This window comes from Occallatibacter sp. (assembly GCF_035317045.1).
GTDB lineage: Bacteria > Acidobacteriota > Terriglobia > Terriglobales > Acidobacteriaceae > Telmatobacter.
This window is the reverse complement of record NZ_DATHHT010000019.1, coordinates 57,672-109,589: the sequence shown is the minus strand read 5'-3', so window position 1 is coordinate 109,589 and position 51,918 is coordinate 57,672. Positions and strand designations below refer to the sequence as shown.

Below are 51,918 nucleotides of genomic sequence, written 5' to 3'. Positions count from 1 at the left end.
CCTTGCGCGCCGTTTCCACGGCCTCGGCGATGGCCTTGCTGTCATCCGGTAATGGCTGGTTGACACTCGACGCCGAGCCCGTGAACGTCACGCTGTTCAGAACATTCTCGTCTTCTCCTGAAAGCAGTCCGCAACCCGGCGCATACAGCAGCCTGTCTCCCAGCCGCTGACTCAGAGCCGACTTCAGCGTGATGACATCTTTTTTGTTTCCGGCCACCGTCCACGCGCCGAGCAAATCGAGAGCGTCATCGGCCATCGGCCCGATCAACGCAACGGTCTTCGCCTTCGCCGTCAGCGGCAGCAGAGCCCCCACGCCTTCCACCGGATCGTTCTTCAGCAGCACCATCGTCTCGTCGGCCACCTTGCGAGCGATCTGCCGCTTCTGCGCAGTCGGCGCGTACGCCGGACCTACTTCGGTGTACGGATGATCGAACAAGCCAAGCGCAAACTTCACGCGCAAAATCCGCCGCACCGCCTCATCCACCGCGCTCTCAGGAATCTTGCCGGCCCGGACCTGCGCGGCGATCACCGTGCCATAGAGATTGCCCTCCATATCCATGTCCGTGCCGGCTTCGAGGGCCTTGCGCGCCACCGTGGGTCCGTCGCCGATGGCATGATTCTTCAGTTCCCCGACCGCACCCCAGTCCGACACTACGAGACCATCGAAACGCCACTCCTTGCGCAGGACCTGGGTGAGGGTGAATGGATTAGCCGTCGCAGGAACGCCGTTAATTGAATTGAACGACGTCATCACCGTCGCCACACCCGCGTCGACCGCCGCCTGATACGGCTTCAAGTACACCTGGCGCAGCGTAAGTTCGCTCAAGTCGACTGCGTTGTAATCGCGACCGGCTATGGCCGCGCCGTATGCGGCAAAGTGTTTCACGCAAGCCGCCACTGAGTCTGGTTTCGACAGATCGCCCTGCTGGTATCCCTTCACCCATGCGCGCGCGAGCGCCGAACTCAAATAAGGATCTTCGCCGTTCGATTCGATGATCCGTCCCCAGCGAGGATCGCGCGCGATGTCCACCATCGGCGAGAAGACCCAGGCAATGCCATCGGCACGCGCCTCCTCCGCGGCGACGCGCGTCACCGTTTCCGCCGCCTCCGGATCCCAGCTTGCCGCTATCGCCAGTGGCACCGGGAACGTGGTGTGATGTCCGTGAATGACGTCGAGTCCGAAGAGAATGGGAATGTGCAGCCGCGACTTCTCCATTGCAATGTGTTGATAGCGGTTGGTGTTCTCGGCTCCCACCACGTTGAGCATCGACCCCAACTGGCCCTTGGTCACAAGTTCGTCGTACGTCAGTTTCGAGGCCGATGGACCGGTCGCGAATCCTGCCGCGTATTGCACCGTCTGCCCGATCTTCTCTTCGAGCGTCATCTGCTTCAGCAGGGATTCCACGCGGGAATTGATTTCCTTTGACGCCAATTGAGGATTGGGGGTGGCGCGATCCTGACCGGGCGCGGGAATTGCGCCGAGAGCGGCGAGCAGCACAAGAACAAATTCAACCGCGGTAGCGCTCAACTTCGTCATGTCCGGAAAATGATAAACCGTTTGAGCCGGACCAGTCAGGTATTGCTTTCGCTTGCCGTTATCTTGCCAAGAACCGGACGATTTGCACCCGTCGCAGGGAAACGTGAAATGCTCTACTCTTTGAAGGGACTCTGATGCGCCCGATTCTTCGCCATTTCCGGAAGGCAGTCTTCCTGGCTATCGAGCACGATGTGCTCAATACCGCCAAGGCCGCCGCATATTCCGGTATGTTGATGTTCTTTCCGGCATTCATCGTTCTCACCGCGCTGGTGGCCAAGGTACCCGAAGGCCCGACGGTCGTGGGCGAGATCCGCTGGGTCTCAGGGCAGATTCTTCCGGCGGATACCGTACGCGTACTGCTCTCCTCGATGCAGGAACGCAATCCGCACCCCGGGCGCCTCATCGTCTCGGGCATCACGCTCAGCATTTTTGCGGGGCTGGGCCTGATGCTGACCTTGATGGAGGGGTTTCGGCGCGCATATCGCCTTCCGCGAAGCGAATGGGACTTCTGGGAGCGACGTCTCAGGGCGCTGTTTCTCGTTCTCATTGTGCTCGTTCCACTCGCGCTGGCCACACTTCTGCTGGTATTTGGCCGTGCAATTGAACTCTGGATGGTCTTCAAAACCGGACACGATCTGCGCCACGTCGTTCTATTTTTCTGGCGGCTGGCGCGCTGGACACTCGCCTTCATCACCAGTCTCACGGTGCTTGGCACGCTTTACCACTTCGGAACCCGGCGCCGGGAGCACTGGCTGCACGTCATGCCCGGCGCCGTCGCCGCCAGCGCAGTCTGGTTTCCGGCAACGCTTGCCTTCGGCTGGTATGTCACTCGCATCGCCGACTACACCATCTTTTACGGGTCATTCGGCGCTGGCATTGCGACCCTTGTCTGGCTCTACATCACGTCATTCAGCGCCTTGCTTGGCGCCGAACTCAACGGTGTTCTCTTCCGCGAGCGCAACAAACGCCTTTAGCGGAACACAGTCATCGCTCAGATGCGGTCGTTGATGCTTCGCACCGAGTGAAATGCCGCCGCGTCTGCGCAATTGCCCGCAGGATTCTGAGAACAGCTGACTTTGTATAATGAAGGGAACCGCACTCCTATTTCCCCTGTTCCTCTTACCTAATTTTTTTGGAGTCATACCATGCCGTTCGCCGATACGAACCAGAACGCCAATCCTGTCCAGCGCCGTGCCAAGATCGTTGCCACCCTCGGTCCCGCGTCGAACACCGAGCCGGTTTTTCGCGATCTCGTCCGTGCAGGAATTGATGTTGTGCGTCTGAACTTCTCGCACGGCACTCATGAAGAAAAACTTGCGCTCATCCAGATGATTCGCAAAGTCAGCCGCGAAGAGCGCAAGCCGCTTTGCATCCTCGGCGACCTGCAAGGTCCCAAGATTCGCACCTCCAAGCTCAAGGATCACCAGGCCGTACTACTCAAAGCGGGTCAACGGCTTACCATCACCCCGCGCGATGTTCCCGGCACCGCCTCGCTGATCGGAACGACCTTCAAAACACTGGCCGAAAATGTGGAGCAGGGCTCGCATATTCTGCTGTCTGACGGGTTGATTGAACTCCGTGTTCACGAGGTCATTGGCGCCGATGTGGTTTGCGAAGTTATCAACGGCGGCATGCTCGGCGAAAACAAGGGCATCAACCTGCCGGGTATTCCTGTGCGTGTCCCCTCGCTCACTGAAAAAGATTCTCTGGACCTCGAGTTCGCTCTAAAGAATGGCGTGGATGCCATTGCTGTCTCCTTTGTCCGGACCGCGGAAGACGTTCGCCTGGTGCGCAATCGCGTCTCTGCATACGGAAGCGAAACCTGGATCATCGCCAAGCTCGAAAAGCCGCAGGCCATCGAGCATCTCGACAGCATTCTGCAGGCCGCTGATGGCATCATGGTGGCTCGCGGCGATCTCGGCGTCGAGGTTCCCCCGGAAAAGGTTCCCGCGATTCAGAAGCACATCATCCGCCGCGCATCCGAGTACTTCAAGCCGGTGATCACCGCGACGCAGATGCTGGAATCGATGATCGAAAATCCGCGGCCCACGCGCGCCGAAGTTTCCGACGTGGCCAACGCCGTCTACGACGGCACCGACGCCGTCATGCTTTCCGGCGAATCGGCGGTTGGCAAGTATCCCATCGAAGCTGTCGCCATGATGGGCCGCATCGTGAGCGAAGCGGAGCGCCACATCAGGGAAGATCACCTGAACGAGCCGCTGCTTCGCCAGACGCATCTCTCCATCGCCGAGACCATCTGCGAAGCCACCGCACACGCGGCCGATGATCTCGATTTGCGCGGCATCGCGCTCTTCACCGAGTCTGGCGCGACGGCGCGTCAACTCTCGAAGTACCACCCCACCGCGCCGATCTTCGCGCTCAGCCCTGTCGACATCACGATCAACCGCCTCAATCTGCTGTGGGGCACAACTCCGATTCGGTGCCCCAAGGTCAACTCGACCGAAGCGCTGGTCGACGTGGCCGAAAGCCTGCTGGAGCAGCATGGCTATGTGCGCAATCGCGAGGTGATTGCGATCGTCGCCGGCACACGCACCAAGTCCGGCTCAACCAACTTCCTGCGCCTGCACGTTCTGGGCGAGCACAACCAGGAAGGCGTCCGCTTCTTCGCCCCGCATGAAGATGAACCGGCACGTGATGTGGCCTCGCGCGCGGATCAGCCGAAGGCAAGACGCCGCAAGTCGCAACCGGTCCGCCAGTACCCCTCGCCGAATCCGCCAAAGATTTCAAATCCGTAACAGCGCCGTTTTGGCTTTGAGGGGTTCGTGCTTTCCCACCCATTCGACCAAAATCTGTCGAATGGATGGGGCACCCTAGGTTCCAGTTACTTCGTTGCTAACTGCCGCAGCACGTAGAGCAGAATCCCGCCGTGCTCGTAATACTCGATCTCCTGCGGCGTATCGATCCGCACCTTCGCATTGAGCTCCTTCACGCTCCCGTCCGCAGCCTTAGCCTTCACCTTCAGCGTGCTTCCGGTTGCGAACTTCGATTTCAGCATGCCGGTGAATCCCGCAAAGTCGTACACCTCCTCGCCCGTGAGACCGAGCGATTCGACGCTCTGCCCCTCTTCAAACTGCAACGGCAAAATGCCCATGCCCACCAGGTTCGAACGGTGAATACGCTCGAAGCTCTCGGCGATCACTGCGCGCACACCCAGCAGGTTCGGCCCCTTCGCCGCCCAATCGCGCGACGAGCCGGATCCGTATTCCTTGCCGGCGAGGATGACAAGAGGCACCTTGCGCTCAGCGTATTTAACGCTGGCGTCGAAGATCGACATCTGCTCGCCTTCGGGCAAGAGCCGCGTGACACCGCCTTCTGTTCCCGGCGCAAGCTTGTTGCGCAGACGCACATTGGCGAATGTTCCGCGCACCATCACCTCGTGGTTGCCCCGGCGCGAACCGTACGAGTTGAAATCTGCCGGCTTCACACCGTGCTCGGCAAGATACTTCCCCGCCGGCCCGTTGGCCTTGATGGATCCAGCCGGTGAGATGTGGTCCGTGGTCACCGAATCGCCCAGCACGGCGAGCACGCGCGCGCCGAGAATATCTGTGACCGGCTCGGGCTGCTTTTTCATGCCGTCGAAGTACGGCGCCTGGCGAATGTAGGTGGAGTCCGGCTCCCACTTGTAGACGTCGCCGGTTGGGAAGCTAAGTCCCTGCCAGCTTGCGTCGCCATCGCTTACCGTCGCGTACTCCTTGCGGAATCCCTCGCTGCTCACGCCTTTTTCAATGGCCGCGGCAACTTCCTGCTGCGAGGGCCAGATGTCCCTGAGGTAGACCGGCTTGCCGCCTTGGTCCTTGCCGAGGGGCTCCGTGTCGAAGTTGTGCCCGATGCGACCGGCGAGAGCATAAGCAACCACGAGCGGCGGGCTCATCAGGTAGTTTGCACGCACATCCACATTTACACGACCCTCAAAGTTGCGATTGCCGCTGAGGACGCTCACCGCAACCAGCCCGTGCTCATCGATGGATTTCGAAACATCCGCAGGCAGCGGGCCGGAGTTGCCGATGCAGGTGGTGCATCCATAACCGACGACGTTGAAGCGCAGCTTCTCGAGATACGGCAGCAGACCCGATTTCTGGTAGTAGTCGGTGACTACACGTGATCCCGGCGCCAGCGACGTCTTGACCCACGGCGGAACGGTGAGCCCTTTCTCTACAGCTTTTTTTGCAAGGATGCCTGCGGCCATCATCACCGATGGATTCGAAGTATTGGTGCAGCTTGTAATTGCCGCAATCACTACTGATCCGTGATCGAGATATTTGTCGGGATCGACATTAAAGCGCTCTTTCACAGTTGTCGTGATTGGTCCGGTCTTGAATGTTTTGTTGGACGGAGCGGCATGTGCTACCGCCGAAGACGTTGCAGGCCCCTCGTTGTCCTCAGCGTCAACAGCGAGTGCGGTGTCATTGACAGCGGCAGGTTCCCACATGGCGGCGGTGCGCGCGCCCAGCGGCTTCGCGGTCGGTGCAAGCAGCGATGGCAATTGCTTTGCAAAGCTCTCCGCCGCATCTTTCAGCAGCACGCGATCCTGAGGTCGCTTCGGTCCCGCAACGCTCGGTTCCACGGCCGCAAGATCCAGTTCTAGAGTCTGCGTGTATTCGGCTTCCAGAGACTTCTCTGTGTGGAAGAGTCCCTGTTCCTTGTAGTAAGCCTCGACAAGAGCGATTTGTTCCTCGCTGCGGCCGGTGAGTTTCAGGTAGCGAAGCGTCTCTGCATCCACCGGGAAAATGCCGCAGGTCGCGCCATACTCCGGCGCCATGTTGCTGATGGTGGCGCGATCGGCCAACGGCAGCGCGGCGATGCCGGGTCCATAGAACTCCACGAACTTGCCGACGACACCGAGTTTGCGCAACGCCTGCGTCACGGTCAGCACCAGGTCGGTAGCCGTCGCGCCCTCGCGCAACTTGCCGGTCAACTTGAAGCCGACCACCTGCGGAACCAGCATGCTTACGGCCTGGCCGAGCATTGCCGCCTCGGCTTCGATTCCGCCCACACCCCAGCCCAGTACTCCGAGGCCATTGATCATCGTGGTGTGCGAATCTGTTCCCACCAGCGTGTCGGGATAGGCTTGCAGTTCGCCATTTACCTCTGTCGTGAAGACCACGCGCGCCAGATATTCGAGATTGACCTGGTGGCAGATGCCCATGCCGGGCGGCACGGCGCTGAAGTTGCGAAATGCTGTCTGACCCCATTTCAGGAAGGCGTAGCGTTCACGATTACGCTGGAACTCGAGCAGCGAGTTCGCTTCATACGCCCCCGGCGTGCCGAATTCATCTACCTGCACCGAATGATCAATTACGAGTTCCGCGGGCACCAGAGGATTGACGCGTTCCGGATCGCCGCCGAGCGTCTTGATGGCATCGCGCATCGCGCCGAGGTCGACGATTGCCGGGACGCCGGTGAAGTCCTGCATCAGCACACGCGCCGGCATATAGGCGATCTCGCGGCTCGGCTCTGCCTTGGCTTCCCACTTGGCCAGGAATTCAATGTCATCGGCAGTCACGTTGACACCGTCTTCGCGGCGCAGCAGGTTTTCGAGCAGAATCTTCAGGCTGAAGGGCAGGCGGCCCAGGTCGAATCCGCGCGCGCTCAATGCGGGCAGGCGGAAAATGGTGTACGCCTTGTTGCCGGATTTCAGAGTGGCACGGCTAATGAAGCTGTTCATCAGGGGGACCTTTCTATCCGCTGAGAGGCGGATGAGCTTGAGAATTCAATTTGCGGAATTTACGCCGCGACAATTCCCGCCGCGTGCTCGGAGCGGCACAGAGGGATAAAAACTGACGGGAATAGATTACTCAGCGGGAAGAGTTGCGTCCACGATCGGGGCGCCCACGGCGAAAGCGCTTGAGCAAGGGCGTCGATAAAATCCGGGCTGCGGCTCGGTTGAACATATCTGACACTCCGGATTTTACCGCGCTTGTGGTACCGCGGGAAAGACAAACCTCTGACCGCAATTCACGACGGTCTCAGCGGATTGCTTGCGAACTCTGCCATCAGCCGCTAGGCTCAATCCGTATCCACGGAGGTCATCGATGCGTCCATTCGCGGCCGGTATCGCTTTCGCCGCTTTGCTTCTCGCCTGCACCTGTGCCTTTTGTCAAACCAGTTCCCCGCCAACGTCTCCCGCCTCCCACTGGCCCGCGCAGGAGGGCAACGTTACTCTGCCCAACTTCCGCTTCGGAACCGGCGAGACACTCCCCGAACTCAAGCTGCACTACCTCACGCTCGGCACGCCGCATCGCAATGCCAACGGTCATGTGGACAATGCCATACTGTTGCTTCACGGCACTGGCGGCAACGCGCACTCGCTGCTCAACCCGATCTTTTCCGATGTTCTGTTTGTGCCCGGCGGTCTGCTCGATATCCAGAAATACTTCATCATTCTGCCCGACGATATCGGCCACGGCCAAAGCTCCAAGCCGTCTGACGGCATGCACATGCACTTTCCCGCGTATGACTACGACGACATGGTACGCAGTCAGCGCATGATGCTTGACCAGATGAAGGTAGATCATCTGCGGCTCATTCTTGGCACATCCATGGGCTGCATGCAGACGTTTGTGTGGGGCGAAACCTATCCTGGATTTTCTGACGCTCTCGCGCCCTTTGCCTGCCTGCCCGTGCAGATCGCCGGCCGCAATCGCATCATGCGCTACATGGGCATCCAGGGAATCAAGCTGGACCCCACTTGGAACAACGGCGACTACATCACGGAGCCGGCGGAAGGCCTGCGCCTCGCGGACACGATCATTCTTGTGATGGGTTCCGCTCCGCTCGTCATGCAGAATCAGGCGCCAACGCGCGAAGCTGCCGAGCAGTATGTCGATCGCTATCTTGCCCGTCCTGCGCCGGACGCGAACGACATGATCTATTACCTCAACGCCAGCCGCAATTACGATCCCAGTCCGCGCCTTGAGACCATCACCGACCCTGTTCTCTGGATCAACTCCGCCGACGACTACATCAATCCGCCCGAACTCGGAATTGCTGAGAAGATGGTGAAGCGCATGCCCCACGCACACTTCATCCTTATCCCCATCAGCGATCAGACGCGCGGACATGGCACGCACACAGCCGCCGCCGTCTGGAAGAACTATCTCGCGGAACTCATGCAGCAGACGGAACCCAAACCGTAATTCGGCTTTTCAAAAAATCAACGACTTCATCGCGAAGCGCAGCGAACTCCGCGCATCCCATGCGCTTCTATACTGGACAGTGCACGTCTCCCCATCGAGGTCCCCTGGGAATTGAGTGAAGGTAACTGGTTGCGAAGTCTTTTTTCGCGCACGCTGGCCTGGTTCACCCGACGCATGGCCAACGAACGCCAGCGTCTGCTCGTCGTCACCATCCTTGCGGGCGGGCTCTGCGGACTGGCAGCTGTCGCCTTCCATCTCTCGATCGGCTGGCTTGAGGCGCTGCTCATAAATCCCGCCAATCATGCGCCGGGCTATTGGTGGATTTTCCTGACAATCCTGGTGCCCGGTTTGGGTGGCCTGATTGTTGGCCTTGGCCTTACTTTCTGGGCACCAGCCGCCGCCGGCTCAGGCATCCCCCAGGTCAAGGTGGCTTTTGCACTTCGTTCCGGTCTCGTCTCGCTGCGAGAGACGGTCGGCAAATTTGTCCTCTGCGCGTTCCAGATCGGCTCCGGCGCCTCGCTTGGCCTAGAAGGCCCAACGGTGCAAATCTGCGCAGGCGTCAGCAGCCTGATGGCCCGCGCTGCTCGCCTCAGTCCGCAGAACTGTCGCCGCATGACCTCCGTCGGCATGGCTGCAGGCATTGCCGCTGCCTTCAACGCGCCCATCGCTGCCATAACGTTCACACTGGAAGAGCTGATCGGCGATCTCGATCAAACCATGCTTTCCGGCGTTATCGTCGCGGCAGCACTTGCGGCCGTCGTGGAACATTCCATTCTCGGTTCAAACCCGGTCTTCCATATGCCGCGCAGCTATACGCTAGGCGCCGCATCGTCGCTTATCTGGTATGCGCTTCTGGGCATCCTCGCGGCCATTGTTTCCATCACGTTCACCGACGGCCTGTTAAAGCTCCGCGCACTCTTCAAGCGCTGGACGGCCGTGCCTAAATGGATCCACCCGGCTATCGGTGGACTCGCAACAGGCGCGATGGCTGCCCTGGCGCTTTACCTGTTTCATCTCAATGGAATTGCCGGCGATCCCTATAAGACCCTTGAACTTGCTCTCACAGGGACGATGCCGTTGATGTTCATGGTTGCGTTCTGCGTGCTGAAGCTCGCGGCCACGATAAGCTCCTATTCGAGCGGTGGTTCAGGAGGCATCTTTGCGCCCTCGCTCTTTATGGGCGCAATGCTGGGAGGGTCAGTCGGCTATATCGACGTCACCGTCTTCCACCATCCGAAGGACGCGATTGGGGCCTTTGCGGTGGTTGGCATGGGTGCTGTGTTTGCCGGAATCGTTCGCGCGCCGATGACTTCAATCCTGATTGTGTTCGAGATGACGGGAGGTTACGGACTGGTGCTGCCCTTGATGATCGCCAACATGAGCGCATTCGTCCTGGCCCGGCACTGGCGTCCCATTCCCGTTTACGAGGCGCTGCTCATGCAGGACGGTATCGAACTGCCCCATGGGTCGCACCCTCTCGATCCGCCCCATGCTGCGCAGATCGACGCCGAAGAGCCAACCATGGATGCGACGGCCTAGTGTTACGCAAAGGCTGTGCAGTCATTGTTTAAGAGCGTCTTAGTTGAGTTTTTCGATTCCAGTCGCGTTTGCGGCATCTCTCGCGGGCTCTTCTGCGGCGGTGGCAGCAATCGAAGGCAGATCTGAGGGCGCAGGGGCGGGCTCAACTTCTTCCGTTGGGTTCAAGGCCTGCAGCGCTTCGAGCTCGGCGATGCGGTTCAGCAAAATCTGTTTCAGCTCGGCGACATCGCGCCCATCTGACGCGGGATCCTGCTCAAGCTTTTGCAGCGTGACACGAAGAGAATCCACAGTTTCTCGGGCAGAACGCACGGTCATGGACTGGGGGACACCTATCTTCAGTTTGATGCAATTTTCGCACTGAAGTGTGTCGCAGTCTGATTTTTTTGCGCGAAGCAAAAGGGTTTTTCAGGGGCATTTCCGTGTGAACACTGCGAAACCTGCCCTTGGGCAAAAGACCGCTGCAGCCCTTCCCGAATTAGTGCCCGGGTTCCATGTTGTACAGGAAAATAGCGCGCAACTCCAGGTATGGCCCGTGGAATTCTCTCGGCAAAGTCGGATAATTTGATCCGGTCAGCGCGCCCCAGGCGGCGCGGTCGAGGGCTGTATCGCCAGAGCGACCCTCCAGAACCATGCTGCCGTCCATGAGCCGCCCATTGGGCAGCACTTTAAAGCGAATCACTACCGCCCCTTTCTTGAGAATCGGCGGATTCACCTCTTCCGGAATCAGCGGGTCCCACGTGCGTTCCGTCTCACGATGCCAGCGCAGCAGCCACGAACTAAAGTCGACTCCCTGCTGGTCTGAGAGAATCTGCACGCCTCCCGAGCCCGCGCCCGGATGCATCGGCAGCGCTCCACCGGTGCCCGGATTTGTGGTGGCGCCTGGCCCGGAGCGCGCCCCGCGCATCGCCTGCTGCAACTGGTCCGCGGGGTTCGACGAGCCCATGGCAAAGTTTGGCTTCGCTGGAACAGCTTGCGGACGAGGAGTCTCAGTAGGTTGAGGAGCGGGTTCGACCTTTGGAGTGGGGGTCGTCAAGGACGGCTGCTCTGTGGGCGTTGTCGGCGGAGGCTCGGTTATGGGAGGCGGCGGGGTGGGCTTTTTCAGTGCCTCAAGGGTCTTTTTGTCCACGTGCTGCTGCTGCTCCGGCACCGGTTTTACCTGCACTTTGGGCTGCAGCTTCCTGATCAGGTCCGGGGGCAAGTCCAAATAAGTCAGGTCCTTGCGCTGCTTGATCGCGTCAAATGGGTCGATCACGGGCGCGACGTGGAAGATATAGCGCGGAATCCATGTGATTGCGGAGAGCAGCAAAATGTGAATCAGCACGGCGATCCAGATGCCTTCACGCAGCCGCGCCCAGCGCCGCTCGTCTTCGAGCTCGCTGATCACCTGCAGCAGTTCGTGGGTGTCGTAGTCTACCCAGCGCGAAGTGGCCGCGCCGCGACGGATCGCACGCCGGCCGCCCTCGTCGGTCTCAGCGGATTCTTCGTCGGCTGACGCGCCATCTTGCTGATACGGCACATCTAACGCCGGAAAAGCCAGATTCAGCGGACCGGTGCTGGCCCTTTTCGGGGTGATTGCCACGGGCTCGTCGGGCTCTTGCGCGGTGTGTTTTGCTTCACTGGTCGGCATGCATGCGGGCTGCGGCTGCCGCGGGTGCGTACGCCGGGCCAGCTCTGCTTCGAGTCCTTGTTTTTCTATTCTCTCACTCCCGGGGTTCGCAGCCAATCACGCACGCGAAGAACCCCGGACCGTACAATTGATCTTTCTGAATGGACGTTTTAGAGGTCGAAAGGGACGTTTTTGAAGCATTTTTTTCAGACAGTTTGGCTCAAATGGACGCTGGTAATCCTTCCCGTGCTCATCAAGTGGGGAATCCTGGGCGCCGGGGCGGTGGCGTTGCTCGATTCCTCCACGATTCCCGTCCCGATGGATGCGCTTATCGCCGTCTGGGTGTGGAAGGATCAGGGTCATTTCTGGGCCTACTGTTTGATGGCGGCCTTCGGTTCAGCGATTGGCGGGCTACTGCCGTATGGCCTCGGCCGGGCCGGCGGCGAACTGTTCATCCTCAAGCGCGTTAACCGCGAGCGCTACGAACGCATGAAACTGCGCTTCGAAAAGCAGGAGTTCCTCGCCATGGCCATCCCCTCGGCCCTCCCCCCCCCCACCCCCTGGAAGGCCTTCGTCTTCGCCGCCGGGGTATTCGAAATGCGGGTAGTCCCGTTCATGCTGGCGGTCTTTACCGGCAGGCTGGTGCGCTGGCTGGTGCTTTCGCTTCTGGTGATCAAGCTCGGGCCGGGCGCGTTGGGGATCGTGCAGCACCATTCCCTGACGGGACTGCTGGTGGTGTTGGGGTTGGCCGTTATCGGATTCGGGATTTGGTGGATGCGCAAGCGGCGAACGGGAGAGCTGCGGTAAGGTAATAGGCCCATGGCCAAGAGCCACCCTATCTCAGAATCGCGAAGAAGCAAGCACTTGTTGTGGTGCGTGGGTGGCTGGTTTTGGAATCGGATTTGCAGCTCGACTAGCTAGTTGCGACTACGCCAGCGCTGCGCTCCATGCGCATCTTCCGCACGAGCACAGGAACACCGAACGCAAGGCCCGCGACGATCGTCGTCGAAAGCATGTCATTGCGATAGAACGGAACCGCCGCGGCGTAGCAGGTAGCCAGGCCCGCCAGCGTGCGCGGATACATAGTGCCGCCTACCCACACCGCGTAATTCGAAATCAGAAAGAACGAAGTCGGTCCGAGCACCACTGCGGCGCCAAAGCGCAGCCACGTGGTCTTCGACTTGAGCAGAATGTAGCCGAGCACCATCACCGCGAGATACCAGGTCCAGGTGGTCACGTAAGCCGTCCAGGCGAAGGTGTAGTGATAGGTAAAGACGGTAAGGCAGTAATCGGTGGCCATGAGCGCGGCAAGGGGAGCCAGCATCTCGCGCCAGGGGCGGCGTGCGCCGAAATAAAGCAAGGCGCCTCCAACGGCGGTAAAGTTCAGCCAGCCATGGTGCGGCACGACACGGGTGAGAACGGCAAGAACCAGCAGCAGGTAAGCGGCCATGGAAACCTCAGATTGCGGAGTACCGGGTGACTGCACCGGCTCGGAACGCGACTTCTCCATTCTCGTGCGTCAACGTCAGGTGGTCAACCGCTAAGGGGTGCGGGATGAATAAAAGTTTTCATCCGGCACGAGCAAACGGGGTGAGAAACACGGCTAGAGCAACAAGCTGGTGACGACGGTGTTGAACAGGCTAATTACCTTTTGCGCAGATCAGGCGCCCAAGGCGTTGCGCGCGGCGAAATTTTAAAGCATTGTTAGAGGAAGGAATTTTTCTGTGAAGCTTCAGCAGACCTTTATGATCGCCGCGCTGGCCCTCGCCTTGGGGATTTCGTCATCGGCGCAGAGTACGCCGGGAGCGGATGCCGGTTCGCCTTCTTCCGTAACGCCCGCCTTAAGCGCCGTTCCACCGGTTTCGCAGCCTGATTCTGAAGCCACCCCCAGCCCGGCCGTGCAAATGATCGAAGGTTTCAAGGACACGGATATCAAGTTCGACCTGAACGAGTTGCTCGATATCCTGCGCGATCACCGCCATGAAGGCTGGGTACTCGCAGCCTATCCCGATCCTAGAACGAGCCAGCCGCTGATTGGTGCGGGGTTCAGCCTCGATCTGCCTACACGCGAACATCCGCAGCCCGATCTGCTGAATCCGCACCCCTTTCTTGAGCCTTCGTCAGCCGAGCTTTGGCAGGCTGCGGGGTTTGATCCGGAGAGGCTTGACGGCTTGCTGAAGGTCTTCTACCAACGCAGGCGGGATTGGAGCAAGCGCACCTGGCGGCGGCAGCTCTTCAGCCTGCCGGCGCAGATCTCGGATGACGAAGCGTTGCAGCTTGTGCGCGTCGGCGCGATTCAGGCGATCTACAACGCGCACGCGTACTGCCGGAATTTTGACCAGATGTCGGGGCCGCAACAGATGGCGATGGCGCAGCTTGTCTACCAGATGGGCGTGAACCTGCAGCACTTCAATGAATTTCTGGGGATGATCAACCCGGGACCACGGGCTGCGGCTGAGGAGTCGGCCATGCTCGTCGAGGCTTCGCAAGAGATGCCGGCCACGCTCGATCAGTCGCCCGAGTACTGGCTGAGTGTGCAGAAGTCGCTAATGGGCAGCCAGTGGGCGCACAAGTATCGTTCGCGGGCGGTCTCGGTGATTGCCATGCTCGATCCGGCGTATCGCGATGATCCCGCCGCGGCTGAGCAACGCGTGGGCGCAGTGCTGCGGCCGGCAGTTGTACATCGGCGGCGCGGGCACGCTGTAGCAACACGGCAGGTAGCGGCGACGACGCATCGTGGTCATGCGCGCAAGCCGGGTCACAGCACGCGGGCACACAGCCGGAAGAGGGCTTAGGCTACTTCCCGACTTGCGCGCGCCAACACTCCTCATCGGATCCAGGTCACTTCTGTTCCTTGCCGCCCATTTCTTCGCCCGCGTCTTCGCGGTTGTCGAGGATGTAGACTGCTCCGCCCAGGCCTGAGGGCGGACGGGCGTTCCCGTTTCCTCGAAAATCGTACCCGAAACGCAGATCGGTGAACTCCACGGTCGTCCACGTGCGACCGGGCGGCAGCCGAGGCGGATCGATCCCAACCACTTCGACCTGGCCAATGTCCTGTACCACGGCCCAGCGTCCCCAGTCGAGGTAGACCTTGCCGAGTTGGGTTTGCTTGGCGGCCTCGACGGCGGGAGTGTCCGGCGGCTTGAAGAACTGGTCGGTCTGCGGGTCGCTGTCGACATCATCGGTGCGGGAGTTCACTTCGGCGAACTGATAGTAGTTATGCGTTTCGACAATCACGTGCCAGCGAAAGGGATTCCATGGGTAGGGCTCGGCCGCGATTCGGTTCACGGGATCGGTGGTTATGGGGTTGTTGAGGATGAGGCCGACGGCCTGGGCGTGCTCGGCGTAGCGAAGGCACCACAGCAGAAACATGCTCGAAAGCGCGAAGATGGCCCAGCCGCGTCCGCGAAAGGGCGTGCGCTTCGAAGAGATTTCGCGCTCGGCGAGGCCGAAGATGCCGGGGACAATGAGCGCGGCCGAGAGCAGCATCCACAGCACCGGTTCGGCGATGAAGACGAAGCTGCCCGCATACCAGCGCGGATTAAATGGGAAGAATGGGCGCACGCCGTAGTTGTTGGTCCAGTCGAGCAGGATGTGGCTGAGAGCGGCAATCAGCGCGGCGAGGTAAACCCAGAGCCAGCGCACCGGCTGCGGTTGAGGACGCGGCGGCGCTCCCGGTTCGAGGGGCGCCCTGGAATCCTCTCGACGGGCGTGGCGCCGTTTGACCCGCTGGTGGTAGATCCAGGTTGCTCCTACCGCGGCGGCCGCCACAAACGGAACAGCGATGAACGTATGCGTGATGCCGCGATGATGCTTGAGCTCTTCGACGGGGCCGGCGAATCCCCAGAAGACATCGAGGTCGGCGGCCTCGGCGGCCAGCACGGCAGCCAGCGTGGCATAGGCAGTTCTTCGATTGAGCCCGGCGCGGCCGATGCAGGCGCCGGTCAGGAAGTGTGTGATGGGCTCCATGTCGTACTGCACTTCATGGTAGCGGAGGAGGCTGGTTAACGGGGTTGGGGGCGCGTTGCGCCGTTAGTTGCGCTTCGCGCGGTCAGCGGAGTTCGCAGGGCCGGGATGGCTGTGTGGATTTGCGTTTTAGCGGGTTAGCTTTCCGCTGCGCGGAAATAGCGAGTTCGCAAGTTAGCGGTTCGACCGTCGAAGACGTCGGCTGCGGCATCCTATAATCCTGCAGATGAGCGAGACGAGCAAAGGCGGGCAGGCAGCGAAGCGCATCGAAGAGTTGCGCACGGAATTGCGGCGGTATGAGCACCTCTACTACGTGATGGATGCGCCGGCGATCAGCGACGCGGAATACGACAAGCTGATGAACGAGTTGAAGCGCCTGGAGACGGAGCATCCGGAATTGCTGACCCAGGACTCGCCTACCCAGCGCGTGGGCGGCAAGCCGGCGGAAGGCTTTCAGAAGGTGCGCCACTCGCGGCCCATGCTAAGCCTCGACAATGCCTACAGCGAGGAAGAACTGCGCGACTGGGATCGGCGCGTTCGCGAGCTCGCAGGGAATCTTCAAGTGGAATACACCGCGGAATTGAAGCTCGACGGGCTTAGCCTTGCGTTGCACTTCGAAGCCGCCCCAGGCGGCAGTGCGCGGCTGGCGCGCGGGCTCACGCGCGGAGACGGGCAAATCGGGGAAGACGTCACCACGAACGTCCGTACTATTCGCAGCGTGCCCCTGAGCATTTCGGCAGCACGATTGAGGGAGGCGGGCGTGCCTCCGGACTTTGAAGTGCGCGGCGAAACGGTAATGCCGCTGAAGGCCTTCGAGAAAATGAACAAAGACCGCGAGGCGGAGGGATTGCCGCCAGCGGTGAATCCCCGCAACGCAGCCGCAGGCACACTGCGTACCAAGGATTCCAGTGTGGTGGCGCAGCGGCGGCTCGATGTGTACGCATATTTTCTGCTAACGCAAGGTGAGTATGCGGCGATGGGCCAAGAGCAGACGCTGGATGCGCTGACGGCGCTGGGATTTCGCGTCAATCCACATCGCGGGCGGATGCATACGGTCGAGGAGATGATGCGGTTCATCGAGGCTACCGGCAAGCGCAGAGCAACCCTCGGCTATGACATCGATGGCGTGGTGTTCAAGGTGAATGCGCAGGGGACCCGGCAGCGTCTGGGGTACACGGGTCGCGCCCCGCGCTGGGCCATCGCCTACAAGTTCTCGGCCGAGCAGGCCGTTACGCAGATGTACGACATCATGATCACGGTAGGTCGCAGCGGCAAGCTGACGCCTACGGCCATGCTGAACTCGGTGTTTGTTGGCGGGGCAAACGTCAGCCGCGCCACGCTGCACAACGCCGACTGGATCGAGCGCATGGGATTGAAGATCGGCGACTGGGTAAAGGTGGAGCGCGGCGGCGATGTCATTCCCAAGGTCGCGGCTATCGTGGACGATGCTGAGCATCCGCGGGGAAAGAAGAGTTTCACATTTCCAACGAACTGTCCCGTGTGCGGGAGTGCCGTGGTGCGCGAGGAGGGTGAAGCAGACTATCGCTGCGTGAATGTAGACTGCCCTGCCCTGCTGCACGGAACTGTCGAGCACTGGGCGAGCCGTGGGGTCATGAATATCGAGGGACTGGGCGAAGCGTCGGTCTACGAACTGACCACGCAAAAAGTTGTCAAAAGCGTTGCAGACCTCTATTCGCTGAACGAAGAGAAACTGGCCGCACTCACACAGGAAGTTGAACGCAATGGCGTGAAGAAGCAGCAACGCGTGTTCGGGCCGGTTGAGATCAAGAGGCTTCTGAAGGAGATTGAAAATTCGAAGCACGCGGGGCTCGCGCGAGTTTTGATGGGGATGAGTATTCGATTCGTGGGCGAGCGCACTGCCGAGTTGCTCGCCCAGGAGTTCGGATCGATGGATGCCATCATGAACGCCAGCGCCGAAGAACTGGAGCGAGTGGAAGAGGTTGGGCCGCGCATCTCGCAGGCGATCACCGATTTCTTCGCGCGTCCTGCAAATCGGGAGTTGATTGCGCATTTAAAGGCTGCCGGCGTGAAGATGACCGCCGAGAAAAAACAGCGTACGACCCAGCTGGCCGGTATGACGTTGGTGTTGACGGGGACACTGCCGAGTCTTACGCGCGATGATGCCAAGGCTCGGATCGAGGCGGCGGGCGGCAAAGTCTCCGGTTCGGTGAGCAAGAAGACCACCTACGTGGTTGCCGGTGAAGAGGCCGGGTCGAAGCTCGACAAGGCTCTTGAACTCAAAGTCCCGGTGCTGGATGAGGCCGGGTTGCTGAATCTGCTGGAAGGATGAGGAAAGCGAAGCTGCCTGCTCTCAGCCCATCATCGGGCGTCAGGCGATGGATCGGCACGACGACGCAGCTTGTTCTGCCTGTCGCTTTCGTTCCCGCTTCCAGGCTTCGGCCCTTAAGGTCGCGGGGTCTGAAGCCGCCCGCGCGATTCTCTGCTCGACCGGCAGAATGAGTCTGGCCGAAGACTCAAAGTCTCCCGCACCCGCGCCAATGATCGGGAGTGCCGCCGGGGTGTGGGTCGTGAAACACGTGAGTTTCGTCTCTGTCAGTGTCTTCGTACGAACGGTGGAAGCCCGAATCGAATCCTCTGCTTCAACAGAAATTGACCCACATGCGCTGAGGGTCCGCGCTGTAAAGTCGTCAACCAGCTTGTGCAGACATTTATGGCCGCAGAGGTGCCTGGCCGACGCACGAAGCCGGCTACGCGGGTTCCACGCGCTGATGCGAAGTTCCGGTCCGCGATCGTACGCGACGAACCAGTGGTTGGCATTGAGCATTTCCGCTCCGCAGATGTCGCACGAAATGGCCTGGCGGATCATCGAGATTCCCCCGCTTTCATTTCATCGTATTCCTGTGAAATAAAGCTCGCGCGCAGAGGAAGAATCGCGGGCCATTTCGAATTCGGAATCAAGCTCAACGTTCAGTGCCAAGACGGGACAGCGGGAGTCTGCATGCGCTACTAATCGCGTGGGGCGAAATAGCCCTTCTTGGCGCGGGCGATGTACCTGCGGTCGTTGCAATAGAGGTAGATGGGCCGAAAGGCTCCATTCGACTTGAAGTCCGCTGGTGTGTAGGTTAGCGCGTACTGGCTGCGCAGTTCCTCTTCGATATTCTTAAAGCTCGTCGACATCTCCTCGACCGAAGGCGGAAAGAAGGTAAGGCCGCCCGTTTCGGAAGCCATCTGGTTGAGGATCTGGTCGCCTTTGCCTCGGCTGGGAGTCCAGTTGGTACTGATGGCGTAGATGATGGTCTCGGCGCGCTGGCACATCTTGATGGCTTCATCGGGATGGACGCGGCTTTGGTTATCATCGCCGTCGGAGATGAGGACCATGGCATGGCGGACGGGTTCCTGTCCGCGCGCATCGAGGAGCTTGTCACGACATGCTGTATAGACGGCGTCGAACATGGCGGTGCCACCCCCGGGTCGCAGCCGGTTGATGCCGGTCTCGAGTGCGTCGATGTTGTTTGTCCAGTCGGCCGTCACCGTCGGTGTCACGTCGAATCCCATGACAAACGCGCGGTCGCTCTTGGCTTTCAAAATCTGCAACAGAAACTCCGTCGCCGACTGCTGTTCAAACTGGAACCGCGAACGGATGGAGGTGCTGGCGTCGATGACGATGCCAACGCGCAAGGGCAAGTTGATCTGCTGTCGGAAAGAAGTGACCTTCTCGGGGGCCTTCTGGTCGTCGAGCAACGCGAAGTCGCTCTGCTTCAGGTTGGGAATGTAGTGGCCGTGCTTGTCGGTCACGGTGAAGATGAGGTTGACTTCGTTAACGCTGACCCTGAAAGTCGGACCGACGTCCTGGCTCTGGTCCTGCGCGCCGGCGGCGGGCTGTTGGCCGGCAGGGGTTTGTGCGGCTGGGGACTGCGCAGGTTGTTGAGGTGCAGGCGTTTGCGCAGGGGGCGACGCAGGCTGCTGGGCCTGCAGGGCGGGGAGGCACATCGCAGCAGCGAGAACCAGGCCGAACAATCTTTTACTCATAGCACTCCTTATTTTATCAATGGCGCACCACCATCCGACTTCGTTCTCGTTACGGAGGTATTGACGGAGTCTGTACGGCCCGATTCGAGGCTGGCAAGAAACTTCTCGAGATCGCCGGGCAGCGGCGACTCCAGTTCAAGCGGTTTGCCGGTGACGGGGTGCGTGAATGCGAGTCGGGCGGCGTGGAGGAAGTTGCGATTGAGCCTGAGGCGCTCGGGCTGGGAGTTACGACGTGCGGAACGGGAGGGAGCGGCTTGTGCGGCCACCTGGTCAGTGAGTTGAGACGACGCACCGTACACTGTATCGCCAACCACAGGATGCCCGATGGACGCCATGTGCACGCGAATCTGGTGGGTGCGTCCGGTTTCGATGCGGACACGCACAAGCGTGAATTTGCCGAAGCGCGTCTCGATGCGACGTACGACTTCATAGTGAGAGACGGCGGAGCGGGCGTTGTCTGCAGGGCGGGTGGTCATACGGGTGCGGCGCATCGGATCACGACTAACTGCAGCCGTGATAGTTCCCTTCTGGCGCTCGACTGCGCCATGCACGAGTGCGATGTAGGTCTTGCTGATTTGACGGGAGGAGAAGAGTTCGGCGAGCGCGCCATGGGCTGCATCGTTTTTGGCGACGATGATGAGACCGCTGGTCTCCTTGTCGAGGCGGTGCACAATGCCGGGTCGCAGGTCACCGCCGGTCGCTGAAAGTGCTTTGAATCGAAAGAGCAGCGCATTGACGAGGGTGTTGCTGTTGCGCGCGTCCTCGGATTCGCCGGCGCCGGCATGGACCATCATTCCGGCAGGCTTGTTGACGACGGCGAAGTGCTTGTCTTCGAAGACGACGTCGAGTGGAATGTCCTGCGGCGTGGCTTTGAGAGGTGCGGGATGGGGTTCGCCGGTGATGAGAATGTGCTCGCCACCGCGAAGTTTGAACGAAGCCTTGGCCTGCGCATCATTGACCAGGACGTCGCCTTGATCGAGCAGCAGTTGCACACGCGATCGGCTGACGCCTTCGAGTTGGGTGGCGATGAAGTGATCGAGGCGCTGGCCGGCGGCCTCGGGTGGGACGGCAATCGAACGCGGCTCAGTCATGAGATGGTCTTTCGATTTCAAGCGGTGGGGAAGGCAACTGCTCGACTGGGGCAGATGCGACGGCAATGCGTTGCGGCTTGGATTCAAACAGCATGGATGCTCCGGCAAGAACGAGAACGATTCCGGCGACCTGCGGACCTTTGATCACTCCTCCAAGGAGTGACCCGCGCCCAAAGGGGTCGCGCCAGAACTCGGTAATGAAGAGAACGATGCCGGTGGCCGACAGGAAGAGCCCGGCGATGTCGCCATTCTGGCGGCGATGCGGCAACCAAGTGAGAAGGCCACCTGCAATCGCGAAGAGGCCGAGTGCGGCGTAGGCCTGGACCGGATGAACGGGAATGCCTAGTGGGGCATCGCTCCATCGCTCGGCAAGCGGGTCGTTGTAGGTGACAGCCCAAGGGACCTGTGCGCCCGTTCCATAACCCGAGCCGGCGAGCAACGCGCCGATTTGTTCGAAGGCGAGGCCAAGAGCGACAGGCGCAGCGAGAACATCGGCGGTAGTGCGGAACGGCAAACGGTAAACACGGGCATAGACCGCGGCAACGGCCAGCGCGATGACCGATCCGATGACAGCAAGAAGCGGATGATGAATCATCGCCAGGCTGAGCATCCAGAGCGGGTGGTGGCGTAGCACCGACCAGTTCGCGATCACGAGCAACAGACGAGAACCAACCAGTGCACTGAAGAGCATGAGGATGCAGAGGCTCCAGATCCGGTTGGGGTCGGTGCCGAGCCTGCGCGCCGCGTGCATGGCGAGCATCAGGGCAAACAACACTCCAGCGGCGGCCGTAGCGCCATACGAAGGAATGACAAGCGAACCGATGTGAAAGAGAACGGGATGCACTTGACCAAGGATACCGGTTCAGAGTGCGGGAAGAGGAGCGCGAAGCGCCACATTCATGCTGCCAGTGCAGCAAAACTCCTGAAGTCTCCGGCTACTGCACTTGATCGCTGAAGTAGAACCCGACCCGCTAGGCCGTGGGCAATGCGCTGGTGAACCCGTCCTAAGACGGCGGAGCTCCCCGTGGTTCATTAGGCATTCCGGACTGGCGGACACGGCACACAGAACCAATTTGTACGAGAAGAGCCCCTGTTCAATGAATGTTGGTTCAACCAGCGTTGACTACCCACCTGCTTTGCAGGCCGGTTTCTATTGCTGACTGTATGGATGTTGGCGAGGAATTGCAAGTCTTGTGCGGATCACCTCATTTGTGTTAGTAACTTGAAACCCCTTCGGGAATGTGGTTCACAAGGGGAGCCGGCTTCATCTCACTGCGAAGACCCGGGAGAGAAGATCCGGGAGATTTATCGGCAGCCGGCGGATCTCCGGGACGAGGTTCGAGCGACGGCGTTGATGGCTTGCGAATCCTCTAGTGCTATCCGGTCTTGCGGTCGTCTTCTAGGACCTCATCCAGCAAGCGGCTCAAATGGGCTGTGCGCATCCGGCCCTCATTGGAGTCAACCACGGTCGTCTGCGAAAGCTCGTCGGCCAGGTTGAGCGCCGCCAGGACGGCGACGCGCAGCGAATCGACGGTGCGGCCCTGCGCCGCCACGGCCCGCATCTTGCTGTCGACCAGGTCCGCAAGCTGGCGGATGTGGTTGGGATCCTGGCCGCGCAGGTGATAGTTCTGGTCGTAGATGCTGACCGTGGTGTAGCCGGGAGTGTTTGGCTGGATTTCCTTGGCCATCGAAAGACCTCACACTTCAAGAGTGTCGAGTTGCGAAAGCAGGCGCTCGACGCGCTGACGCACCTGGTCGCGCTCGGCGTTGAGGGCGCGCACTTCTTCCTGCAGCGATTTGACGAGGGCAAGTTGCTCGCCGAGCTGACCATCGAGAGTCTCGGCTCGCTGTTCGGCGGCGGCGCGGGCCTGGCGCTCGCTTTTGACCAGCGTGATGGTCCGGGCAATACGCTCTTCGAGAGCGGAAAAATCGCTGCTGCTCATGGCGAGTTTTCCGAAGCTATCGTGATCGTGCATTTCAGCCGATTGGGTGTCGGGATGTTCCGCGATCTGGGATTCCAGCGATGATGGCGACATGAAAGTAAACCTCCGCGCAATTGCGCTCTATTCGGGAAGTATAGCTCCGAAAGCGGGTGGCAGACGATGAGGGAAACTTCGGTCTAACCACCAGGTGTGTAATTAGGTTCGCAGCCGCGCGCCGGCTCTGTTGACCGCCTCGAGTACTTGCGCTTGGAACGATTGAAGTTCCTCTTCGCGGAGAGTGCGGTCGGGGGCCTGGAAGGTGGCGCTGACGAGCAGTGCATAGTCCTGTGCACCGAGACGGGCATCGCGAAAAACTTCGCGGGCGCGCCAGTCGACCAGTTCTGGAATCCCCAGAGATGCGAGTGCATGATCGATGCGTTCCCAGGAAATCTTCTGATCGAGGACCAGCGAAAAATCGCGACGCACAGGCTGGAAGCGGGAAATATCGCGCGCGGCGACCTTGCGCAAAGACAGCTTGTAGAGGCGTTCGAGGTAAATTTCGCCCACAAGGACGGCGTCCTTGATTTTTCGGGCGGTTGCCTCATTCGGATGTAACTGTCCGAACCATCCGACGGTGAGACCGTCGGCGACGACCCGCGCACTGCGATACGGATGCAACCACGCGGGCGCGAGGCCGGACTCGGGCGGAAATCGGTCGAAGTAAACAGTACACACCTGGAAGCGCGAGAGGATTTGTTCGACAACACCTTTGACGTCGTGGAAATCAAGGGCGCGGGCTGGATGAAGGGCGCTTATGTCAGGGAGAGTTCCCACGGCGCCGAATGCGAGCGCAGGACGTTCTTCGACTTTCTCTGTGGTTCCGCTGAAGACCGTCCCGAGTTCAAAGAGGCGCACGTCGCTGACATCGCGATGAAGATTTCCGGCAACGGCCGCGAGCATGCCCGGGACGAGCGATGGGCGCAGTACACCGGCTTCGTCGCTGAGCGGATTGCCGATAGGCACGACCTGACCCGGGATAGGCGCCGCAAGCGCGGCATCCGCCGCAGAGCAGAACGTGCTGGCGATGGCTTCATGGAACCCGGCAGCAAGCAGGGTACGGCGAACGGTCGATTCTGCTTCGGCCCACGGCAGGGCTTTTACACCTTCTCCGAATGCGGGGAGCGTGTTGGCAAAGCGGTTGTATCCGTAGACGCGTGCGACTTCTTCGATGAGATCGATTTCGCGCTCGAGGTCGAGCCGCCAGCTGGGAAGAGTGGAGTTCCACACCTTTCGCTCTTTGGATGAGCCTGGAGGCGAGGTGAGGGCGCAGCCGAGACCGGTAAGGGTTGATTCAACGAGGGGCGCGGTGATCCCTTCCTTGTCTTCCGTCTTGCCGAGGATGCGATGGACTTCGCTGAGTGCGAGCGTGATCGGCTGGCGGTTGGATGTGCGAGTTTCCCACGCAGGCACGCGCACGTCGACGAGGTCGCCCTCGATACTACCGCCGTTGGCGAGCAGGATGCGGCTGACGATGGCGGAAGCGACGGGCCCGGCGTTGAAGTCGGCACCGCGTTCGAAGCGATGGCTCGCATCTGTGTGGAGGCCGTGGCGGCGCGCAGTGCGGCGTACGGCCATGGGCTCGAACCATGCGGCTTCGACCAGGACGTTCTTGGTGTCGGGCGTAATCATGGTGTCCCAGCCGCCCATGACGCCGCCGAGGCCGAGCGGCTTCGCGTGGTCGGCGACGACGAGGTCTTCGGGATCAAGCGTGCGCTCGACGCCGTCGAGGGTCTTGAGCTTTTCGCCTTTGCGGGCGCGGCGGACGATGATGCCGCCCTCAATCTTGTCGAGGTCGAAGGCGTGGGTGGGCTGGCCAATAGCGAGCCATGCGAAGTTAGTGGCGTCGACGGCGTTGGAGATCTGCTTCTGCTCGAGAAGGCCGAAGTAAGTGGAGACTTCCGCACCGGGGAACCAGTCGCGTGAGTTGCCGATAGTGATGTCGCGCAGGACACGGGCGGTGAAGTGGCCACAGGCGTCTTCGGCTTCAATCTTTACGGAGAAGGGATTGGAAGGGAGAGTGACTGCGGGAAGTTTCGTGTCGAGGGGCTTGAGAGCAACACCGTAGATGGTCGCGGCCTCGCGCGCGATGCCGTAGTGGTTCATGGCGTCGACGCGGTTGGTTGTAATGTCCATCTCGTAGAGCGAGCCGTTGCCAGGGCCGAGATCGAATATACCTTCGACGGCGATGCCGCGGAGGGTGAGGTCTTCGGCGAGCTGCGTGTCTGAGACGGGAAGCTCGGGTAAATAACTGCGAAGCCATTTAGTCAGAATTTTCATTGGTGGAGTACCTTTTTAGCGGTGCTAGCGGGGTTAGCTGCGCTTCGCGCAGTTAGCGGAGTTAGCGCTCCGGAGGCCGATTGCTTCATTTCCCGCATCGAGGCGATCAGGCCGTTTATCAGTCGAGCTACTTCTGAGCCTTGCTCCATGAATTCCGATACCCTCTCGGCATCGAGAAAGCCCAAGTCTCGCGCCAACTCAATTTGTGTCTGCAATTCGTAGAGCGAGCCTCTTGCATTTCCGAGAAAATGACGGAATTGTAAATCGGTCAGCCTGCCATGGCCTTCAGCGATGTTACTGGGAACAGAAACCGCTGCACGCCTGAGTTGAGCGATAAGTCCAAATGCTTCTTTCTTCGGCAGGCCATCGCTCAATTGATACGCAGCTCGCGCCAATTTCATAGACTTCTGCCACACTATCAAGTCTCGATAAGATCTCGGTCTTGCCATTTCTAACTCCGCTAACCGCGCACAGCGCGTCGAACACCGCTAACTCCGCTTCTTATGCAAACTGACTCAAGAACCGCATATCTCCTGCGTAGAACTGGCCGATTTCGCTGATGCCATACTTCATCATGGCTATGCGTTCAACGCCCATGCCGAAGGCAAAGCCACTGATCTTCTTCGGATCGTAGGCGGCCTGTTTCTCCGCGGCGAATGCGAAAACCGCTGGATCAACCATGCCGCACCCCAGCAGTTCGATCCAACCGGAGTGCTTGCACTTGCGGCAACCCTTTCCGCCGCAGAAAATGCAGCTGATCTGCACGTCTGCGCTCGGCTCGGTGAACGGGAAAAACGATGGGAAGAAACGCGTTTTGACAGACGAGCCAAACAGCGCCTTCATGGCGTGGTCGAGGGTGCCCTTGAGATCGCTGAAGGTGATGTTGGTATCAACGCAGAGGCCTTCTACCTGGTGAAAGATGGCCGAATGCGTTGCGTCCTGCGCTTCGTTGCGATGGACCTTGCCGGGAATCACGATGCGGATGGGGGGCGGCTGCTGCTCCATGGTGCGCATCTGCACGGGCGAGGTGTGCGTGCGCAAGAGCAGGCGATCGCGCTGAGACCGGCGTTCCTGGTTCGCGATGACGAGCGTGTCCTGCGTGTCGCGCGCGGGATGGCCGGGCGGGAAGTTCATCGACTCGAAGTTGTAGAAGTCGGTTTCAACTTCCGGGCCGACGCCTGCCGAATAGCCCAAAGACGCGAAGACCGAGACGATCTCATTCATCGTGCGCGTAATGGGGTGCTCGGCTCCGGTAAGGCGGCGCGTGCCGGGCAGAGTAATATCGACGGACTCAGCGGCCAACGCAGCATCACTCGGACCAGATCCGGAGGCTTGATCAATGAGGCCTTCGACCAGTTCCTTGAGCATTTTGAAGCGCTCGCCGACGGCCTTCTTCGCAGCCGGCGGAGCAGCCTTGAGCCAGCGGGCGGAGACGTCGTTGAGCCGGCCCTGCTTGCGGCCGACCCAGCGCAGACGGAAAGCTTCAAGATCGTCAGGACTGGAGAAGGCGGCGGCTTCGTCCGTGGCCTGTTTAGCGAGTGCGGCAAAGGCCTGGTCGAGAGCGGAGTCGTTGTACTCCGGCAGATTCGGTATATCTTCGTTTGTCATTGCGAAAGCCAAGAATAAATCATTGTGCAGCGTTGGATTGAATGGGACACAAACAGCAAACGGCCCGAAGCTAAGCTCCGGGCCGTTGATGAGTCTCAAGTGCAGCTCGGGCTTTAGGCGGCTTTTGTGCTGCTGGCGAGAGCGGCTTTCGCCTGCTCCACCAGCTTGGTAAAGGCTGCTGCATCGTGAATAGCGATGTCGGAGAGGACCTTGCGGTCGAGCTCAATGCCAGCTTTCTTCAGTCCATTGATGAACTGCGAATAGCTGGTGCCGTTGAGCTTGGCGGCGGCAGAAATGCGCACGATCCAGAGTGAGCGGAACTGGCGCTTTTTCTGCTTGCGGCCGGTGTAGGCGAACTTGAGGCCGCGCTCGACGGCTTCCTGCGCTGCCTGGTAGAGCTTGGACTTGGTAAGGAAGTAACCGCTCGCCCTTTTCAGGATCTTCTTGCGGCGGTCATTCCGCTTCGTACTACGTTTTACGCGGGGCATTGGTGTTCTCCATTTTGCGTTCGTTGGTCATCGCGGCTGGAGGCAGGAGGCCAAGACTTTGGGGTCTGGCGGTACACCTCTTCACTCGCTCGTTCAAGCCTGAATCTCTCGCCGGTCAGGACGCATTTCTTTCCGGCGGGGGCCATTTCTCCGGCCCAGGTGCTTTCGCACGCTCAGGCGTAAGGAATCATGCGCGCTACCTTCGCGTAGTCGCCATCAGAAACAAGCACCATCTTGCCGAGCTTGCGTTTCACTTTTGGCGATTTGGACGAAAGGATATGGCGCGTCTTGGTCTGGTGCCGCTTGATTTTGCCGGTGCCAGTCTTGCTGAAGCGCTTTTTCGCGCCCGTATGGGTTTTCAACTTGGGCATTTTCTTCTCGTTTTGGATGAGGCCTCATGGCCACACCGAACACCTCGCGAAACAGGGGTTTCCCCGCTTCTGGGAAGGCTCTTATCAGTATAACCCAAGTGGAGTTACGGGAGGGATGGAGACTTCTCGAGTCGAGAGATGCGGAACCGTTCATCCGTCACAGCTGAATCATCGCACGAGCCCTTAGACTCAGACGTGTGAAAACGCAGGCTAGAAATTCGTCTATCTTGATTATTATCAAGATGCTACATACGGTCGTCTGGCTGTGTTTCGTCGCGTGTATTGTAGCGATTCCTGTTGCGGCAGAGGTCAAGCAGTTCCGAGTTGCAGCGATTCTCAGCGGAGTGGTTCTCGCGGAGTGTTTGATCCTGGCAGTAAACCGGTGCCGTTGTCCTTTGACGAATTTGGCTGCAGCCTATACCGAAGAACGCGCCGACGATTTCGACATTTATTTGCCGTTGTGGCTGGCGCGGAACAACAAGCCTATCTTCGGTTCGCTGTTTCTTGCAGGCGAGATCTTCCTGCTGGTGAAGTGGATGACTCATTGATTCACGGCGAGTGTTGCGGACTCGGCGGTCAGTCGAAAAGATATACCTTCATTTTTTCGGTCTTGAGGTGGCGAGCATCGAAGCGCCAGAAACTTCCCTGGTCGTTTTCGTCGCCATTCAAACGACGGCCGGGAATCCATTTGCCATCCTCAAATGTTCCCTCGTCGATTGAGGCGATACCAAACCGCGATTCACCGGCTGACGCGGACGCAACGGAGACGCGAAAGCCTTTGCCGGCACCGATGAATTCATCAGGGGCCGTCGCCATGATCAGGCCATAACCGGACTGGGCATGTTGGCCAAAGATCTCATCGATACTGACATGCAATGCAATGCCGTTCAGCGTGAAGTCGGCGGTGGGGTGTCGCTCGTCGAGGACGAAACCGTGGACAGCGCCGGCGGCCTGCTGTTCAAGCAGAAGTGGAGCAAGTGCATCGATGGCCCGATAGCTGGAGGCAAGATCCTGTTTTGGGTCCATATCGTCTTCGATCGCGAAAGGGGAGAAACCGAATCCAGCTTCTTCGCCAACGGCATAAAAAACGTTTGCTGCACCGGGAGTGCCGCCGCGAGTCTCCGGCATGAAGAGCGGGTTGCCGTCGCGGTGATACTGGCGGCACCAGTAGACGAAGTCGGGCGCGTAGAGGTCAGGTGCATAGAAATCGATCGCTGAACCGGCGGCACGCCAGATGTCGACCACCCAAGGCTCGGGACCTCCACTGGGAAAGCTGCCGGGCTCTGCGTCGTTTTCTGCGAGCCACGTGTTCACATACATGGGTATGTCGTAGGCGGATTTGCCGGCCACGGTGACGGCGTGAATAAAGCGTGCGTAATCCCATGCCATGAAGATCTCATCGGCGCGACTTGAGTTGCCGAAAATCTCAGGCCATGTGCCGGCGGTCTTTCCGCCGTTTGCATCCCATAGTTCGCGCAACCGCGGATAGAGCGTGTCGTGGTGTTCTTTGAGGTAGCGCGTTAATTCGGCGGGGACTGGCGATGCGAAGGCGCGATCGGCTGCAGGCGAACGGTCGCGCGAGTCACCCAGGACGCCGACTTCGTTTTCTACCTGCATCATGAGCACGGTATGATCCTGGGCGTCGACTTGGTGGATCTGCTGCATCAGCGCAGCGAATGCGCGGGCGTCTGCCTGTTGAGTGGCTGCGGTTACCGGGCTGAGGAGTTCGACTTCCTTGCCTTTCACGACAACCCGCGAGAACCGTTTTGTATCCTGCTTGACCCACACCGGTGCGTAGCTTGACATGCCGTTCTTCCATGTGGCGAGCCAAAGAAAGACAACACGCTCGTGGGCGTCGCGTGCCTGACTGAGAAGACCATCAACGAGTGTGAAATCGTACTTGCCTTCGACGGGCTCTATGAGTTCCCAACTAACCGGGGTGACAACGGTGTTGAGGCCCATGGCGGCGAGTTGCGGCCAAAGCAGCTTCATGTAAGCGAGGCTGGACGAAGACGAGTTGTGCAGTTCGCCGCCCAGAATGAGGAAAGGCTTGCCGTCGACGATGAGATGCGTGGCAGAGCCGCGTTTCTCGAGGTGTGGCGCCGCACCTGGTTGCGCGGACAGACTGAGAATGCCGAGGATGGCGAGGAGCAAAAGAACAGGCAGCGTGCAACGCGCGATTCGCATATCGACAGGGAGAATAGCACGCGGCGCCAGCGGCTCTTGTGATGGGTTACGAGGTTAGCAGTCTGGCCAACGGACTGGCATTCGTGCTTTCTCATCCTTGATGCCGTCAAGGATGAGGCACCCGGATCACTGGTGCTGCAACCCTTCTCTCGCACCTTCGCCGCTATGGTTTTGCGAGGACTGTCGATGGCGGTGGAGTTGGCGAGAACGCAGCGTTGATAAACGAGACGATCCGCTGTCGGACATCATAGCCATGCCAGGGTTCGGGCGACGGGTGACCGAGCATCCCGATGGCAAGCGGACCGTGGTTTTCGCGCGGATAGGTCACGAGCTCGACTGGAACGCCTTCCTGGCGGAGTGCACGATACATTTCCTCTGCCTGGCCAACGGGGTCGGTAGTGTCGTTTTGACCCTGAATCAACATGAAGGGGGTCTTCGCATGCGCCGCGCCGGAAAGCGGACTCTGCCGCCATGCGTCGTTCATGTGCTCCCACGGCTTGCCGTAATACCAGCGGTCGTACCACGAGCCTCCCTCGGTGCCGTATTCGCTGAACTGATCGATGACGGGCGCGCCGCTGATGACGGCTTTGAATCGGTCGGTTTTGCCTTCAACGAATCCGGCCATCTCGCCACCGTAGCTGTAGCCCATCAGCGCCAAGCGCGTTGGATCGATCGAGTTGTGGGCGAGAACGTAGTCAACTCCGGCCATCACGTCCTGGTAGTCGCCGCCGCCCAGATCGTTCTTGTTGGCGGCTGCAAACTTGACGCCGTAATTGGAAGAGCCGCGGGGGTTGGGGCGAAGGACGGCCCAGCCCTGACCGATGAGAAAGTCGGCGAAGGGATCACTGCGGTCTTCCCACGCGCCGAAGGGTCCGCCATGGACATCAACGACAAGAGGAATTTTTGCTGAACCGGAGTCGGGCGGAAGATAAAGCAGACCTTCAATCGTAAAGGCGCCGGACTTCCAGTGGACAAGCTGGGGAGTGACGGTGCGGAGGCTGGTGGGCGCAAGTTCGGGCGTGGGAAGTACTGTGCAGGTATCGCCGAGTTTCGCGGCATAACAGAGTTGCATGGGATGCCCACCCGAATCTCCGAGCCAGACCCAGCCGGTCTGCTTGCGATTGGTGCTGAGGCCGGAGACGACGCTGGAGCCGAGATCAATGGCGCTCACCTGTGTCTTCGCAGCATCCGGTCCCACTGTAATGTGGACGACTGCGTTGCGTGTTCCGATCGCTACTGGCGCAATAATGGCGCCATCTGGCGCCGGGAAGACTCCCTGGCCCCTGAATTGTCCTGTGAATCCTCGGGTAAGATTCAGCGGCTTCGCGTCTGCAGATCCCGTCGCGATCGTGTAGAGATCGTCATAGCCCGGAGGCGCATCGTCGGGAGTCGCCGCTGCAAAGACGATGGAACTGCCATTTTCATTCCAATTACCGCCGCTGACCGTCGCAGGAACCGATTCGAGCTTGATGGGCTTGGCAGGCGCGGTTACGTCGACAAGCCAGGCCGTGCCTGCTGGACCGAGATCGGAGGCATCGTTCGGTGCTTCTGTCACAGTGAAGAGCTTGTCGGCGACAGGAGACCAGACAGCGCCGTGGACATCCGGCGGAACGTCGACAGTTTTCAGGTCACCGTCGATTGCACCGTCGGCCTTGAACGTGGCCACGTAGAGCCGCGTGAGGTGCCGCTCATGATTGACCCAGGAGGCGTCGATCTTCGCATCCTTCTGCTTCTTCTCGCCGGGCGTCTCAGGATCGTGCGCCCAGAGCGCGAGATATTTACCGTCGTCGCTGATGGTGAATCCGGCAACGTCAATTGCGACCGGTTGAGGTTTTGTATCCGCAGGCTTTTTTTCGGCGCTTGCTCCTGAGGATTTCTTATCTTGATCTTTATCGCTCGACTCGGGCGCGGGCGGCGGATTGATGGCGTCCTTGTCTTTCGAGACGTCAACGGGAGGAAGGATCTTGAGATCGTAGGGTGAGGCTTCGCCGCCGCGCAGATCGAGGCGGAATAGCTGCGTGTTTTCGCCGCGCTTGGCGAGAAAGAAGATCGAGGAGCTGTCGGGAGCCCACTGCGCGTTGTGTTCGCCGCGCTTATCGGCGGGCGGCGAGAAGGTGAGCTGACGGGGTTTTTCGGTGCTGGCTGCCGCGGTCGAAACAATCCAGAGATGGCTTGCCGCGCCGTCGGCCGTGGCATGCGTGACGGAAAAGAGCACCTCCGTTCCGTCAGGCGAGAGCTGTGGCGTTGAGAGAGCTTTGAAATGCCGCAGATCTTCGTTCGTCGGAAAGTGTGGAGCGGTTTGCGACGAGGACGCTGCGGGGGCGCCTGATTGAGCGGCGAGGAGCGATGATGCAACAACACAGCAGACGAGGGGAAGAACCAGCCTGAATCCGAGCATGGCAGCAGAATACAACGGCGAAGCGGGGTCGGCGGGGAATACAAATTAGCAAGTCAGCGCGCTTCGCGGTTCGCGAGTTATCAAGTTAGCGAGTCCCGCGTTATGCAAAAGTAAAAGGCCGTCTTTGGTGGACGGCCTTTACTTTTGCAATTTTTTATTGAGCTGGCGGGGCCGGGGGGCGCGCTTGCTGCGGTTGCTGCGGGGGTGCAGGTGGCTTCGGCTTCTGGCCTTCGGGACGCTTGCTGGGCGCGATGATCGCGTGCAGAATCGTGCCTTCCATGCGCGGCATGAATTCGACCACACCCGAATCGCCTATGTCCTGAATGAGGCGATTGATGATGTTGTATCCCAGATCGCGATGGGCCATCTGGCGGCCGCGGAAACGAAGACTTGCCTTGACCTTGTCGCCGCCTGCAAGGAACTTGACGGCCTGATTCTTCTTGGTCTGGTAGTCATGCTCGTCGACGGTGACGGAGAATTTGACTTCCTTGACGACGATGATCTTCTGCTTCTTCTTGGCGGCGCGATCCGACTTTTCCTTCTCGTAGAGGAAGCGGCCGTAGTCCTGGATGCGGCAGACAGGCGGGATGGCGTTGGGTGAGACTTCGACCAGGTCGAGGCCGCGCTCACGGGCGATTTTGAGCGCTTCGAACGGGGCCAGGATGCCCATTTGTTCGCCGTTTTCGTCGATCACGCGGATTTCGCGGGCGCGAATGCGATCGTTGATGCGGATAAAAGACTTAGCCGAGCGTTTATCGAGTGCGATGGTACATCCTCCAAAGTTGTTGCGTGCCTTTGCCGGAGAGCTTCCGGCGTTCAAACGGGGCGCGCGAACGCACCCTGAGTATAGCACTGGTTTGATGCCAAAGCCGACCGCAGAGCCATGGATTAAAAGGCGGTTTCGAGGGCTGCTTCGGCGGAAACGGGAATCGTATCGAGTTGGGAATCGGAACCGCAAGCGCCAGAGGGGACAGGCATTGCCAGCAGCGTGTTATCGGCATCCAGTCCGGTCACGCGCAGGCGGATGAGTTGATTGGCTGGAAGGTTGATGGCGAGTTCCACCGGCAGGAAGTTCTCAGTAAGAGCGGACGTGCGGTGTGCGGGAGCGAGACCCTTCGCCGTATTGAGGGTAATGGCCTCCAACTCGGAACCGATGAATTGGCTGCGGTGCGCACGGGTCTTTTTGGAGTTGAGAGCGCGAAGAACCGCCATCCGCTCGTTGACGATCGCAACCGGCACTGGCGAAGCGGCGTGAAGCGTCCATGCGCGCGTGCCGGGGCGGGGCGAAAACGGGAAAAGATGCAGGTAACCGAAGGGAAGCGCGCGAATGAAGGCGCAGGTTTCCTCGAATTCACGGTCGGTTTCGCCTGGGAATCCAACCATGACGTCGGCACCGAGCGTGAGCGAGGAGCCGGCCGCACTGAGTAATTCGGAGACCTTGTCTGCATAGTGCCAGGGGCGGTAGCGGCGATACATGCGGCGCAGCACGGAGTCTGATCCCGATTGCAGCGGAAGGTGCGCATGACGCGCGAGGTTCGTGCCTCCATATTCGGCCATGAGGCCGATAAGATCAGCGTCCCAGTCCATCGGCTCGATGGAACTCAAGCGCAATCTTGGCAGGCTGGTCTGTTCGAGGATGGTGCGGACGAGCGCGGCGAATGTGCGGATCGGCGACTGTTCCGGATCGAGATCGCGGCCCCACCGGCCGAGGTTGATTCCCGATAGCACAAGTTCGTTACCGCCGGCAGCGACGAAGCTGCGGACGTGTGCCAGGACCGATTCGGCGGAGAGGCTGCGCGAACGGCCGCGGGTTTGGGGAATGACGCAGAATGAACAGCGGTTCGAGCAGCCTTCCTGAATCTTGAGATTCGGGCGCGTCTGCACACCGGGCGTGATCGGCGCTTCTTCAAGGAAGGAGTGGGCGAAGATGTCGTCGGCCAGGATGAGCGGGTGACTCGATGCGTTGAGCAGCTCGGAGATGGTAACGACCGGCGAAGTATCCTCAAGGGCTGGAGCCCATTCCCTTTGAGCGGCATTTGCCGCAAGACTGAAGTCGTGCCCTGACACGGACGAAAGATGAAGCGCGATTTCGGGGGCAAGAGCTTTGTGGCTGTTTCCGATGACGGCAGAGACGCCGCCGAGGCCGGCTAGTTCTTCAGGAGCGCGCTGGGCGTAGCAGCCGGTGGCAATGATGCGGGCCGTGGGGTTCAGGCGGTGTGTGCGCCGAATGTAGGCGCGGGCTTGGCGATCGGCCTCGGCGGTCACGCTGCAGGTGTTGACGATGACCACATCGGAGAGTGCCTGTGCGCCTTCGGATGCTCCCGAAGTGCGTAGGAGGGCGCCGATCGCTTCGCCGTCGGCGCGGGCAGCGCGGCAGCCGAAGTTCTCGATGTGAAAGGTGGGCGGCACGGTTCTAGTTTAGCGGAGTTAGCGGCCGCTTCGCGGCTGGTTAGCGGCGCTCACGCACCGTTAGCGGAGTTAGCAGGACGATTCCGGGTGAGGCTATTGCTTTCCCACCCATTCGATCCGCTGCGCGGTTCGTATGGATGGGGCACCCAGGTTCAATCGGCGGGTACAAAGCCGGTTCGTGTCTTTCTCTCCGCGAGGATGAGGACGATGGCCAGCGCGGCGATCACGCAGATAAGCGCGAAAAGAAACACGCTGGCATAACCGAAGAGGCCGATCACGGCGCCTGCGATCGGGCCGACCATGAAAAACGAAACGTCGGCGAAGACGGTGTAGACGCCGAGTGCGGTGCCGCGATTCTCGATTGGCACGCGCTCGACGGCTTCGACCCCGAGCGCGGGAAAGACTAGCGAATAGCCAAAGCCGGTCAGAGCCGCACCCAACAGCGCCATCCACGGAGATGTGGAGAGCCAGAGCAGCAGCACGCCGAGCGATTCGACCACAAGACAAACCTTCGCGACGGGAAAACCGCCGAAGGTGCCGATGGTGCGAATAAACAGAAGGCGGGCAACGATGAATGCTACTCCGAATGCGGTGAGGCAGAGCGCCGCACCGTTCCAGTGGCGGCTCACGTAGAAAAGCGTAACGAAGGTGGCGAGGGCGCTGTAGCCGACTCCGCCGAGCGCAAGGCCCATGCCGTGCGGAGTGACGCGGCCGAGAACGTGGCGGAAGGGAAGATGTTCGCCGGGAGTGACGGGGACCGGCGGCTTAAGCGCTGCCCACGCGTATGCGAGTGCGCAGACGATGATGGTGAGAATCGCGACGGAGGTGAGGCCCCAGTGCGTTTCCATGACGACGCCGAGCGGCGCGCCGAGGGCCAGGGCTCCGTAGGTGCTGACTCCGTTGTAGGAGATGACTTTGGCGGTGTGCTCGGGACCTGCGCTGGAGATTCCCCACAACGTTGCGCCCGTCGAGCCGAGGCTTTCGCCGATACCGAGCACGAGACGACTGGCGATGAGGCTGGTGAGACTGAGCCATGCAGGATTACGGTGGAGAGCCGCCGCTCCGAGCATCAGGAAACCGCTGAGGGTGCATGCGCCCATGCCCCACAGAACGGAGATTTTTGCTCCTCTGCGATCGGAGATGCGTCCGGCCCAGGGACGGCTGAGAAACGTCGCGATGTACTGAATGCTGATGACGAGACCCGCCAACGAGGCGTGATAACCCATCCGCATGTGGACGTACTCGGGCAGGATGGCCAGCGGAAGTCCAATGGCGAGATAAACGACGAAACTGAGCGACGTGAAACTGATGATCTGCCAGGCACTCGCGTTCGAAGACACGGAGGGCGGGGCGGTTTTGCGGCTAATCATTGTTGCCATGATTTACGGGAGGGTAAGAATGAATGTTGCTCCCTCAGTATAGAGGAGGAGCTGCCCGATGCATCACGGTGCGCGCTCGATCCATGTTACCGGCGTTCGATCGGCAACCGTTGGGTTGCGGAAGGTACCCTATTATCCCCCCTCTTCAGGCAAGCATTTTGTTTTCTGAGGGTTATGGCGAAGGGTCGCCGCAAAGGTTTCTTGCTATTGGATTTAGCTGTAGAGGTTCCTAAATACAGGGGTTAACCGGTTTGACCGTGCACCAGCGTTCGTGGCCATGAGCAAACAGATCCGTTGTCTGTATCATCCGTGTGAAATTTCTCAGCCGCCGCTGAACAAATTCACGGCTCCATCACCCTGAGCTCTTCTAATTCCATTATGAAGAAATCGGTGAAATAACCTGCAAAGTTGGCAGAGAAAATTTTGTGGCGCTAATCAGCTCATTTGCGCCAGGTTAGGCAGGAACCGGACCGCGTCGGATGGAGTTCGGCTCTTGACAGCGCGGATGATCTCCGCGGGAGATGAGTTGTGGGAACCCTGGGGCAGAATGCAGCCGGGGTAGGATCGAAGGCAGGCGGGCGATACAGATGGTGGATGCTGCGCGAAGGCTTTGGGACGATTTGCGCTTCGGAGCGAGGCAGTTTCGGAGGGCGCCGGGGTATGCGGTCTTCACGGTCCTGGTGCTTGCGTTAGGGATCGGTACAGTCACCGCGATGTTCACTATCAGCTACGGCGTACTGCTGAGGCCGCTTCCCTTCGCGGCGGACCGGCAGCTTTTTGGGCCTCTCGAACAGACTGCCCAAAGCGACGATCATTTGACCGCCGCGTATCCGGAGATCCGGCAATGGCAGCAGGCGAGTGCAGATTCGGCTGACATCGGGTTTAGCGGCGGCGGTTTGAATATTGTGGATACGCCAACCGGCGCGGTGCTGGTTTCAGAGATCACGGCCAGCGAAAACCTGTTTTCGCTGCTGGGCGTTTCTCCCATGCTGGGACGCGGATTTTTGCCCGCCGAACAGGGGACAGATCATCCGGATGTCGTGGTGCTGAGCTACGCAATGTGGCAGCACAGTTTTGCGGGCGATCGCGGCGTGCTGGGAAAGACCGTGCATATCGGGGGTGTGGGGTACACGGTGGTGGGGGTCATGCCTCGGGAGTTTAAATATCCCGTCTACGACGATGGTCCCGCGGTGTGGGTCCCGTTGGAGCGCGGTGCAATGACACCATCGGTGAAGGATCCATATGGTGCGGCATTTGAGCCGATTGTGCGCGTGCATGGAGGCGTGCCGGTCGACAGGGTCGAGGCGCAGATCGCCCACGCGCACGCTCAGTTTGTCGGACGCGGCAAGCAAAGCCGCGTGCACCTGGTGCGCAAGCACGATCTGATGGTGCATGATGTGCAGCCAGCGCTGTTTGCGCTGGAGATCGCGGTCGGGTTGGTGTGGCTGATTGCGTGCTCCAACGTGGCCGGCCTGCTGCTGGCGCGGGTGACGGCGCGACGGACAGAGATTGCCGTGCGGTCGGCGCTGGGCGCGGGACGGCGGCGGATTGTTGCGCAGTTTATGACGGAGAGCCTGCTGCTGAGTGCGGCGGGAGCGATGGGAGGACTGGCGCTGGCGGCGGCAATGCTGCGGACATTCCGGAACATGCTGGGGAAGACGCTGCCACTTGCGCAGAACATTCACCTGAATTGGGTAGTGTTTTTGAGCCTGCTGGTTCTCACTCTTTTGACGGCGCTGGCATTCGGGATGTTTCCGGCGCTGCTGGCGGCGTGGACGGGGACGCAAGCGGGATTTGGCAGAAAGCAGGCGGGCGATCGCGGACAGAATCGCGCACGCGCGGTTCTGCTGGTGGGCGAGGTTGCGTTGTCGATTGCGCTGCTGACCGCCGCCGGATTGATGATGCGGACGATGTATGCGCTGCGGCATGTGCCGCTCGGGTTCCGCACGGAACACCTTCTGCTGACAAGTTTGACCGCGTCGTCGAGCGAATATACGGGCCGGAATATCGGCACGTTGGCGTGGCAGCCTGTGCTGGATGCAGTGCGGCAGATGCCGGGAGTGGAGAGTGCGGCGATGTCAACGGTGATGCCACTCGAGCATCCGGTGGAGTTGGAGACGATTGTGTACAAGACCGACTGGATGCAGGCCGACGACAGCGCCGTGGTGCGCGCGGCTTCGCCAGGGCTGATGGAGGTGCTGGGTGTGCGCATGCGGAGCGGGAGATTTTTGGATGCGAATGACACAACGTCGAGCTTGCCGGTGGTGGTGGTGAATCGGACTTTTGTGAATCGCTATCTTGGTGGAGGCGAAGCGCTCGGTAAGCCGATACGGGTTGGGCGCACTCCGTGGGCCGCGACGATTGTGGGCGTGATCGACGATGTCCACCAGGATGATGTGGCGGCTGCGAGCCAGCCGGAGTTCTACATCTGCATGGCTCAGGTGACACCGGATAATCCGCTATATCGGGCGCTGCTGGGGAGAATTATGCAGCTCGCGGTGCGGACGGAGATTGCGCCGGGAGCGATGATTCCCGAGGTGCGGCGGAAGATTGCGGAGGCGAATTCGCGGCTGGCGATTGGGGACTTCACCACCATGCAGGCGGCTGTGGAGGATTCGCTGGGAACGCAACGGCTTGCAGCGGAAGTGGTGGGCACGTTTGGAGGACTGGCGCTGCTGATCACCGTGGTTGGGCTCTACGGCTTGTTAAGTTACCTGGTGGAGCAGCGGACGCGGGAGATCGGTATACGGATGGCGCTGGGTGCGGATCGCAGTGCCGTGGTTGGCATGGTGATGCGGCAGACGCTGATGCTGATGGGTGCGGGTGTGGCGATGGGCCTGGGGCTGGCGTTGTGGAGCAATCGGCTGCTGCATGGGTTTCTGTATGGCGTGAGCGCTACGGATCCGTGGACGATGGGATTGGCGCCGCTGGGGCTGGTGATTTGCGGATTGCTGGCGGCAGTGGTTCCGGCGCGGAGGGCGGCGGGGGTGAATCCGGTGGAGGCGCTTCGGGCGGAGTAGCGGGCTAGATGAGTTAGTGCTCTTCGGGCGCTATCTATGCTCTTTGCGCAATCGTTCTTTAGGAGCGGCTGGTTGGGGTTCGGGTTTCCCACCCAAGCCGCAAAAGATGCGGCTTGGATGGGGCACCCGGCAGTGGCTCCGGCGCGGAGGGCAGCGGGGGTGAATCCGGTGGAGGCGCTGCGGGCGGAGTGATGGAGATTTCGCTTCAGGGTCTTAAGGAGGAACTTGTTTTCCCACCCTTGACTTCGTCAAGGATGGGGCACCCGAACGGTAGTAGGCCGGTGACGTTCGAGGTCTCTCAGGTTCCAGAAGGGGACCCGTTGCAATCAGTAAAAGCAACTGCAGGTTCCTCGACTGCGGTCGCTGCGGCGACCTCCGCTCGGAATGACGGGCCTAATTAGGTGATATATCGATTCGCGCCAATGCAAAACGGCCACCCTTGCGGGTGGCCGTTAACGTTGATGGGCTTTCGAGCTATTTAGACTCGCTCTTGCGCCAGTTGATGAGATCGCCGAGGGTGGTGGTACCGCTGGAGACGGGCTGTCTGTGGCTGCCGCCGCGAGCTTCCGCCTTATAGTCCTGAACTTCGGAGCGACTGGCTTCATGGCCGGATATCGCTCGCAGGCTGAGGCCCACCTTTTTCTCTTCGACGTTGATCTTGATGATCTTGAAGTCGTGCTCCTGACCGGCTTCGAGCTTGCTGGGTTCGCCGGGCACTTCGCTGGCTTCAGAGATGTGGCAGAGGCCTTCAACGCCCTCGGAGATCTCAACGAAAGCTCCGAACTGCGCGGTGCGAAGCACCTTGCCGTGAACCACATCGCCAACGCGATGGGTAGCGAAGAAACTCTCCCACACGTCGGGTTGAAGCTGCTTGATGCCGAGGCTCAGGCGGCGATTCTGCGGCTCGACGCCGAGAACAACTGCCTTGACCTTTTCGCCCTTCTTCACGATTTCAGAAGGATGTTTCACGCGCTTTGTCCAGCTCAGGTTGGAGACGTGGACGAGGCCGTCGATGCCATCCTCGATTTCGATGAAGGCGCCGAAGTCGGTAAGGTTGCGAACGCGACCCTCGACAACGGTTCCGGCGGGATAACGCTCAGTGAGGTTCTCCCACGGGTTCTCCATCAGCTGCTTCATGCCGAGCGAGATGCGGCGATCGGCGGGGTTGACGCTGAGGACAACCGTGTCGACCTCATCGCCGGGCTTGACCAGCTTGGAGGGGTGCTTGAGTCGCTTGGACCAGGTCATCTCAGAGAGGTGAACCAGGCCTTCGATTCCCTGCTCGAGCTCAACGAACGCACCGTAATCCGTCACCGAAAGAACGCGGCCGTGGACGTGTGCGCCAACGGGGTAGCGTTCAGAGGCATCGAGCCACGGGTCAGGCGTGAGCTGCTTGAATCCGAGAGAGACGCGCTGCTTGTCTTTGTCGAACTTGAGCACCTTGACCTGGATCTCATCGCCGACGTTAACCAGATCGCGGGGATGGGTGAGGCGTCCCCAGCTCATGTCGGTGATGTGGAGGAGGCCGTCGATGCCACCGAGGTCGACAAACGCGCCGTAGTCGGTGAGGTTCTTGACGGTGCCGGTAAGGACCGCGCCCTCGCCGAGATGCTCGAGAGTGGTGGAACGCTTGGCGTTCTGCTCTTCTTCGAGGATTTCCTTGCGGGAGACGACCACGTTGCCGCGCTTCTTGTTGAGCTTGATGACGCGGACTTCAATCTGCTGGCCGAGATAGCCGTCGAGGTTGCGGACGGGACGAATCTCAAGCTGCGAGCCGGGCAGGAAAGCCTTCAAACCGATATCAACGGTAAGACCACCCTTGACGCGGCTGACAACAGTGCCCATCATCGGGGTCTTGTCGTTGGCATGCTTCTCAATGGTGTCCCACACGCGGAGGCGCTGGGCCTTCTCGTAGCTGACGAGATAGCCGCCCTCGGGCTCTTCGCGTTCGATAACCACGTCAATGACTTCGCCGGGCTGGAATCTTACCGCGCCGGTGTGGTCGAGAACCTGTTCGATGGGCACAAGGCCCTCGGACTTGAGACCTACGTCGACAACCAGATGCTTTTCAGTCTGCTTGAGTACGGTGCCGGGGACGACTTTGTCGCCATAGGCTTCGACGGCAGCAGCTTCAGCGGCTTGCTCGCGCTCAAAGGCTTCGAGGGCAGCTGAAAAATCATCAGCAGCAGAATCGGCGCTGTGTTCGTGGGGCGCGGACGCAACGTGAGCTACGGGTTCTTGAAGTTCCGTGTGCTCCTGTTGTGTGGGAACGGCCTGGGCTACAGGCTCGGTTGGGGCATCGGCGTCCAGCGCGTGCGATTCGACAGCAGTTTGTGCTTCGGCAGTCTCTGGGTTGGACGTGGATTCGGACGAGGGAGCATCAAGCTCGGTCGCAGGCTCTAGGGTGGGTGTTTCGAGTTCGGTGTTCAGGGTTATGCTCTCGGGTTCGGGATTGAGGACGTTTGGCATGCAGCAGCTCCGATTCATTCTGCCCGGCAACGGTCGACTGTCGACGGTTGGCATGTGCTCGCCGCGGTGGCGAGGCAATGCCGGTGGCCGAAACCTCGGCAACCGAGAGCCCTTTCCGTGGAGTTTCTAGAGAGACGGGGCTTCAGCCAGAGAGCTGGCGGTAAAGCGACTCGTCTCCTTCAGGAAACACCAGGCAGGCAACGGCTGGCGGAGGGCGGCCGCAGCTAACTGCTGGAATCCGCGCAGGAAGCTACGCTTTCAAGTGTAGCAATGGTCTGTTTTCCCCGTCAATCCAATGCTTTGGCTGGTGTGAACAGGGGATGACAAAGTGCTGCAGGGCCGGTGCAGTTTGGCGGAGATTCGGTTGAGCTTAGCGTTGAAGTGTGACGTCGAATACAGGTGTGTAGTTCCTGTATTGGTCAAGAATTTGCGAGCCCCTCATTGAAGTTAAACTCAAGTCTGGTCAACGCGGCATGGCTGATCTGGAGTTGTTCCTGTTGATCCAGACGACGATGAACAGGGCACTATACTGAGGTGCGACGGAGACGGCAGGCAGAAAGGATTCGCTGCAAAGCCTGATTATGGATCAGCTCTGGAGTCCATGGCGATTTGCGTATGTGACGACGGCGGATGGGGCGCCTCGGCCCGGTGTGCCCGCACGTCTGAATGCATGGCCGGGGGACCTGAATTGCGTTTTCTGCAACCTGATCGCCAGCATCGATTTTGCAATTGAACACGGCATGGATCCGGACGAGGCAGAAGAAGCTGGAGGGCTGGTCAAGCGAGGCAAATCCTGTTTCATCTGCCTCAATGCGTACCCGTACACCTCGGGGCATGTGATGGTGATGCCTTACGCGCACCTCGACCGCATCGCCAAACTTGACGCCGATGCCGCGCACGAACTGATGGACCTGGCGCAATTGACTGAGCGTGCGCTGGAGCAGCTTTACCGCCCTCATGGATTCAATTTCGGATTGAACCTGGGCCAGGCGGCGGGTGCGGGGGTTGCGGGACATCTGCACATGCACGCGATGCCGCGGTGGATTGGCGATACCAACTTCATGACGACGGTGGCGGAGACGCGGGTGCTGCCGGAAGATCTGGGCACAACCTGGAAGCGGCTGCGAGGGACGTTTACAGAGTTGGAATAACCCTTGCTGTGCTCGGCACGCGTGAGCGGGGTTTGCTGCGCGGCGCCATTCAAGAGATGCGCAACCAGACAGTTGCATTCTCTCGATTGTTCACTCTCGATGGGCGAAGCGAAGATCGTTATTTCTGGCGATTCCTCAAGGTGGTGAGGGAGGCCGCAAACTCCTGCCATTCGTCCTTGACGGCCGGGGCGGGCTTCGCCGCTGGCAATTCCGCCGGAACCGGCTTGCTGCTCAGCTGAGTGACGGTGGGGGGGATCTCAACGGCAAACTTAGTCACCGCAGGTGTCGTGCTCTCCTGAACAGTGTCTCGAGAATTAGTTTGATTCATCCTCTCCTCGATTGATTTCAGAAGATTCTGGATGGTCTTGTCGGTTGATTCAGGAACTGGGACCTGGTGCTGTACTTTCTCGGGAGGCTTCTCTTCTGTCGGCGCATTATTTTCCGGAGCGTAAGCGAAGACTCTTCCGCCGGCAGAGCCGCGCGTTCGTTCCGATGTCAGTTGCTCAACTTGCTCTCGCAGACGAGGGAGTTCTTCTGCGCGAGCCCGGAGATCGGCGAGCTCCAGCATCCTGTCGTCGAGCTCTTCGCGCACGGAGAATTCGCGTGCGTCGGCGGAGATGCGCGCCTTATCCAGCGCATCTTCGATCTGCGACCTGACGTTGGAACGGCCCCAAAGATAACCGCAAATCAAACAGACAAGGCCAGTTCCAAGCGCGACCGCACCGACGAGTATGACCGTACTTCCCATGTATTCCGGTGTCCTAATCTTAATTTAAGCGGAACCAGGGTGTCATCGCGGTGAGGTAACCCCGACGTTCCGGGACGAAAGTAACAGGAAAATCCTGCCATCTGGGACTAGCCCGAGGAATCTGCCATTGCCGGCGATATCAGGGGCCTAAGGGAGCGTCTTGATGCTGATATTCCTCAAGAAATTTGCCTCGTCATTCGTTTCCTGAGATTATCCCGCTGTCGATCTCTTCGCCTTCAGCCGCAAGGGCCAACTCCTCCTGGTCTACAGCCGCGCGATCAAGAATCTTCCTCGGAATTGATTTGTTGGTAGGAATACCGAGTTGCTTGAGCTTTTCGACCTGGCCTACAAGGTTGCCGGGGCCCTCTACCAGTTTCTTCCATGCCAGTGAATAATTCTGGTCGGCCTTACGGATGCCATCGCCGATCATCTCCATATCGGTGACGAATCCCACGAATTTCTCGTAGAGCTTTGTGCCGCGATCCATAACCTTTTGCACATTGCGGGCCTGGCGTTCCTGCTGCCACAGGACGTTCACGATGCGAATGACATAAAGCAATGTCGTGGGCCCGACGAGAAGAATTCCATGTTTGTAGGCATCGGCCCACAGCTCGCCATCTCCTTGCAGAGCCAAAAGGAATGCCGGTTCGATGGGAACAAACATCACAATGAAATCGGGAACCTCGATACCGGGAAGATTGTGATAGCCGGCTTTCGCGAGTCCTGAGATGTGGGCGCGCATGCTGGCCATGTGCAATTTAAGCGCTGCCTTGCGAGCTTCTTCGTCGGTGGCGTTTACGCAGTCGGTATAGGCGGTGAGGGAAACTTTCGAGTCGATCACGAGGTTGCGCCCGCCCGGCAGGAAGACGATCACGTCGGTGCGGACGGAACGCGCACGCTCGCCGTTTTCACCTTCAACTGCGAAGGACTGTTGAAATACGTACTGCTCGCCCTCGCGAAGACCGGCCTTGTCGAGCAGGTCGCGGAGAATAAATTCGCCCCAGTCGCCTTGAGCTTTTGAGGATCCACGCAGGGCTGTAGTCAGACTGCGGGCTTCTTCAGTCAAGGCCTGATTCAAATTTCCCAGTGAGCCAATGAGAGTCTCGAGTCTGGTAACACCGGTTTTCGAGTCCGACTGAGCTTCTTCCACTTTTTTGCGGAAGTCTTCAATTTGTTGGCGAAGAGGGTTGAGAAGAGTGCCGATTTCCTTCTGGCTGCCGTCGGAGAACGATTTTGATTTTTGATCGAGAATATCGGTTGCCAACACCTGAAACTGATCGGCGAGGGCCTTCTTCGCATTTTCGAGAAGCTCCACTTTCTCCCCGAGGCTCTTGCGCTCATTGTGAAGGTCGGCTTCGAGTTGGCTGATGCGGGCATTCAATGAAGATGCTTGCGTGGATTTTGATTCGAGTTCAGAGCGGAGGGCAGCAACTTCAGCGTTTGCATGCGCGATCGCGGCTGCACGCTCCGCTGCCAACGATTCGAAGCCCGCCCGGGCTGCGGATTCCGCATGGGCTTGCGTCAACTGCTTCTGCAATGCTGCAAGCGCATCGAGAGATTCCCGATTGCGCTCCTCCAAAAGGGCCCACTCGCGTTTAGTCGAGACCGTGCGGATCCAAAAGCCCAGCAAGATTCCTGCGACAACGGCTAGAACGGCGGTAAGAGCTTGCATGGAAGCCTCCGAGAATCTCTTCGCCTAATGTACGCCTTTTCGATGTGCAATTCCGGGTCGAAATCCGGGCTTTTTGCGCGGGGGTTGCGGAGGAGTTAAGGCACGCTCAAGCAAGCGCAGATGATTGACTTATTTCCACTCTGCGTTGGCTTTACACACCGGGAGGCGCCCGGTAGACTTGGAGTTTCGGGGCCGGGCGATCTTTTGTTGGCGCGGCGGGACTACCCCTGCGACGTGAACCTGTCGCCGGGGACCCCGGAGTTGTGTTGGTGTGCCGTATGCCTTTATTGTAGGCAGGCGGAATGCAAGCGATTGAATTCCCGGATCGAAACCGGATTTTTGGGCAAACAGAATCGAGGAGAATCAGGCATGGCGGTAGAAGAAAAGGTAAAACAGATCATCGTCGAGCAGTTGCAGGTGGACGAAGCCGAAGTGACCCCCGGCGCAAGCTTTCAGGAAGACCTGGGAGCCGATTCGCTGGACGTGGTGGAGCTTGTAATGCAATTTGAAGAGGCGTTTGATCTGGAGATTCCCGACGAGGACGCTGAGAAGATCAAGACTGTCAAGGACGCGATTGATTACATCGAAAAGAACGAGAAATCGAAAGGCAAGTAGCCGGTGAACCGAAGAGTCGTGATCACCGGCCTCGGGCTGGTGTGCGGTGTGGGCAACACCGCACCGGAGGTGTGGGAGAAACTGGTAACGGGCGCCAGCGGTATGGCCCCGATCGCGGGATTCGACACATCCGGCTTCCCTGTCACGTTTGCCGCCGAGGTCAAGAATTTTGACCCGCTCAATTTCGTTGAAAAGAAAGAAGCGCGCAAGATGGGGCGCTTCATCCATTTTGCCTTTGCTGCCACGCAAGAGGCTCTCGAACAGTCTGGCCTGAAGATCACCGATGAAAACGCGGATCGCGTTGGCGTATTTATCGGCTCGGGCATCGGCGGGTTCGAGATCATCGAGCGTGAGCATGCAAATCTGCTTGCAGGCGGCCCGCGCAAGATATCGCCTTTCTTCATTCCGGCAGCGATTGTGAATATGGCGGCGGGGCAATTGAGCATTCGCTATGGCGCCCGAGGGCCGATTTCCGCTACAGCGACGGCATGCGCGACGTCAGCCAACTCCATTGGCGATTCGGTGCGCATGATTCTGCACGGCGATGCGGATGCGATGATTGCCGGCGGATCGGAAGCGGCTGTAACGCCGCTGTCGGTAGGCGGATTTGCTTCCATGCGCGCGCTTTCCACACGCAATGAGGAGCCGACGAAGGCCAGCCGTCCCTTCGACAAGGATCGCGATGGATTTGTGATCGGCGAAGGCGCCGGGATCCTGATTCTGGAAGAGCTCGAGTTTGCGAAGAATCGCGGCGCGAAGATTCTGGGTGAAGTCATCGGCTACGGCATGAGTGCGGACGCATATCACATGACGGGCATCGCTCCCGACGGTGCGGGTGCACAACGCAGCATGCGTGCGGCACTGAAAGACGCAGGGATCAAACCGGAAGACGTGGGCTACGTGAATGCGCATGCGACCTCGACGCCCGCGGGTGATGGAAACGAGTCGCGCGCCATCGAGCTGGTGTTCGGCGAACATGCGCTGAGTCACAAGCTCAAGATCAGCGGAACAAAGTCGATGACCGGACATCTGCTCGGCGGTGCGGGGGGACTCGAAGCGGGCATCACCGTGCTCGCGCTAATGAAGCAGGAGCTTCCGCCCACAATCAACCTGGATAATCCCGATCCCGAGTGCCGGCTTGACTATGTGGCAAACAAAGCCATCAAGCACAGCTTCGACGTGGCGCTGTCGAACTCCTTCGGCTTCGGCGGAATCAATGCGACGCTGATTATGCGGAGATGGACGGAGTAAGGCGGGGATCTGCTATCAGTTGAGAAAGCTTAAACCATCCCTCAGCGGCTAAAGCCATCCTCAGTTGCGGGACTTGTGGCACGGATAAATCTGTGCCCTTTCAAAGCTAAGGGTTCTTCATCAAACCTGAATGGCGCATATCTTGCGATATGCGCCATTGGCATTGCCTGGAATTAACCGAATGCAGCGGCAATTCCCGCGCCGACTATCACAAGGAGCGCCCACCATCCGAAGGATGCGATATAGCCCGAACTGCGCTTGGTTCCTGCTACGATCGCCGTTCCGATCCCCACCAGAACCAACGACCAAATGGTGATGACATCGAGCGAGGTCGCAAGACTATAGAGACCCGCATTGGTATCGATCGGATTCAAGAATGCACCCAGGTTGGTTGGTGCAAAATTCTTGATGTTGAACGAATCCGGTGCAGTGCCCGCGAGGAGTACCGCAATGCCGAGGATCGTTTTTATGCACGAGGGGAGCATCGCATACATCCAAACGGTGAAAATGCTCCCGAACTTGGCCTTGCCGCCGAAGCCGAAGTTGATCGTTCCCAGGAGAACCACCGAGATAACCGCTCCCATGATCAGCAGAACGATTGGTCCTCCCAGAAAAATGCCTTGCGTGATCGCAGTGGAGATCTTCATCCGTTGCTCGCGCTGCTCGGGCGTCAACTGCGCCATCTGATCTTCAGCTTTTGGGCTGAGCTTGATCTGGTTCTCACTTACTTGCCGCATGCCGACTTTGGCGTTCACAACGCCGTAGAAGGCAAAGCCGAGTACGACGTAAATGACAAACGGCAGCCACCAGCTTTTGTGGCCTAGTTTAATGTCGGTGAAAGTCTTGGACGGCGCCGTAAAAGTATCAACAAAGCGCTCCATTTGCGTGAGACCCGGAGTAACTTCACCCGTTGGTTGGACTACCTGATCAGTCATGATTTGCCTCTCGAAAAGATCATTGAGAATCCCTGTATGGCGGCGAAGTCTTCGGCGAGGAGACTTCAGAGTCCTGCGCAAAGACAGCACCGAGTCGAGCGCACGGAGGATTTGCGCTCGCACGCGATTGTAGCGCGTCCGGTGCAATTTCGGAATGAATTTAGAGGACGGTTCTGCGCAGGTGCAGGAATTATCGATTGTCTGGACTGGTGCTGGCCGGGGAAGGCGTGTCCTGCGAATCCATTCCGGGGGGCGCCGCCGCGCCAACGGCCTCGGGAGACCGGCTTGACTGCGATCCGGAACCGTGGTTCCTGTACACAGTAATGTGGAAGCAGCGCTGGTGGAATTCTTCTTCCACATCGATGATGCCGGCGTTCTGGTAGGCAAGCAACTGGCGGCGCATCCAATCGAGTTCATGGCGCGAGAGGCCGGACTTGGCAATGTCGATGGTGGCGCCGGTGAGATGCGGACTGACGATGTCGCCTTCAGCGTCGGCTGCATTGCCATTGATGCGCATCAGGCGCATCTGATACTCAACGGTGCGAACGGCGGAACTGACCATGAGCGGCGTATGGAATTGGGCACGGTGCGCACGCGCAAGGTCGGTGAGAAAGTCGGCGGTCCAGGGTCGGCAGTAGCGGCGGTTGTCAGGCAAAGCAGGATTGACAGCGAGAGCGGATGACTCGGGGACGCGCACCAGCAATCCGCGAGTGATGCGATCCTGCAGGTCTGTGTCATTTTCAATGCGCTCGAGGTTTTCGTCCTCAGAGCGCTCGTTCTGACGGACGAGGGAGTCGTGGGTGCCGCGAAGCGAATAACTTGAAACGCGACCCGAGAAGAGCGGTGGGCGTGTGAGTTCGGCCACCTGGCCTGAAGCGCTCGATATGAGAGCGCGGGATTCGCGTGGCGCGGCAAGCGGGTTTCCTGCCGAGGCCATGACCGAAGGGTCGGTGCCGGGAGCCGGCAGCGTGTCAGTTTCGTCGGGGGCTGTGCTTACTTGCCCTGAAGGTTCCGTTGTGCGAGGCGTTGAGTCCTGGTGGGGAACTGAATTGTCAATGCGGCGGGGATTGGCAGCAGACACTTCAGCTGAATCGATGGCCGTAGCCGCGGAGTCGTTCGGTTCTTCGGATACACGTCTTGAAGTGGACACGGGATCTGCTGCCCGCGGAACCAGGTGCGCTTTGCTGCGATAGCTGTGGTAGCGCGCGCGCCTCAGGGTCGCCGGACGTCCGGCGGAACTGCGTGTGCGATGCATCGAACCGGAGGGGCGGGCATGTCGGCTGCTCGTGGTGCGCTGAGCATGAGTCCCCGCTGATTTGTGAACCTGGCGTCGAGTGTCGGTTGGAGCAGGCTGGAGCGAGCGACGGGAGCGGTGCGGCGTCGATTTACTGATAGTTGCATGTGCACGCGGCCGCGTCGGCACGATGCGCGCCGCGCTGGCAGAGATTGCAACGAACATAACCAGCAAAATAGCTAAAAATCCGGTGCGCACCATGAGGGGTACGCGGAGAAACCTGAGCACCACTAGTGTAAGACGCAGCAGCTTCGATTTGGAGTACTGATAGTGGTTCGTATTTGTCTGATAAGTCGCATTTTGCGCCGGCCTCCCCGGGAGCGGTTGCCATCGCGCGTTTGACGTATAAAGCATGTGCCTCATTTGGCGTAGTTTAATCTCTTGAGATCGCCGGATAATCGACTTGGAAAACCCTCGTCGAGTAATGATGTGATGCTGAGGAGAAACGAGGCGTTGGCATCAACGCTTGTAGCAGAGGTGAAACCAAAACTCAGACGCAAGATCTCCACCCCACACTACGAAGACCTCTTCGTGGAGCCCGGACCTGAGGGGGCAACCAGATAGAGGCGGAAAACCCAGGTCTCAGAAGAGAGACCTGGGGCACCCAGGTTTGTTCGCGTGAGCAGGCTACTGGATCAACGTGCCTTGTTCGTCTTCCTTGCCGTTCACTTCATCGGGTGGAATGATGACGGCGGCAGCTACCTTGTCGTCGTCTTCCAGGTTGAGCAGGCGGACGCCCTGGGTGGCGCGGCCGGCTGCGCGAACCGTCTTTGTGTCGATGCGGATGATCTTGCCCCACTGGCTGATGACCACCAGCTCCGAGGTTTCGTTGACCAGCAGGATTGACGCAGACTTGCCTACCTTGGGTGTGGCCTTCAGGTTGTTCACTCCCTGGGCGCCTCGGGCGGTCAAACGATATTCGTCTACATCCGTTCGCTTGCCGAATCCATTTTCAGTAACGGTCAAGATAAGCGACTTGCTGACGCACAGCTTCACGTCAAACTCTTTCAGATCTTTCTCGGCGTCATCACGACGTTTTTCCGCGGTCTTGACCGCTGTGTTCAGAGACTCACTTTCTTTCGGCGCTGTGCGCTGTTCCTCTCTGGCTTTCTGCAGCTGCTCTTTCGCCTTTTCCAGAGCATTCCGCAACTCAGTGAGCTTTTTTGTGAGGTTCAGTTTAGCGGCGCACTCGTCGCGTTCTTTGTCCCGGGTAGGATCGGAATCGGTGATGGCCGCACCGATAACGTAGTCACCCTTCTTGAGGGAGATTCCGCGATTGCCCGCAGCATTGCGCCCCATGGGCCGCAAGCCAATGCCATTGCGTTCGGGATCGTACTCCTCATCAAAACGAATGGCCATTCCATCGCGCGTGCCGAGGAAGATTGTCTGCTTGCCGTTGGTGAGTCCCGCGGAAATCAGATCATCATCTTTTTCGATGGCGATGGCGATGATGCCGCGCGACATGACGTTGGAGAAATCCTTGAGCGGGGTCTTTTTCACCACGCCATTGCGCGTGGCAAAGAAGATGAACTTCCCTTCTTCTTCAAGATCGCGAACGGGCAGGATGGCGCGCACATTTTCGCCGGGCTGCAGGTTGAGCAGGCTCTGCATGCTTTTGCCCTTGCCTGCGGCGCCCACATCAGGAACTTCGTACACCTTGATCCAGTAGACGCGGCCGGTGTTGGTGAAGCAGAGCAGGTAGGCATGCGTCGAGTCGATGATGAGCTGCGAGACAAAATCTTCTTCGCGCGTTTTCATGCCGGTACGGCCGGTGCCGCCACGGCGCTGCTGACGATAGATGGAGATAGGTGTTCGCTTCAGGTAGCCCTGGTGACTTACGGTGACGGCGACCTGCTCGTCGGCGATGAGATCTTCAAGCTGGAGTTCGGCGGACTCATCGACGATTTGCGTGCGGCGTGCGTCGCCGTACTGGTCGCGAACCTTCTCGAGTTCCTTGATGATGACGTTGCGCAGTTTCTTGTCGCTGGCGAGGATCGATTCGTATTCGGCGATCTCTTCGCGCTTCTGCTGCAATTCTTTCAGGATTTCGTCGACCGACAGCTGCGTGAGGCGATAGAGCTGCAGTTCGAGAATGGCATCAACCTGCTTGAGCGAAAGGCCACGCTCCTCGGTGGCCAGGCGTTCGCGCTCGAGACTGACGATAATCTCGGTTCCCTTGCCCCACGTGTACAGGTTTTCGCGAGCCTCGGCGCGCGAGTTCGATCCGCGGATGATCTTGATGACCATGTCGAGGTTATCGAGCGCGATCTTGTAGCCTTCGAGAATGTGTTCGCGCTCGCGGGCCTTGCGCAGCAGGTAGGCGGTTCGGCGCTGCACCACGTCGATGCGGTGATTGATGAAAGCGCGGATTGCTTCGTCGAGCGGAAACTCTTTGGGCTGGCCATTGAGAACGGCCAGGAAGATCATGGAGAAGCTCTCCTGCATCTGCGTGTGCTTGTAGAGCTGATTGAGCACGATCTCGGGCTGCGCGGCGCGCTTGAGCTCGATGACGATGCGCATGCCGTCGCGATCGCTCTCGTCGCGAACGTCACTGATCTCGTCGATGATTTTTTCGGTGACCAGTTCGGCGATGCGCTCGATCAGCTTGGACTTGTTGACCTGGTAGGGAATTTCGGTGACGATGATCGCCAGCTTTTCCTTGGTCAGGTTTTCAGTGGCCACCTTGGCGCGCATCATGAAGCGGCCGCGGCCGGTCTTGTAGGCGTTGACGATGCCGCTCTTGCCGTAGAGGAATCC

General features: G+C 59.5%; 40 protein-coding genes and 1 other RNA gene (1 of these 41 cut by a window edge). 12 read left to right on the top strand and 29 right to left on the bottom strand.

Annotation, left to right across the window (positions count from 1 at the left end):
• Positions 1–1,537, bottom strand: a 1,537-nt coding sequence (locus tag VK574_RS08935; RefSeq protein WP_472799494.1) for a glycoside hydrolase family 3 N-terminal domain-containing protein, incomplete at its 3' end; no start/stop codon positions are given.
• 134 nt (positions 1,538–1,671) lie between these two features.
• On the opposite strand from VK574_RS08935, the gene VK574_RS08930 reads away from it, so the two are divergent.
• Positions 1,672–2,511 carry a YihY/virulence factor BrkB family protein gene (locus tag VK574_RS08930; RefSeq protein WP_472799493.1) on the top strand — a complete coding sequence of 280 codons (840 nt, stop codon included), beginning with the start codon at positions 1,672–1,674 and terminating at the stop codon, positions 2,509–2,511.
• A 171-nt stretch (positions 2,512–2,682) separates the two neighbouring features.
• Positions 2,683–4,293, top strand: a complete 1,611-nt coding sequence (gene pyk / locus VK574_RS08925) for a pyruvate kinase (protein WP_472799492.1) — start codon at positions 2,683–2,685, stop codon at positions 4,291–4,293.
• A gap of 86 nt (positions 4,294–4,379) precedes the next feature.
• On the opposite strand, the gene acnA is transcribed toward pyk, so the two are convergent.
• Positions 4,380–7,223 carry an aconitate hydratase AcnA gene (gene acnA / locus VK574_RS08920; protein WP_472799491.1) on the bottom strand — a complete coding sequence of 948 codons (2,844 nt, stop codon included), beginning with the start codon at positions 7,221–7,223 and terminating at the stop codon, positions 4,380–4,382.
• A gap of 367 nt (positions 7,224–7,590) precedes the next feature.
• Here acnA and VK574_RS08915 point away from each other — a divergent pair, with 367 nt between their 5' ends.
• Both VK574_RS08915 and VK574_RS08910 read left to right on the top strand, forming a co-directional pair.
• On the top strand, positions 7,591–8,694 hold the full coding sequence (locus VK574_RS08915; RefSeq protein ID WP_472799490.1) for an alpha/beta fold hydrolase: 1,104 nt from the start codon (positions 7,591–7,593) through the stop codon (positions 8,692–8,694).
• Positions 8,695–8,823: 129 nt separating this feature from the next.
• The gene (locus VK574_RS08910; protein ID WP_472799489.1) at positions 8,824–10,233 is read left to right on the top strand and encodes a chloride channel protein; all 1,410 of its coding nucleotides are present in this window, start codon (positions 8,824–8,826) and stop codon (positions 10,231–10,233) included.
• A 39-nt stretch (positions 10,234–10,272) separates the two neighbouring features.
• Here VK574_RS08910 and VK574_RS08905 read toward each other — a convergent pair whose 3' ends face one another.
• Both VK574_RS08905 and VK574_RS08900 read right to left on the bottom strand, forming a co-directional pair.
• Positions 10,273–10,521, bottom strand: coding sequence for a hypothetical protein (locus tag VK574_RS08905; RefSeq protein ID WP_472799488.1), 249 nt, complete (start codon positions 10,519–10,521; stop codon positions 10,273–10,275).
• A gap of 187 nt (positions 10,522–10,708) precedes the next feature.
• The gene (locus VK574_RS08900; protein WP_472799487.1) at positions 10,709–11,860 is read right to left on the bottom strand and encodes an energy transducer TonB; all 1,152 of its coding nucleotides are present in this window, start codon (positions 11,858–11,860) and stop codon (positions 10,709–10,711) included.
• Positions 11,861–12,031: 171 nt separating this feature from the next.
• Between VK574_RS08900 and VK574_RS08895 the strand changes: the two genes are divergently transcribed.
• Positions 12,032–12,646, top strand: a complete 615-nt coding sequence (locus tag VK574_RS08895; protein ID WP_472799486.1) for a YqaA family protein — start codon at positions 12,032–12,034, stop codon at positions 12,644–12,646.
• 106 nt (positions 12,647–12,752) lie between these two features.
• Here the strand turns inward: VK574_RS08895 and VK574_RS08890 are convergent, their stop codons facing one another.
• Entirely contained in the window at positions 12,753–13,289 is a 537-nt protein-coding gene (locus VK574_RS08890) for a DUF6580 family putative transport protein (protein WP_472799485.1), read from the bottom strand.
• A gap of 274 nt (positions 13,290–13,563) precedes the next feature.
• Here VK574_RS08890 and VK574_RS08885 point away from each other — a divergent pair, with 274 nt between their 5' ends.
• Positions 13,564–14,634 carry a hypothetical protein gene (locus VK574_RS08885; protein ID WP_472799484.1) on the top strand — a complete coding sequence of 357 codons (1,071 nt, stop codon included), beginning with the start codon at positions 13,564–13,566 and terminating at the stop codon, positions 14,632–14,634.
• Positions 14,635–14,680: 46 nt separating this feature from the next.
• Here the strand turns inward: VK574_RS08885 and VK574_RS08880 are convergent, their stop codons facing one another.
• Positions 14,681–15,808: a metal-dependent hydrolase gene (locus VK574_RS08880; protein WP_472799483.1), complete on the bottom strand. Its 1,128-nt coding sequence runs from the start codon at positions 15,806–15,808 to the stop codon at positions 14,681–14,683.
• Between the two features lie 223 nt (positions 15,809–16,031).
• On the opposite strand from VK574_RS08880, the gene ligA reads away from it, so the two are divergent.
• Positions 16,032–18,116: an NAD-dependent DNA ligase LigA gene (gene ligA, locus VK574_RS08875; protein ID WP_472799482.1), complete on the top strand. Its 2,085-nt coding sequence runs from the start codon at positions 16,032–16,034 to the stop codon at positions 18,114–18,116.
• Positions 18,117–18,155: 39 nt separating this feature from the next.
• Here the strand turns inward: ligA and VK574_RS08870 are convergent, their stop codons facing one another.
• The 12 genes from VK574_RS08870 to rpmI form a co-directional block, all read right to left on the bottom strand.
• Positions 18,156–18,653 carry a hypothetical protein gene (locus tag VK574_RS08870; RefSeq protein ID WP_472799481.1) on the bottom strand — a complete coding sequence of 166 codons (498 nt, stop codon included), beginning with the start codon at positions 18,651–18,653 and terminating at the stop codon, positions 18,156–18,158.
• Between the two features lie 140 nt (positions 18,654–18,793).
• Positions 18,794–19,816: a VWA domain-containing protein gene (locus VK574_RS08865; RefSeq protein WP_472799480.1), complete on the bottom strand. Its 1,023-nt coding sequence runs from the start codon at positions 19,814–19,816 to the stop codon at positions 18,794–18,796.
• Positions 19,817–19,824: 8 nt separating this feature from the next.
• The gene (locus VK574_RS08860; protein ID WP_472799479.1) at positions 19,825–20,907 is read right to left on the bottom strand and encodes an RluA family pseudouridine synthase; all 1,083 of its coding nucleotides are present in this window, start codon (positions 20,905–20,907) and stop codon (positions 19,825–19,827) included.
• Entirely contained in the window at positions 20,900–21,751 is an 852-nt protein-coding gene (locus VK574_RS08855) for a prolipoprotein diacylglyceryl transferase (RefSeq protein WP_472799478.1), read from the bottom strand. The genes VK574_RS08860 and VK574_RS08855 overlap by 8 nt, the downstream gene beginning before the upstream one ends.
• Before the next feature lie 117 nt (positions 21,752–21,868).
• Positions 21,869–22,055: non-coding RNA, 6S RNA (gene ssrS, locus VK574_RS08850), on the bottom strand.
• 228 nt (positions 22,056–22,283) lie between these two features.
• Positions 22,284–22,595, bottom strand: coding sequence for a cell division protein ZapA (locus VK574_RS08845; RefSeq protein ID WP_472799477.1), 312 nt, complete (start codon positions 22,593–22,595; stop codon positions 22,284–22,286).
• Between the two features lie 9 nt (positions 22,596–22,604).
• On the bottom strand, positions 22,605–22,943 hold the full coding sequence (locus VK574_RS08840) for a hypothetical protein (protein WP_472799476.1): 339 nt from the start codon (positions 22,941–22,943) through the stop codon (positions 22,605–22,607).
• 102 nt (positions 22,944–23,045) lie between these two features.
• The gene (gene pheT / locus VK574_RS08835) at positions 23,046–25,166 is read right to left on the bottom strand and encodes a phenylalanine--tRNA ligase subunit beta (protein WP_472799475.1); all 2,121 of its coding nucleotides are present in this window, start codon (positions 25,164–25,166) and stop codon (positions 23,046–23,048) included.
• A complete protein-coding gene (locus VK574_RS08830; RefSeq protein WP_472799474.1) occupies positions 25,163–25,567 on the bottom strand; it encodes a four helix bundle protein in 405 nt (134 codons plus the stop codon). Before VK574_RS08830 ends, pheT begins: the two co-directional genes overlap by 4 nt.
• A gap of 100 nt (positions 25,568–25,667) precedes the next feature.
• Entirely contained in the window at positions 25,668–26,774 is a 1,107-nt protein-coding gene (gene pheS / locus VK574_RS08825) for a phenylalanine--tRNA ligase subunit alpha (RefSeq protein ID WP_472799473.1), read from the bottom strand.
• A gap of 113 nt (positions 26,775–26,887) precedes the next feature.
• On the bottom strand, positions 26,888–27,262 hold the full coding sequence (rplT, locus tag VK574_RS08820) for a 50S ribosomal protein L20 (RefSeq protein ID WP_472799472.1): 375 nt from the start codon (positions 27,260–27,262) through the stop codon (positions 26,888–26,890).
• A gap of 173 nt (positions 27,263–27,435) precedes the next feature.
• Positions 27,436–27,633: a 50S ribosomal protein L35 gene (gene rpmI / locus VK574_RS08815; RefSeq protein WP_348264890.1), complete on the bottom strand. Its 198-nt coding sequence runs from the start codon at positions 27,631–27,633 to the stop codon at positions 27,436–27,438.
• Between the two features lie 227 nt (positions 27,634–27,860).
• Here rpmI and VK574_RS08810 point away from each other — a divergent pair, with 227 nt between their 5' ends.
• A complete protein-coding gene (locus tag VK574_RS08810) occupies positions 27,861–28,181 on the top strand; it encodes a hypothetical protein (RefSeq protein ID WP_472799471.1) in 321 nt (106 codons plus the stop codon).
• Between the two features lie 28 nt (positions 28,182–28,209).
• On the opposite strand, the gene VK574_RS08805 is transcribed toward VK574_RS08810, so the two are convergent.
• The 5 genes from VK574_RS08805 to VK574_RS08785 form a co-directional block, all read right to left on the bottom strand.
• On the bottom strand, positions 28,210–29,820 hold the full coding sequence (locus VK574_RS08805; protein WP_472799470.1) for a GH35 family beta-galactosidase: 1,611 nt from the start codon (positions 29,818–29,820) through the stop codon (positions 28,210–28,212).
• Positions 29,821–29,983: 163 nt separating this feature from the next.
• Positions 29,984–32,218 carry a S9 family peptidase gene (locus VK574_RS08800; RefSeq protein ID WP_472799469.1) on the bottom strand — a complete coding sequence of 745 codons (2,235 nt, stop codon included), beginning with the start codon at positions 32,216–32,218 and terminating at the stop codon, positions 29,984–29,986.
• Between the two features lie 154 nt (positions 32,219–32,372).
• A complete protein-coding gene (gene infC, locus VK574_RS08795) occupies positions 32,373–33,038 on the bottom strand; it encodes a translation initiation factor IF-3 (RefSeq protein WP_472799468.1) in 666 nt (221 codons plus the stop codon).
• A 68-nt stretch (positions 33,039–33,106) separates the two neighbouring features.
• Complete coding sequence (locus VK574_RS08790) at positions 33,107–34,627, bottom strand: MiaB/RimO family radical SAM methylthiotransferase (RefSeq protein WP_472799467.1); 1,521 nt, start codon at positions 34,625–34,627, stop codon at positions 33,107–33,109.
• Positions 34,628–34,779: 152 nt separating this feature from the next.
• Positions 34,780–36,006 carry an MFS transporter gene (locus VK574_RS08785; protein ID WP_472799466.1) on the bottom strand — a complete coding sequence of 409 codons (1,227 nt, stop codon included), beginning with the start codon at positions 36,004–36,006 and terminating at the stop codon, positions 34,780–34,782.
• A gap of 587 nt (positions 36,007–36,593) precedes the next feature.
• Here VK574_RS08785 and VK574_RS08780 point away from each other — a divergent pair.
• Positions 36,594–39,026 carry an ABC transporter permease gene (locus VK574_RS08780; RefSeq protein ID WP_472799465.1) on the top strand — a complete coding sequence of 811 codons (2,433 nt, stop codon included), beginning with the start codon at positions 36,594–36,596 and terminating at the stop codon, positions 39,024–39,026.
• Between the two features lie 474 nt (positions 39,027–39,500).
• Here the strand turns inward: VK574_RS08780 and VK574_RS08775 are convergent, their stop codons facing one another.
• Positions 39,501–41,495 (bottom strand): 30S ribosomal protein S1, encoded by a 1,995-nt coding sequence (locus tag VK574_RS08775; RefSeq protein WP_472799464.1) that lies wholly within the window; start codon positions 41,493–41,495, stop codon positions 39,501–39,503.
• 581 nt (positions 41,496–42,076) lie between these two features.
• Here VK574_RS08775 and VK574_RS08770 point away from each other — a divergent pair.
• Positions 42,077–42,646, top strand: a complete 570-nt coding sequence (locus VK574_RS08770; protein WP_472799463.1) for an HIT family protein — start codon at positions 42,077–42,079, stop codon at positions 42,644–42,646.
• Between the two features lie 118 nt (positions 42,647–42,764).
• Here the strand turns inward: VK574_RS08770 and VK574_RS08765 are convergent, their stop codons facing one another.
• Positions 42,765–43,394: a hypothetical protein gene (locus VK574_RS08765; protein ID WP_472799462.1), complete on the bottom strand. Its 630-nt coding sequence runs from the start codon at positions 43,392–43,394 to the stop codon at positions 42,765–42,767.
• A gap of 193 nt (positions 43,395–43,587) precedes the next feature.
• On the bottom strand, positions 43,588–45,066 hold the full coding sequence (locus VK574_RS08760) for a DNA recombination protein RmuC (RefSeq protein WP_472799461.1): 1,479 nt from the start codon (positions 45,064–45,066) through the stop codon (positions 43,588–43,590).
• A 369-nt stretch (positions 45,067–45,435) separates the two neighbouring features.
• On the opposite strand from VK574_RS08760, the gene acpP reads away from it, so the two are divergent.
• On the top strand, positions 45,436–45,681 hold the full coding sequence (gene acpP / locus VK574_RS08755) for an acyl carrier protein (protein WP_472799460.1): 246 nt from the start codon (positions 45,436–45,438) through the stop codon (positions 45,679–45,681).
• Between the two features lie 3 nt (positions 45,682–45,684).
• Complete coding sequence (gene fabF, locus VK574_RS08750) at positions 45,685–46,932, top strand: beta-ketoacyl-ACP synthase II (RefSeq protein ID WP_472799459.1); 1,248 nt, start codon at positions 45,685–45,687, stop codon at positions 46,930–46,932.
• A 173-nt stretch (positions 46,933–47,105) separates the two neighbouring features.
• Here fabF and VK574_RS08745 read toward each other — a convergent pair whose 3' ends face one another.
• From VK574_RS08745 to gyrA, 3 genes are all read right to left on the bottom strand, one after another.
• Positions 47,106–47,867: a Yip1 family protein gene (locus tag VK574_RS08745; RefSeq protein ID WP_472799458.1), complete on the bottom strand. Its 762-nt coding sequence runs from the start codon at positions 47,865–47,867 to the stop codon at positions 47,106–47,108.
• A gap of 190 nt (positions 47,868–48,057) precedes the next feature.
• Positions 48,058–49,017: a DUF5715 family protein gene (locus VK574_RS08740; RefSeq protein ID WP_472799457.1), complete on the bottom strand. Its 960-nt coding sequence runs from the start codon at positions 49,015–49,017 to the stop codon at positions 48,058–48,060.
• A gap of 771 nt (positions 49,018–49,788) precedes the next feature.
• A protein-coding gene (gene gyrA / locus VK574_RS08735; protein ID WP_472799456.1) for a DNA gyrase subunit A crosses the window boundary here: on the bottom strand, positions 49,789–51,918 show its 3' portion. It continues 702 nt past the right edge of the window; 2,130 of the gene's 2,832 nt are visible here — the last part of the coding sequence; its start codon lies off the right edge, out of view — the gene reads right to left on this strand; its stop codon occupies positions 49,789–49,791.

Excerpts from the sequence above, each read along its gene's own strand:
- VK574_RS08930 (WP_472799493.1), top strand. The coding sequence starts at position 1,672 with ATGCGCCCGATTCTTCGCCATTTCCGGAAGGCAGTCTTCCTGGCTATC.
- pyk (WP_472799492.1), top strand. The coding sequence starts at position 2,683 with ATGCCGTTCGCCGATACGAACCAGAACGCCAATCCTGTCCAGCGCCGT.
- acnA (WP_472799491.1), bottom strand. The coding sequence starts at position 7,223 with ATGAACAGCTTCATTAGCCGTGCCACTCTGAAATCCGGCAACAAGGCG.
- VK574_RS08915 (WP_472799490.1), top strand. The coding sequence starts at position 7,591 with ATGCGTCCATTCGCGGCCGGTATCGCTTTCGCCGCTTTGCTTCTCGCC.
- VK574_RS08900 (WP_472799487.1), bottom strand. The coding sequence starts at position 11,860 with ATGCCGACCAGTGAAGCAAAACACACCGCGCAAGAGCCCGACGAGCCC.
- VK574_RS08890 (WP_472799485.1), bottom strand. The coding sequence starts at position 13,289 with ATGGCCGCTTACCTGCTGCTGGTTCTTGCCGTTCTCACCCGTGTCGTG.
- VK574_RS08880 (WP_472799483.1), bottom strand. The coding sequence starts at position 15,808 with ATGGAGCCCATCACACACTTCCTGACCGGCGCCTGCATCGGCCGCGCC.
- ligA (WP_472799482.1), top strand. The coding sequence starts at position 16,032 with ATGAGCGAGACGAGCAAAGGCGGGCAGGCAGCGAAGCGCATCGAAGAG.
- VK574_RS08870 (WP_472799481.1), bottom strand. The coding sequence starts at position 18,653 with ATGATCCGCCAGGCCATTTCGTGCGACATCTGCGGAGCGGAAATGCTC.
- VK574_RS08865 (WP_472799480.1), bottom strand. The coding sequence starts at position 19,816 with ATGAGTAAAAGATTGTTCGGCCTGGTTCTCGCTGCTGCGATGTGCCTC.
- VK574_RS08860 (WP_472799479.1), bottom strand. The coding sequence starts at position 20,907 with ATGACTGAGCCGCGTTCGATTGCCGTCCCACCCGAGGCCGCCGGCCAG.
- VK574_RS08845 (WP_472799477.1), bottom strand. The coding sequence starts at position 22,595 with ATGGCCAAGGAAATCCAGCCAAACACTCCCGGCTACACCACGGTCAGC.
- VK574_RS08840 (WP_472799476.1), bottom strand. The coding sequence starts at position 22,943 with ATGTCGCCATCATCGCTGGAATCCCAGATCGCGGAACATCCCGACACC.
- pheT (WP_472799475.1), bottom strand. The coding sequence starts at position 25,166 with ATGAAAATTCTGACTAAATGGCTTCGCAGTTATTTACCCGAGCTTCCC.
- VK574_RS08830 (WP_472799474.1), bottom strand. The coding sequence starts at position 25,567 with ATGAAATTGGCGCGAGCTGCGTATCAATTGAGCGATGGCCTGCCGAAG.
- pheS (WP_472799473.1), bottom strand. The coding sequence starts at position 26,774 with ATGACAAACGAAGATATACCGAATCTGCCGGAGTACAACGACTCCGCT.
- rplT (WP_472799472.1), bottom strand. The coding sequence starts at position 27,262 with ATGCCCCGCGTAAAACGTAGTACGAAGCGGAATGACCGCCGCAAGAAG.
- rpmI (WP_348264890.1), bottom strand. The coding sequence starts at position 27,633 with ATGCCCAAGTTGAAAACCCATACGGGCGCGAAAAAGCGCTTCAGCAAG.
- VK574_RS08805 (WP_472799470.1), bottom strand. The coding sequence starts at position 29,820 with ATGCGAATCGCGCGTTGCACGCTGCCTGTTCTTTTGCTCCTCGCCATC.
- VK574_RS08800 (WP_472799469.1), bottom strand. The coding sequence starts at position 32,218 with ATGCTCGGATTCAGGCTGGTTCTTCCCCTCGTCTGCTGTGTTGTTGCA.
- VK574_RS08785 (WP_472799466.1), bottom strand. The coding sequence starts at position 36,006 with ATGGCAACAATGATTAGCCGCAAAACCGCCCCGCCCTCCGTGTCTTCG.
- VK574_RS08780 (WP_472799465.1), top strand. The coding sequence starts at position 36,594 with ATGGTGGATGCTGCGCGAAGGCTTTGGGACGATTTGCGCTTCGGAGCG.
- VK574_RS08775 (WP_472799464.1), bottom strand. The coding sequence starts at position 41,495 with ATGCCAAACGTCCTCAATCCCGAACCCGAGAGCATAACCCTGAACACC.
- VK574_RS08770 (WP_472799463.1), top strand. The coding sequence starts at position 42,077 with ATGGATCAGCTCTGGAGTCCATGGCGATTTGCGTATGTGACGACGGCG.
- VK574_RS08765 (WP_472799462.1), bottom strand. The coding sequence starts at position 43,394 with ATGGGAAGTACGGTCATACTCGTCGGTGCGGTCGCGCTTGGAACTGGC.
- VK574_RS08760 (WP_472799461.1), bottom strand. The coding sequence starts at position 45,066 with ATGCAAGCTCTTACCGCCGTTCTAGCCGTTGTCGCAGGAATCTTGCTG.
- acpP (WP_472799460.1), top strand. The coding sequence starts at position 45,436 with ATGGCGGTAGAAGAAAAGGTAAAACAGATCATCGTCGAGCAGTTGCAG.
- VK574_RS08745 (WP_472799458.1), bottom strand. The coding sequence starts at position 47,867 with ATGACTGATCAGGTAGTCCAACCAACGGGTGAAGTTACTCCGGGTCTC.